The following is a 57037-nucleotide window of genomic DNA, read 5'->3' as shown; positions in this document are numbered from 1 at the left end:
CGGTTCCTCGGGTTTCAAGAGGACGCACCCCTCCTCACGCGGTGTCTCGATGTGGCCGTGCTGCCGAGCGTTTCGGGCGAGGGTTCGAGCGCCGCCTTGAAGGAACCGATGGCGCTGGGGGTTCCCATTGTGTGCTCCGACCTTCCGGGGAACGTCGAAGTGGTGGGAGACGCCGGGTGGGTGGTGCCCCGGGGCAACCCGGCCGCCTTGGCCGAGGCGATCGATCGGGTCCTCCGGGACGAGGAGTCGAGGGCGGCGAGGGTACGGGCGGGGCTACAACGGGTAGAACGGTTTCGCCCCGGGACCATGGCGCGGTGCACTCTTTCGGTATACGAGAGGGTGCTCTCGTGAAGGTTCTCCTCCTCCGGTTTTCCTCCCTTGGAGACGTGGTGCTCGCGACCGCCGCGGTGGAGGCCCTGAGGGCCGACCGGCCCGACGTAGAGGTCCACGTCCTCACGAAACCGGCGTTCCGGGAGATCTTTCTCACCCACCCGGGGGTGGCGGGGTGCGTGGACTGGGACCCTGAGGAGGGCATCGTGGCCCTCGCCCGCAAGATCCGGCGGGAACGGTACGACTGGATCGTGGACCTCCACGGCACGCTTCGCGCCCGGGCGCTTCGGGCCTTGACCCCCGGGGCCCGGTGGACCCGGTATCGCAAGGGAACCCTGCGGCGGCGGCTCGCGGTGTGGCTCCGGAACCCGGATCTCCTGGACGACACCCACGTGGTGGACCGGTACATCGCGGCGCTGGGCCGGCTGGGCGTGCGCCGGACCCGCCGGCTTCCACGCCTTTACCCGGGGGAGGCCCATCGCGGCCGGGTGAGCGAACTCCTGGCCGCTGCCGGCTGGGACGGAGACGCCCGACTCGTGGCCCTTGCTCCGGGCGCCCGCTGGCCCACCAAGGCCTGGCCCGAGGAGCACTGGAGGGCGCTGGCCGGGCGGCTGCAGGGCGGGGGCGCGCTTCCCGTGGTCGTGGGGGGCCCCGAGGACCGGGAACTGGCCGACCGGATCTTAGCCGGCGGCCGGGGGGCGAACCTGGCGGGGCGCACCACGATCCTGGAAACGGCCGCCGCGCTCGCCTGGTGCGAGGCGCTTGTCACCAACGACTCGGCCCCGATGCACATGGCCACGGCCGTGGGCACCCGGGTCGTGGCCCTTTTTGGCCCCACGGTCCGGGGGTTCGGGTTCTATCCCCTGGGGCCCGCGGACACCGTGGTGGAGCGCGAGATACCCTGCCGGCCCTGCAGCCTCCACGGGCGCATTGTCTGTCCTTCTGGCCCACGGACATGCCTCGATTCGATTCGGCCGGAAGAGATCCTGGCAGAGGTGGAACGGCCCGGAGGGCGAATCTGACGCGGTCGGCCGCAGGGGGCCCGCCGCCGCCATGTGGGGGCCGGCGAAACGCGGGTGCTCGGGGGAAGTTCTGACCTATACCTTCGAAAGTATTGTCGGGGGCGGGTGGGGGACTGGTTCCGGCCGGGCGCGAGTGCGGCACCCGATCGCCGCGCCTTTCCATGCCGTTGTCGGCTCGACAGGCCGCGGCGGCGGTGGCGGACGTTCCGGATTTTCCAAAGCGATCCGGGCGTGGTGAGGGCGCGGCGAGGTAAGGGGCCGCACCCGTCTCTCCACCAGCTCCCCACCCGCGGGTTTCCATAGCGACGACGGGGATCTGACAATACTTTCGTTGGTCTCAGCAATACAAGGAGGCCTGGTGTACAGGGTGGCGAGACGGGTATGGGGTGCTTGTGGTTGGCCGCGGCGACGGCGAAGCCTGTTGGCCGCGCTGATCTGGCCCGGTGCGCGAGTCATGGCGGGGGCGGGGATCCACGGTGATCTCGGAGCGATCCGGCTGGGCCGGCGAACGGTGGTGGAGCGGGGGGCGGTGCTGTCCAACAAAAAGGGGGGGAGGATCGCCCTCGGACCCCGTTGCGTGGTTCGAGAGGGCGCCAGGCTGGAAACCTTTGGAGGGGATATCCGACTCGGGGCGCACTGTAGCGTCAACCCCTATGCGGTGCTCTACGGTCATGGGGGGTTGACGATCGGGGATGGGGTGCGGATCGCGGCGCACGTGGTGATCGTGCCCGCCAACCACGTATTCGATGACCCCGAAACTCCGATTTTCCGGCAACCGGTCCGTGCCGAGGGCATCGTGATCGAGGACGACGTCTGGGTGGGGGCGGGGGCACGAATCCTGGACGGGGTCCGGGTGGGTCGGGGAGCGGTCATCGGGGCGGGGGCCGTGGTGAGCAAGGACGTGGCCCCTTTCACGGTAAACGTGGGGGTTCCGGCCCGGCCCGTGGGAAGGAGAGGGGCCTGATGGACAAGGAAAGGACGGCCCCGGAAGGGGCGGTGGGCCTGCAAAGGGGCCGCGGCGGTGTCCCAGGGGAGGATCTGGTCGATTGGAACGCCCGGGTTCATCGCTGGAAGGGGGTGGGCGCGTGGCGGGCGTTGTACCTCTGGTTCCTGAGGAGGTTGGACCCGACGAGCATCGTGGAGTTCGGCTGTGGGGACCCGGCGTTTCTCCAACTCGTTGGGCCGGAGTGGGAGCGAATCGCCATCGATGGGAACGATCGACTGAGGAGCGAATACGAGAAGCTGGGGATCGGTTTCTATCGCATGGATCTGGACCGGGATGGCCTGCCGGCCGAGATTCGGGACATAGGGGTTGCCGTATGTTCGGATGTTTTCGAACATCTGATTTTCCCGGCCTCTCTCCTTGAGAAAATCGAGCATTGCCTGGGACGTAACGGAGTCCTTTTTAGCCATGTGCCCAACGAGTTCCAGTGGCGCCGGACCCTCAGAATCCTACTGGGGCGCCGTGCGGCCGTGTATCACCACGGGGCCGAGGAGTGGAACGATCCCCACCTGCGGCGTTTCACGGATCTGGGCTACCGGCGGTTCTTGGCCCAACGGTTCCGGTACAACCTCAAGATCAACGATCTGCGTTACCGAGGGTGGGCCCGGGTGCTTTCCGGGTGCAGACTCCCGGTTCCCTACGGTCTGGAGGGCGGCCCCACCTATGCGAGCACCAACGACCCCGAGGTGTTCCGGAGGCTTGCTTCGATCAAGGAGAACTTGAGGAGAGACCCTGTGTTCCGGAGATGCCGAGGGGGGCTCGAGGGACTGGAAGCGGGCGGTGGGGGACCGGGGTCGTGAACATCGCCTTCGTCAACGCAACCCGAAAATGGGGCGGGGTGAAGACCTGGACCCTGGACTACGGTCGGGCGCTGCAGGAACGAGGCCACCGCATCGACGTCGTGGCGCGGGAGGGCACCCCGTTCGTGGATGCCTGCCGAAGCGCCGGGTTCCGCGTGCATCCCTTCCGGTTTGGGCCTAAATACAATCCGCTTGCGATTGCTCGGATGGTCCGGATTTTTCGGCGGTGTCGCCCGGACGTGGTCGTCGTGAACATTTCCAAAGATCTGGAGATCGGGGCGGTGGCCGCTCGGTTGTGCGGCATCCCGGTGGTCCACAGGGTCGGGTTGGTGGAGGACTACCGGGGAACGCCGGAGGAACGGTGGCGGCATCGGTGGCTCGTCACCCGGGTGCTCGTCCCCAGCGAACGGATGCGCGACCGTCTGCTGCGCCGGTTCCCTTGGCTGTCCCCCGACGAGATCTGGGCCGTTCCCAACGCGAAATTTCTGGACCGATACCCCGTGCCCCGGGAGAAGGGGGAGGAACCCCTCGTTTTCGGGACGGCGAGCCAACTAAGCCCGAGCAAGGGGCACGAGTTTTTGCTCGAAGCGTTCGCGCGATTGTTGGGCAGCGGCGTGGACGCCCGCCTGCGGTTGGCCGGCACCGGGGAGTTGGAGGCGGCGCTCAAAGCCCGGGCGGACCGCCTGAGGATCGCCAGCAAAGTGGAATTTCTAGGTTTTGTCGAAGACATCCCGGAATTTCTCGCTTCTCTTAGCGTCTACGTCCTCCCGAGCCTCAAGGAGGGCTTCCCGAACTCCCTCCTGGAAGCGGTGTGTGCGGGGCTCCCCTGCGTGGCGACCCGCCTCGAGGGGGTGGAGGAGTTGGTGGGGGACGCCGCACGCCTGTGCGAGCCGGGCGACGCCGAGGCTCTGGCGCGGGCGATGGCCGACCTCGCCCAAGACCCCGGGCGGCGGCGCCGTTTGGGTGAGGCGGCCCGGCGGTTGGCCCGGGACCGGTACGACGTGCGGAAAAACGCGCTCGTTTTGTTCTCCCGCCTTCAGGAGATCACCCAGCCATGAGACGGATCCGGGTCGTGCGGGTGATCCACCACCTCGTGCGCGGCGGGGGGGTGCAGACGCGCCTGACGGAGTTGTTGCCGCGACTGGCGGAGCACGTGGACGTGCGGGTCCTCTGCTACAAGAAGAGGGGCGAACTGGCCGACGATCTGGAAGCCGCGGGCGTGCCGGTGGACCTCGTCCCGAGAGGCCCCAAGTGGTCACCACGGAACCTGGCCACGTTCGCCGGGTACTTCCGGCGACACGGGGTGGATGTGGTTCACACCCACAGTTACACCGCGAACACGATGGGGGTCGTGGCTGCTCGGCTCGCGAGGGTTCCCGTTCGCATCCGCCACATCCACACCCTGATCCCCTGGGGTCGGGAGAGGCCGTACCGGACGGCGTTGCGCAAGGTGGCGGATCGCTGGGCCGCGGGGATGGCCGATGTGACCCTGGCGGTGAGCGCGGCGGCCCGGGACCGTTTCCTCCGGGGGACCCGGCTGCCGGACGCGGCGTGCCGCGTGCTTTATAACGGAGTCGATCTGACCCGGTTCGCGGACGCACGGGAACGGGGCGGGGCCGTGCGCGAGGAGTTCGGAGTCTCTCCCGAAGCGCCGGTGGTCGGCGTGGTGGGGCGTCTGGCCCGGGGGAAGGGCCAATCCGAGTTCCTGAAGGCGGCGCGGATCGTGAAGGAGCGGCGGCCTGAGGCGAGGTTTCTCGTGGTGGGGGAAGGGCCGTTTCGGAAGGAGTTGGAGGAAACCGCCCGGGCCCTTGGGCTGGAAGATCGGGTCGTGTTCACGGGATACCGCCGCGATATTCCCGCGATTCTTGGAAGCCTCGACCTGTTCGTGTTTCCCGGGCTTCCTGACGCCGATGGCAGGATTCCGGACGGGCTTCCCGGCGTGGTCATCGAAGCCCAGGCGGCGGGGGTACCGGTGGTGGCGTTCGATTTGCCAATGATGCCGGAGCTTCTTCCGGCGGATGTGCCGTCCGGGTGTCTGGTCCCCACGGGGGACGTGGAAGCCCTGGCCCGGGCCGTGGAAGGCTTCCTCGACCGTGGGGAGGAGCGGGAACTCTTAGAGCGCGCCGCGAAGCGGAACGCCCAGCGGTTTTCCATTGATCGCTGTGTGGAAAACACGTTGGCGCTGTACGAAGAGTATCTGCGGCGCAAGGTTCCGAGCCGGCCAGCGCGGAGGGGGGAGGGGTAGGTCCGTGCGCCGTCTCAGGGTCGTTCGCGTCTACAAGGGGCTCAAGTCGGGTGGAGGCGTACACAATCGCCTCCTGGAACTCCTTCCGCGCTTGGCCGAGCACGTCGATGTGCGACTGCTGTGCTACCGGAGCCGAGGGGACCGCGCCGAGGAACTGGAGTTCCTGGGAATCCCGGTGGATGTGATTCCCCTGAAACACAAGTGGTCCCCCGCCACGGTGGCCCGGTTCGCCGGTTATCTGGAACGGGTGGGTGCCGAGGTCGTCCATGCCCACGAGTACACGGCGAATACGCTGGCCGTTGCGGCCGCCGTGCGGGCGCGGGTACCGGTGCGCATCCGGCACATCCACTCGTTGACTCCGTACGGGCGGGTCGGCCGACTGAAAGGTTTCCTGCGAAGGCGCCTCGACCGGTGGGCCGCACGGCGGGCCCACCTCACCTGGGCCGTGAGCGAGGCGGCACGGACCCGATATCTTGCGCTTTCCGGGCTTCCCCCGGAGACCTGCGCCGTGCTGTACAACGGCATCGACCTTCGGCCGTTCGAACGGTGCCGGGAGCGGCGCGGTTCCGTGCGCCGGGGTTGGGGGATTCCCGAGGACGATCTCGTGGTGGGCACGGTGGGGCGGCTGTCGGAGGGGAAGGGGCACGAAGAGTTCGTCGAGGTGGCGGCCGCGATTTATTCCCGCCATCCGAGGGTGTGCTTCGTGTTGGTGGGAGACGGGGGCAACCGGCCCCGTTTGGAGCGGCTCGTGGAAGACGCGGGGCTGGGGGGGCGGTTTGTCTTCGCGGGTCATACCAACGACGTCCCGGGTGCCCTCGGAGCGATGGACGTGTTCCTGTTCCCCAGCCGGTCGGAAGGGTTGCCCGGGGCCGTGGTGGAGGCTGCCGCGGCGCGGCTCCCGGTTGTCGGATACCGTCTTCCGTTCATGACGGAAGTGGTCGACGACGGGGTTTCAGGGATTCTTGTCCCGCCGGGGGAGCGGGGGGGGGATGACCTGGTGGAGGGCGTGCAGATCCTTCTTTCCGATCCCGAGAGGAGGGAACGGTTCGGCCGGGCCGCCGCCGCGAGCGCAAAGCGATTTTCCTTAGACACCTGCGTCGAAAAGACGCTCAGGACGTACGAAGACCTCTATGAACGATCGACCCTCTGACGCGAACCCCACGCCGCTGACCGTGGTCCATATCACCAGCTCGACCAACCGCAGCGGGGGAACCCGCCAGGCGTTTCTCCTCGCACGGGCCCAGGCGGACGCGGGTCTGCACGTGATCGTCTGCGCCCCGGAGGAGGCGGCCATTCTGGACTGGGCCGAGAACTCCGGAATCCCGGCGAAGCGGCTTCCCCGTTTGGGATCCCTCTGGTCGCAGTGGCGGGCTTCCCGGGGGGTTCGCCGAATCGTGCGGGAGGCGGCCGCGGACCTCGTTCATGCGCACCACACCAAGGGACACAACGTGGCCCTGTTGGCGACCTTCGGCGGCGGGTTCCCTCCCGTCATCGCCAACCGCGGGGTGCTTTTTTCCGCACGGTTTCCCCTCAAGTTCCGAAGCCCTCGGACCTCGGCGGTGATCACGAACTCCCTGCGGGTGAAACGGGTGCTGGAGTCGGCGGGGGTGGCCGGGGGAAAGATCCACGTGGTCCCCAACGCGCGGGACACTTCCGGCACCGGGGCGACCGAGAGGGCCGACCCGGCCCTGTTGCGCCGGCAGTTGGGGCTTCTCCCGGGCGTTCGGGTGGTGGGCGCGGTCGGTCGAGCCAGGCCGGAGAAGGGGTTTCAGCATCTGATTGAAGCCGCTCCGGCGGTTCTGTCGGCGGTTCCGGACACGTTTTTCCTGTTGGTGGGCGCCGGAACGGAGCGGTTTGTGCCGAGGTTGCGCCGGCTCGGGGTGGCGGATCGTTTCGTTCTGCCGGGCCACCGGGACGATGCCGTGGACCTGATGCGGTTGTTCGACGTGTTCGTCATCCCATCGGTGGACATGGAGTCCGCCCCCAACACCCTGCTCGAAGCGATGAGCGTCGGTGTGCCAGCGGTCGGAACGAACATCGGGGGCATTCCGGAGATTATCGAGGAAGGAAGAACCGGGTACGTGGTGCCGCCCGGGGATCCCGAGGCCCTGGCCCGGGCGGTGGTGCGGCTTCTTCAGGATCCGGAACGCGCCCGGGAGATGGGGGAGGCGGGCCGACGAAGGATCGAGGAAGAGTTCTCCGTGGAGGCGAAGGTGAGGGCGACCCTGGAGGTGTACGAGAAGGTGCTCCGGCAATGCGGGCGACGTCCTTCCTCGTGATCCAACTCCGGCAGATCGGGGATGTGGTGCTCACGACGCCCATCCCGCGGATCCTGAAGGAAGCCCGCCCGGGGTGCCGGGTGGCCTTTTTGACCGAGCGGCCGAGCGATGGGTTGCTGCGGGGAAACCCCCACATCGACGAGATCCTCCTGAACGACCGGAACGCCCCCTGGTGGCGCACCCTCGCCCTGGGCCGCGAGCTGCGAAGGCGACGGTTCGACGTGGTGCTGGACTTCATGGGGAACCCTAGATCGGCGCTTCTGACCCGGCTGTCCGGGGCGCCGATGCGGGTGTCCTACGAAGCCGCGGCAAGGCGGTGGGCCTACACCCACAACGCCGGAAGGGAGGGGGAATATGCCGTTACGGTGAAAAAGAACCTCTTGGGGCCGTTGGGGATCTCGTCCTCCTGGGATCGGCCCGAGATCTACCTTTCGGAGGAGGAACGGGCTTGGGGGGTGGCCCAGCGAAGGGCCCTCATCGGCGAGGGGCGGCGGTTCGTGACGGTGGACCCAACCCACCGCCGGGCCACCCGGCGCTGGCCGGAGGCGCACTACGGGGAGCTCTGCGCCCGGTTGGCGGACTGGGGGTGGACGCCCGTGGTGCTTTGGGGCCCCGGGGAGGAGGGGGTCGCGAGGGCCGTGGTGGAGGCGTCGGGCGGGCGGACCCGGGTCGCGCCGAAAACGAACCTTCGGGAGATGGCGGCCTTGATCGCCGCGGCCGACCTGCACGTGGGCAACTGCTCGGCCCCCCGCCACATCGCCGTGGCCGTGGGAACGCCCACGTTCACCGTGCTCGGGTCCACGAGCGCCGGGTGGACCCACCCGGCCCCCGAGCACACCGAGATCGCCCTCGGCCTCGAGTGCCAGCCCTGCAACCGCAACGAATGCCAGGGGGGCGACCGGGCGTGTCTCGTGGAACTCTCGGCCGATCAGGTGGCCGCCCGGTTGCGGGCATGGACCGACGCGGTCCTGGGATGGGGCGGGGCGTGAAGATCGCCGTGGTGCAGCCCAAGGTGGACCGATCCGGGGGAGCGGAAGCCTACGCCCTGGGGCTTGTGGGCGAACTCGCCCGGCGGGGCCACGAGGTGCACGTGTTCGCGCGCCGGGCCGAGGGGCTTCCGGAGGGCGTGCGGTTCCACCGGGTGCCGTCGGTGGCGTTCGGGCGGGCTCTCAAGACCTTTAGCTTCTGGCGCCTCACCGAACGCCGGGTCCGGCCCGGCGCCTTCGACGTGGTCCACGGGGCCGGGAAGACCACCTGCCAGACCGTGCACCGGTGCGGGGGCGGGGTGCACCGGGCCTATCTGGAGCGGGAGGGGAGGGGGGCCCGGTCGGCCTATGACCGGGTGGTCCTCCGGATCGAAGACCGCCTCTTCTCGTCCCCAGGGCTTCGGGCCGTGGTCTGCCCGTCCCGGTGGGTGGCGGAGGAGGTGGAACGGTTTTACCCCGAGGTGGCGGAGCGGATCCGGATCATCCCCAACGGGGTGGACACGCAGCGGTTCACCCCCGAGGGCCGGGAGGAGGCCCGGGCCGAGGTGTGCGGTGCCCTTGGCCTTTCGGTGGACGCGCGGATCCTTCTGTTTGTGGGGACGAATTTCCGCCTCAAGGGCCTCGACCTGGCGGTGGAGGCGCTGGCGCGCCTTCCCGGAGCGCACCTGGTGGTGGTGGGGGGGGATGCGCCCGGACCGTTCGTCGCCCGGGCCCGGGAGTTCGGGTGCGCCGACCGGGTCCATTTCGTGGGGCCGCAAGGGGAGATGGGCCGCTGGTACCGGGCCGCGGACGTGCTCGTCCACCCCACCCGGTACGACCCCTTTGCGAACGTGTGCCTCGAGGCCCTGGCCTGCGGAACGCCCTTGGTGACCACCCCCAGGAACGGGGTCGCCGATCTCCTCACCGAGCGACAGGGGGCCGGGGCGGTGGTGGACGGGGGAGGCGCGTTGGCAGAGGCCGCCGAGCGACTGTGGGGCGAAGGGGAAGCATCGCGCCGGGAAGCGAGGCGGTTGGCGGAGGCCGCCTCGTTGGGGGCTCACGTGGAACGCATCGAGCGGCTGTACAAAGAAGTCGTGGGGAGTGGGGAATGAGCCGCATCGGAAGCGCAACTCTCGTCAAGGAGGGCCGCCGGGCGCGGTTTGACCGGTACTCCTCCGGGAGGGGGCTTCGGGACGGGACCGAGCACCCGGCGAAGGCGGCGCCACCCGCGGAGGAGTGTCGCAGGCGCCGTCGGTCGGAAGAGGGGGGATTCGCTTCTCCGTCGCACCGCGGCTCCCAGAAAAGGCGGTTGGGGGCCCTCCAGGGGCGGGTGGCCGACGGGAAGGGGTACCCCTTTCCGTTTTTCGTGCGCCGGAACCTCCGGGCGCTGCTGGAGCGGGCGAGGGTTCGGATCGAACGCCGGGGTTCCCTCGGTTACTCTGCGCTCATGAACCGTCTTCGAAAGGGTTCGGAGCGGTGAGGTCGCTCCCCGTCCTGACCTTCCACAGCGTCGCCCCGGCCGAGAGGTTGAATGCGGACCGCCTCGCGGCCCTTCTCTCCGGGGCCGCCCGGCGGGGGCGGGCGGTTGGGTCGGCCGACCTAGACGGCGCGACACCCGGGTTTCTCGTCACCTTCGACGACGGGTTTGCCGACCTGTGGACCCACGGGATCGAGGTGCTGGAACGCTTGGGGATCTCGGCGGTGGTGTTCGTGATCCCGCCCCGGGCGGGGGAAGGGCCGCCGAGGCTCCGGGGGGAGCCCGCCTGGGGGGGATCGGCGACCCAGGCCCACGCCCAGGCGGCCCGGACCGGAGGGGCCCACCCGGCCTTTCTGCGTTGGTCCGAGATGGAGGCCTTGGAGCGAACGGGGCTCGTGGAGGTCCAGTCCCACTCCTGGGGCCACGCCATGGGGTGGGCCTCGGACGAGATCGTGGGGTTTCACCTGGGCCGGGTCGGCCGGACCCACTGGACGCTGCCCCAGTGCACCGGGGGGGACGAACGCCTCGGGATCCCCCTCTACCCCAGAAGATCGGCGCTGGCTTGCCGGCTCTACCGGGACGATCCCGGCGTCCGGGACCATCTGGCCGGATGGCTCGAGGACCGCGGGGGGGAGGCGTACGTCCAGGAACGGGGAGCGAAGCGGGTAGCCGAGGAGTTGCGCCGGGAGGCCCTCCGGTACAAGGAGTCCAGGGGAGAGCGCGGGACCTGGGAGACGGACGAGGAGCGGGAACGGCGCACGGTGGAGGACCTGGTCCGCGCCCGGGAGGCCCTGGAGTCGCGGCTCGGGGGCGTGCGGGACCAACTGGCGCTCCCTTGGGGACACTACGACGAGGTGACCCTGACGTGCGCCCGCAAGGCCGGCATCCGGCGGGTGTACACCCTGGACCGCAAGCCCAACCCGGTGGGGAGGATCGGGTTTCTGGTGCACCGGTTCGAGCCCCGGCCCAAGGGGGCCTGGTGGCTTCGGTCCCGGCTCTGGATCTACCGGTCAACCTGGCGGACGGCGCTCTACGGCATTTTGTCGGGCCGGAGGAACGCCGGATAGGGGAGAAGGGGCCCGGTCCCGTCCCGGGGGCGACAGCCCACCCGCGCTGGCACGGGGAGTGCCGCCGGCGTATGATGTATGTGTAACATCGACGGCCGGACCGAGGGAGGTGTGTCATGCACCGCACGCAGGTTTTGTTGGAGGACCGGCAATACCTTGCCCTGAAGGAGCGGGCAAGGCGGGAAGGGAAAAGCCTCGGGCAGTTGGTCCGGGAGTTCGTGGACCTGGGGCTCGCCAGGGGGAGAACGGGGGGCGAACGCCCCTGCCGCCCCAGCCTCTCCGAGGTTCGCGGCCTGTTTGCCGATGGCCTCGCCCCGGAGGAGCACGACCGCGTCCTGTACGGCGATCCATGATGCCCGATCTGTTCGTCGACACCAGCGCGTGGTTTGCCTTTTTCGACCGGAGAAGCCGGGCCCACGACGCCGTGGCGGATGTGCTATCGGCGTGGAGGGGTCGGCTGATCGTTACCGATTACGTCGTTGACGAGCTTCTGACCTTGGTCCGGGTCCGCGCCGGGCATTGGGCCTCCGTCCGCGTTGGGGAGGCTCTGATCGGGGGCGGCGAGGCGATCGTTGTCACCGTGGAGCCCCGTGACTTTCAGGCGGCGTGGGACCTGTTCCGGGAGCACTCCGACAAGGACTACAGTTTTACGGACTGCACGTCGTTTGTCGTGATGCGGCGTCTTGGCATCGAGAAGGCGGCGGCCTTGGATCCGCATTTTCGTCAGGCGGGGTTCGAGGTTTTCCCTTCGGGCACCCCGCCTGAGCGATGACCACACCGCATCCCTCCCCTCCCGTGAGAATCCTCCACCTGGCCCACGTGCGCTGGTTTAACGCCGAGGCCCAGTACGCGGTGGACCTGGCCGCGGCCATGGAGAAACTGGGGGTGGAGGCGGAGTTTCTCGGCCTCGCCGGTTCCCCGGCCGTCGGCCGGGCCCGGGGCGCCGGGCTTCGGGTCCACGAGGAGGCCGGGTTCAACGCCAAGGGCCTGGCGGCCGTCGCGGCGGTGCCGGCCGCGATGCGGCTGCGGCGCCTTCTGCGGGCGCGGCGCTACGACGCCGTCGAGATTCACCGCCCCGAGGCCCTGCCACTCATCGCCTGGGCCTGCCGGCGGGAAGGGGTACGGGCGGTGCGGGTCCGGGGGGACATGCGGCCGGTGCGGGCCGACCCCCTGAACCGGTACCTCTACCGGAGGGTTCTCTACGGAACGGTTGCCTCCAACACGGCGATCGAACGGTCCCTGCGGGAACGGCTGGGACCCGGGGCGCGCATCGTCACCATCCACGGGGGCGTGGATCCCGGGGTGTTTCGCCCCGACGGCCCCACGGACGACGTGCGCGGCTCGTTGGGGTTTCCCCCTGGAGCATTTCTCGTGGGAATTCTCGGGCGCCTCGGCGAGGTCAAAGGGCACGACCAGTTCCTGGCCGCGGCCCGCATGGCCCTGTCGCGGGTCTCGGGGGCGCGGTTCGTGATCCTGGCCAAGGGGGAAACCCCGCGGCTCGAGGAGTTGCGCCGGCGGGTGGAGGGGGACCCGGTCTTGCGGGGCCGGGTGGGCTTTCTGGGCCACCGGCCCGATCTTCCGGCCGTGCTGCGGGCGTTCGACCTGGGGGTGGTGGCGAGCATCGGGAGCGAGGCGAACTGCCGGGTGGGGCTCGAATGGATGGCGAGCGGGGTGCCGCTCGTGGCGACCCGGGTGGGGGTTTTGCCCGACCTCGTGGCCGAGGGGGAGACCGGGGCCCTGGTGCCCCCGGGAAACGCTTCCGCCCTGGCCGAGCGGATCGTATACTTTGCTGCCCGGCCGGGGGAGGCCCGGGCATGGGGCGAGGCGGCCCGGCGGAGGGTGCTCGAACGGTTCACGATCGAGGGGTGCGCACGGCGCCACCTCGCGTTTCTTTTTCCGGAAGGGTGTTCGGATGAGCACGATCCCCTGGTTTGACGGCCTGGCCCGGGCGGCGTGGGAGAGGTTGGTCGGCCGGCAACTCCGAATCGGCGTCGTGGGCGACCTCATGCTCGACCGGTTCGTCTACGGCGAGGTGGACCGGATCTCCCCCGAGGCGCCGGTGCCGGTGGTGGAGGTGGAGCGCGAGGTGGTGCGGTTGGGCGGCGCGGCCAACGTGGCCCATAACCTGCGGGCCCTCGGGGCCGCCGTGGATCTCGTCGGGGTGGTGGGCCTCGACGGCGCCGCCGAGGAACTCGCGGCCGAGCTGGGCGCCAACGGTCTGTCGGCCGAAGGCCTCGTCCAGGCGCCCGATCGGCCCACCGCGGTCAAGACCCGGATCATCGCCCGCCACCAGCAGGTGGTCCGGTTCGACCGGGAACGGCGGGGGCCGCTTCCCGAGGGCGCGCGCTCCGCGCTGGGGGCGCGGGTGGACGAGTTGGCGCCCCGCTGGGACGGGATCGTGGTGTCGGACTACGGCAAGGGGGTGGTGGACCGGGAACTGGTGGAACGGCTCCTCCGGTGGGGCGCCCGGACCGGGGCCTGGGTGTCGGTGGATCCCAAGCCGGTGAACGCAGCGGCCTATGCGGGGGTGCATGCCATGACGCCGAACACCAAGGAGACCGAGGCCATGGCCGGGGGGCCGGCGCATGACGACGGGGAGGCCGAAGCGGCCGGCCGGGCGCTCCTGGAGCGCCTCGGGCTTCGCGCGGTGGTGGTCACCCGCGGGGAGCGGGGGATGACCGTGGTGGAGCCGGGGCGGGTGACCCACCTTCCCACCCGGGCTCGGGACGTGTTCGATGTGACCGGGGCCGGGGACACGGCTATCGGGGTGTTCACCCTGGCGAAGGCGGCCGGCGCCGACGTGGTGGAGGCGGCGGCGCTCGCCAACGTCGCGGCCGGAATCGTGGTCGGGAAGCTCGGAACGGCCACGGTCAGCCCCGGCGAGGTCGAGGAAGCCCTTGTCGCGGCCGAACGAGCAGGGTGAGGGGCCCCTCGGGCCGAACTGGAAGGCAGCCAGGGGGTCGGCGCCGGGACTGAGATTGCTCCTCCAGCGGGGGAACTGGCACCCCATTCACCGGCAGCCGGGGCGGATCTGCTACCGCGTGGAAACCCCCCGGGGACCCTTTTTCGCCAAACACTACCGGCCGGAAGGTGACCTTCGGGCCGTGTATCTCCTGGGGCTCCAGAGGGTTCCGGCCCGCGCGTTTCACAGGGGCCGAGCCTTGCACGCCAAGGGGCTCGCGACCCCGGCGCCCCTGGGGCTCTATGTCCGGGGCCTCCTCTGGCCGCGGGAGGCGATCCTGGTGACGGAGTGGGTGCCCGGGTTCATCCCCTGGGCGGTCCACGTCCGCCACGGAGCCGGAAACCCTCTTGCGGCGGCCGCTGCTGTCGGCGCCTTGGTGGGCCAGCTCCACCGGTTCGGGTACTATCACGGGGACCTGTCGAGAAACGTGTTTTTCGGGGAGGACGGCCGTGGGATGCGGCCGTTCCTGGTCGATTTGGACGGGTTGCGCCGGCCCCTCACGCGGAGGCGGCGGGTTAAGAATCTGGAGGAACTGGGCCGGGCCATCCGGCTCGAGGACCTAGGCCTCCGGGGGCGTTGGTGGGCGCTACGGGCCTACGGGGGCGTGCTCGGGCTCGGGAGGGCGGAGCTGAGGCGCCTCTGGCGGGAGGGGCGCGCCGCGCAGATCCGGAGGATGGCGAAGAAGAGGAGGGCGCCGTGAGCCGCCCCTCACTGCCGCCGCCCGCGTTTCTGGTGATGGGGATCCTCCTGGCCGCGGGGGAGGACCCCGGGGCGGTCCTGGGCCGGGTCCAAGAGAGCTTCGGACCGGTCCGGGACGCCACGGCCTGGGAACCCTTTACGAGCACGCGCTACTACGACCGGGAGATGGGGACCGGCATCCGGCGGTGCTACCTCTGGCTGGGAGACCCGGTGGACCCGGCGGCGCTTGCCGGGATCAAGGAGCGCACAAACCGCCTGGAGGCCGAATGGGCCGACCGCTCCGGCCGTCGGCGGGCCAACCTGGACCCCGGGCTCCTGGGGCTTATGAACCTGGTGCTCGCCACGGGGAAGCCGGCGTCCCACCGGGTGTACCTGGGCCGGGGCATCTACGCCGAGGTGGAGTACCGGTTCGAACGGGGCTCGTTCCGGCCCCTGGAGTGGACCTACCCCGATTACCGCCAACCCGAGACCATCGCGTTTTTCAACCGGGTTCGGGAGGCCTACCGCCGCTGGCGAAAGGCCCCCGGACCGCCTTCGGAAGGGACGCCCACATGATCCGCAGCATGACCGGGTACGGCCGGGCCGAGGCCGAGGTGTTGGGCCGCTGGCTCACCGTGGAGATCAAGACGGTGAACCATCGGTTCCTGAACTTCAACGCCAGGTTGCCGGGGGACCTCCAGCGGTTCGAGCACAAAATTCTCGCCCGGATCAAGGAAACCCTGCAGCGGGGGCAGGTGAACCTGTTCGCCGGGTGGGACGCGGGGGTAGGGGAGGCTCCGGCCGTCGTCGTGAACCGGGAGGCCGCCAAGCGGGCGGCGGAACTCCTGCGCGAGGTGGCCCGGGAGGCCGGCATCGAGGCCGAGGTGCGCCTGGAGCATCTCCTCGCGTTCCCGGCCGTGACCGAGCCGTCCACCCTGGCGGCCGACGCCGAGGCCCTGTGGGAGGCCGTCTGCGCCGTCCTGGACCGTGCCCTCCAGGACCTGGAGGCGTTCCGCCGCCGGGAGGGGGAGGACCTGGCCCGGGACATGGCCGAGCGGGTGTCGGCGATCGAGGCGCGGGTGGGAGAGATCGACGCCCTGCGGGGCCGGGTGGTGGAGTCGTACCGGGAGCGGCTGCGTCGGCGGGTCGAGGAGCTGGCCCGGGAGGTCCCGGAGGCCGACCTGGAGGCGCGGCTCGCCATGGAGGTGGCGATCCTGGCGGACCGGTGCGACGTGTCGGAGGAGTTGGTCCGGCTCCGAAGCCACATCGACGGATTCCGAAAACTCTTGGATGCCGGAGGGGTTGTAGGTAGAAAGCTCGAGTTCGTTCTCCAGGAGATGAACCGGGAGACCAACACCATCGGGTCCAAGGCCTCCGACGCCGAGGTGGGCCGCCTGGTGGTGGAGATCAAGTCCGAGCTCGAGAAGATCCGCGAGCAGGTCCAGAACGTGGAGTAGGGGCGGTCTTCGGTCGTCGGTCTTCGGTCCGCGGCCGGCAGCCACCGACCCCGACGAAAACGGCGCCGGCGCGCTTTCCGGCTTTCCAGCTTCCTAGCCTCCCTGCCTTCTAGCCTTAACGCCGAGAACCCCATGTCCCACGCGAACTTCGTCCATCTGCACGTCCACACCGAGTACAGCCTCCTCGACGGCGCCATCCGGCTCGGGGATCTCCTCTCCCGGGCCAAGGAGCACCGGCTCCCGGCCGTGGCCGTGACCGACCACGGGGCCATGTACGGCACGGTGGAGTTCTACAAGGCCGCGCTCAAGGCCGGGGTGAAGCCCGTGTTCGGTTGCGAGGTCTACGTGGCCCCCGGGAGCCGGTTCGACCGGAAACCCAACGTCCACGGCGAGACGAACTACCACCTGATCCTCCTGGCCCGGAACCTGGAGGGCTACCGGAACCTCTGCCGTCTCGTGACCGCCGGGTACACCGAGGGGTTCTACTACAAGCCCCGGATCGACAAGGAGATCCTGCGGGAGTTCTCGGGGGGCCTGATCGGGCTGTCCGCCTGCCTCAAGGGCGAGGTGCCCCGGGCCGTGCTCCGGGGCGACCTCGACGGGGCCCGCCGGCTCGCCGAGGAGTACCTGTCGATCCTGGGGGAGGGAAACTACTACTTCGAGCTCATGGAAAACGGCATCCCCGAGCAGCGGCAGGTGAACGAGGTCCTGATCGAGATGGGCCGGACCCTGGGGGTGCCGGTGGTGGCCACGAACGACTGCCACTACCTGGATCGGGAGGACGCGGCGAGCCACGAGGTGCTGGTGTGCATCCAGACCGGCAAGACCCTCGGGGACGAGAAGCGCATGAAGATGTCCACGGACGCCTTCTACGTGAAGAGCCCCGAGGAGATGGCCCGGGAGTTCGCCTACTGCCCCGAGGCGGTCACGAACACCGTGGAGATCGCCGAGCGGTGCAACGTGGAACTCGACCTCAAGACCTACCACTTCCCGGAGTACCAGGTGCCTGAGGGGCAGACGCTGGCCGACTGCCTCGACCGGATGGCCCGCGAGGGGCTGGAGGAGCGGCTCCGGGCGCGCACCTACGCGAGCGCGGAGGAGGAGGCCGAGGTCCGGAAGCGGTACTTCGAGCGGCTCGAAACCGAGCTCGCCACGATCCGGCAGATGGGGTTCCCGGGCTACTTCCTAATCGTGCAGGACTTCATCAACTGGGCGAAGCGAAACGGGGTCCCCGTGGGGCCGGGCCGGGGCTCGGCCGCGGGGAGCCTGGTGGCCTACGCGCTGCGGATCACGAACCTGGATCCCATTCCATACGGGCTTCTGTTCGAGCGGTTCCTGAACCCCGAACGGGTGAGCATGCCCGATATCGACGTGGACTTCTGCTTCGAGAACCGCGACAAGGTGATCCGGTACGTCACCGAGAAGTACGGGGCCGACAAGGTGGCCCAGATCACCACCTTCGGGAAGATGCTGGCCCGCGCGGTGATCCGGGACGTGGGGCGGGTGATGGGGCTCCCGTACGGGGAGGTGGACCGGATCGCCAAACTCGTGCCGGCCCGGCTCGGCATCACGCTCAAGGAGGCGCTCGAGGAGGAGCCGCGTCTGCGGGAGGCCATGGAGTCCGACCCGCGGATCCGGGAGCTGGTGACCCACGCGCTCAAGCTCGAGGGCCTCAACCGCCACGCCTCGACCCACGCGGCCGGGATCGTGATCGGCAACCGCCCCCTCGTGGACTACCTACCGCTCTACCGGGGCCAAAACGGCGAACTCGTGACCCAGTTCGCCATGAAGAGCGTCGAGGCGATCGGGCTCGTGAAGTTCGACTTCCTGGGCCTGAAGACGCTTACGGTGATCACCGACGCCGTGCGGATCGTGAACGAGGGCCGTCCCGAGGGAGAGAAGCTCGACATCGACGCGATCCCGCTGGACGACCCCAAGACCTACGAGCTCCTGTGCCGGGGCGAGACCACCGGGGTGTTCCAGCTCGAAAGCTCGGGCATGAAGGAGCTCATGGTGAAGCTCCGTCCGAGCACTTTCGAGGACATCATCGCGCTCGTGGCCCTGTACCGGCCGGGGCCCCTGGGGTCGGGCATGGTCGAGGACTTCATCCGGAGAAAGCACGGGGAGATCCCCATCGAGTACGAACTGCCGGAACTGGAGCCGATCCTCAAGGACACCTACGGCGTCATCGTGTACCAGGAGCAGGTGATGCAGATCGCCCAGGTGCTGGCCGACTACACCCTGGGCGAGGCCGACCTCCTGCGGCGGGCCATGGGGAAGAAGATCCCGGAGGAGATGGCCAAGCAGAAGGACCGGTTCCTGGAGGGGGCCCGCAAGAAGGGGATCGACCCCAAAAAGGCCGAGAAGATCTTCGACCTCATGGCCAAGTTCGCCGAGTACGGGTTCAACAAGAGCCACTCGGCGGCCTACGCCCTGGTGGCCTACCAGACCGCCTATCTCAAGGCCCATCACCCGGTGGCGTTCATGGCCGCGCTCCTTACCAACGACCGGGCCAACACCGACAAGGTGGTCAAGGACATCGCCGAGTGCCGCGAGATGGGCATCCGGGTGCTGCCGCCCGACGTGAACGAGTCGGATCTTCATTTCACGGTGGTGGGCGACGCGATCCGGTTTGGCCTCGCGGCCGTGAAGAACGTGGGGGAGGCGGCCATCGAGAACGTGCTGGAGGAGCGTCGCAAGGACGGCCCGTTCCGGGGCCTCAGGGACTTCTGCCGCCGGGTGGACCTGCAGAAGGTGAACCGGAAGGTGATCGAGAGCCTGATCCGGTGCGGGGCCTTCGACTCCCTGGGGGGCACACGGGCCCAGTACCTCGCCTACCTGGACCGGTGCATGGAGGAGGCCTCGGCGCTCCAGAAGGACCGGGCCCGGGGCCAGACGAACCTGTTCGAGGCGCTCGCCGCGGCGGCGCCCGAGAGCGGGGCTTCGGCCGTGGAGGACGAACTCCCCGACGTGCCGCCCTTGGGGGCTGGCGAAGATCTCCGGGCCGAGAAGGAGGTGCTCGGCATGTACCTGAGCGGGCACCCCCTGGCCGAGTGGGAGGATCTCCTGCGTTCGGCCACCGACACGCTCATCGGCGAGCTCGGGGAGCGGGCCGACAAGGCCCAGGTCACCGTAGGGGGCATGGTGGCGGCCCGCCGGGTCATCCGGACGAAAAACGGATCACGAATGGCGTTCTTCACCCTGGAGGACCTGACCGGGGCGGTGGAGGTGGTGGCGTTCTCCGAGGTGTTCGCCCGTGCCGAGGATCTCATCCAGGCCGAGGACGTACCCCTCGTGGTCAGGGGAACCCTCGAGAAAAACGAGGAGACGGCCAAGATCCTGGCCGACGAGGTCCTTCCCCTGGAGGAGGCCCCGGAACGACTGACCCGGGAGGTCCACATCCAGGTGAACGCGGCGTTCCACGGCCGGGACGACCTGGAGGCCCTAAAGCGCATCCTCTCGTCCCCGGAGATGCGCGGCACCACCCCCACGGTGCTGCGGATCGTCGTGCCCGAGAAGGCCGAGGCCGTGGTGCGGCTGCCGGAGGCGTACTCGGTTCGGGCCTCGGGCGACCTCAAAGCCCGGGTGCGCGACCTCATGGGGGCCGACGTGGTCCAGTTCCGGTGATGCGGGTTGAGGGCGTCCGGCCGCTGGGGTAGGATCGGCGGCCATGGACGATCGGCATTTGGAACTCCTGTACGAGTTGCACCGCGACGGCCTCAGCCGAAACCGGTTTTTCGAGCGCTTCCGAGACCCGGCCCTGCACCGGGCCTGGCGCATGTACCGGACGCTGCGAAGCCTTCGGGCCGAGGCCGGACGGCCCGGCACGCGGGTGACGTTCCGCCCCCGCAACGGGGGCGAACGGGTGGCGGTGGTGGAGCGTCCGGGGTTCCGGTACCGCCGCCTCGTGGTGCTGCCCCCCTGGGCCGCCCGGTTCTGGGACGAGTTGTGGGGCCCTCCCATCGAGGCCGGCCGCGCCGACCTGCCCCCCCCGCGGTAAGGTTGCCTTCCCCCGGTTTGTGGCCGTGAACTCCCGCCCCCGCGCCTATCTCGACTGGAACGCCTCGGCGCCGCTGCGGCCCGAGGCCCGGGAGGCCTTGCTCGAGGCCCTGGATCGGTTCGGCAACCCCTCGAGCGTCCACGCCGAAGGCCGGGAGGCCCGGGCCGTGGTGGACGGGGCCCGGGACGCGGTGGCGGCGTTTCTCGGGTGCGACCCCGCGGAGGTGGTGTTTACGAGCGGGGGCACCGAGGCCAACGCGCTGGCGATCGGGAGCCTCGCGGCCCACGCCGGGGTGCAGCGGTTCGTGGCCGCGCCCATCGAGCACCCGAGCGTGCTCGCGCCACTTTCGCACCTGGAAGCCGGGGGGTGGGAGGCCCGGTGGCTTCCCGTTACACCGGAGGGGGTCGTCGAGATTCCCCCCGACCTCAGGGGGGAGGGGTTCGGCGTGCTCCAAGCCGCGAACCACGAAACCGGGGCGCTCCAGCCGCTGGAGGCCTTTGCCGCCGCCCTGGGCGGCACCCCCTGGCACTGCGACGCAGTGCAGGCCTGGGGCCGGATCGCGCTCGATCTACGGGTTTTGGGCTGCGCCACGGCGAGCCTTTCCGGGCACAAGCTGGGGGCTCCCAAGGGGGTGGGGGCCCTGTTCGTCCGCAACGGCACCCCGGTGGAGCCGTTGCTGCGCGGGGGCCCCCAGGAGCGCGGCCGCCGGGCCGGCACCGAGAACGTGCCGGGCGTCGCGGCCCTGGGTGCCGCCTGTCAGGCCGCGCTTCGCGACCGGGGGGCGGACGCCCGGTGGATGCGGGGGCTCGCCGAGCGGCTGTGGAACGGCCTGCTCGGGATTTGCCCCCTGGCCGCGCGAAACGGTCCCGAGGAGCCCGACCGGCGCCTGCCCAACACGGTGAACCTGAGCGTGCCGGGGCTGGCCGGGGAGGTCCTGGTCCAGGCCCTGGATCTCGAGGGGGTGGCGGTGTCGGCCGGGTCGGCCTGTGCCTCGGGGGCCACCGAGCCGTCGCCCGTGCTGCGGGCCATGGGACTTTCGGCGTGGAGGGTGGAGGGGGCGATCCGGGTGAGCCTGGGCCCCGGCACCCGCCCGGAGGACGTGGACCGGTTCCTGGAGGCGTTCGCCGCCGTGTGGGCCCGCCTGGGTCGCCCCGCAGGGGGATAGGGCCGTGCGCGTCGCCGTTGCCATGAGCGGCGGGGTGGACTCGTCCGTCGCCGCCGCCCTTCTCCAAGAGCGGGGACACGAGGTCGTGGGCCTCACCCTCAAGGTGTGGGAGCGGGCCCGGTGCTGCTCGGCCGACGATGTGGAGGACGCCCGGCGGGTGGCGGCCCGGCTGGGGATCCCGTTTTTCGTGCTGGACGCCCACGGGGTGTTCGACCGGGAGGTGGTGGAGCCGTTCGCCCGGGGCTACGAGGCCGGGCTCACCCCGAACCCCTGCGTGGTGTGCAACCGACGGGTGCGGTTCCGGTGGCTGGTGGAGCGGGCCCGGCTCCTGGGGTGCGCCTGGGTGGCCACCGGGCATTACGCGCGGCTGGAGGAGCGCCCCGGGGGTGGGGTTCGGCTCCGGAAGGGGCTCGACCCCAAAAAGGACCAAAGCTACTTCCTGGTGCCCGAGCGGTCCGAGGATCTGGAGGGCATCCGGTTCCCCCTGGGGGGATGGACCAAGGAGGAGGTCCGGCGCAAGGCCGCGGAGCTTGGCCTCCCGGTGGCCCGAAAGGCCGAGAGCCAGGACGTGTGTTTCGTGCCTGACGGGGACGTGGCGGGGTTCCTGGACCGCCGGCTCGGCCCTTCGCCCCGGGGCGAGATCGTGGACCTAAAGGGCCAGGTTCTGGGCACGCACAGGGGCCAGAGGGCCTACACGGTGGGGCAGCGCCGGGGGCTTGGGATCTCGGCCCCGGTTCCCCTCTACGTCCTGCGACGGGACGGGCCGGGGAACCGCATCGTGGTGGGGCCCCGGGAGGCCCTCCTGTGCCGGGATATGGATGTGGATAAAACCGTTTGGTTGGAGGACGATTTGCCGCAAGAGTTCGAGTGTTGTGTCAAGATTCGATCCACCGCGCCGGAGGTCGCGTGCCGGGTCCGGAGGCGGGGCGCGGGGGCCCGGGTGCGGTTTGCGACCCCCCAGTTCGGGGTGGCCCCGGGGCAGTTTGCCGTCTTTTACCGGGCCGACGAGGTCCTGGGAGGGGGATGGATCCGGGAGGCCGGCGGCCGTGGGTGAGGAGCGCCAGCGGGTTTCCGTGGCCACGGTGGGCTGCAAGGTCAACCGGTTCGAGTCCGAGGCCCTGGAGGAGGCCTTGCGCCGGAACGGGTACGAGGTGGTGCCGCCCGGCGAGCCGGCCGACGTGGTGATCGTGAACTCGTGCACCGTGACCCACCGGTCCGACCGCGACACCCGGGCCCTGGTGCGGCGGGCGCGCCAGCAGAACCCCGGCGCCCGGATCGTCGTGACGGGCTGCTACGCGGAGGTTTCCCCCGAGGAGGCCCTGGCGGCCGGGGCCGACCTGGTGGTGGGCACCGGCGGCAAGTTCGCCGTGCCCCAACTCCTGCGGGACGGCGCCACCGGGATCCGAAAGCCGTGTGGGGACGAGGGGGGCGAGCGGTTCCCGGCCGTCGGGGGGCTCCGGGGCCGTGCCCGGGCCTACCTCAAGGTGCAGGACGGGTGCAACGCGTTTTGCGCCTACTGCATCGTGCCCTACGCCCGGGGCCGCTCCCGGAGCCTCCCGCTCGATCGGGTCCGCCGCGGGCTTGCGCGCCTGCGGGAAGGGGGGTATGGGGAGGTTGTGCTGACCGGTGTCCACCTGGGGTTGTGGGGCCGGGATCTCTCGCCGCCCCAACCCTTCGCCGCCCTTTTGGACGCGGCCGAGGCCGCGGGGATCCCGCGGATCCGGCTCTCCAGCCTGGAACCCGGGGAGATCACCGACGGGCTCCTCGAGCGGCTGGCGCGGTCGGGGGTGCTTTGCCCCCATCTTCACGTGCCGGTCCAGTCCGGCTCCGACCGGATCCTCCAACGGATGGGGCGGCCCTACGGGGCGGAGCTCGTGAGGGAGCGCGTCGCCCGGGCGGCCGAGCGGATCCCGGGCCTGTGCGTCGGCATGGACCTCATCGTGGGGTTTCCCGGCGAGACCGAGGAGGACTTCCGGGAAACCGTCGGGCTAGTGGAGGACCTGCCCGTGGCCTACCTCCACGTCTTCCCCTTCAGCCCCCGCCGGGGCACCCGGGCCTGGGACATGCCCGAACGGGTGCCGGCCGCCGAGATCAAGCGGCGGGCCGCGGCCTTGCGGGCCGTCGGGGAGGGGAAGCGGAGGGCGTTCTGGGCCTCCCAGGTGGGGCGGACCCTGCCCGCCCTGGCCGAGAGGGCCGCGGCAGAGGGGCGGCTTCGCCTGCGCACCCGCAACTACCTGCCGGTGGAGGTGGAGTGGGAGGGAACGCCGCCCCGGGAAGAGGTAATGGTGCGCATTGAGGGGGCCGGGAAGACGGTCGTGCGGGGACGTGTGGTTGCGGACGGGGTGGAGCCCAGCTGAGGAGCACCGACCATGGACATGGAACGCCGAGAGAACCTGCGGGACCTGGAGGAAGCCCTGGGGTACCTGTTCGAGACCCCGGACCTCCTGGATCAGGCCCTGACCCATAAGTCATACGCGAACGAACGGGGCAGCGGGATCCGCGACAACGAACGGTTGGAGTTCCTCGGGGACGCCGTGCTGGACCTCGTGGTGTCCCACCTGCTCTATGAGCTCCGGCCGCCCCTCACCGAGGGGAAGATGTCAAAGGTTCGGGCGTTCTTGGTGAGCGAGCCGAGCCTGGCCGAGGTCGCCCGGTCCTTCGGGCTGGGGCGGTACCTGCTGCTCGGGAAGGGGGAGGAGCAGACCGGGGGGCGGGAGAAGCCCTCGATCCTCTCGGGCGCCTTCGAGGCGCTGGTGGCTGCCATCTACCTGGATGGGGGGTTCGACCTGGCCCGGGAGTTCGTGGACGCCGTGTTCCGGCCGCTCCTGGAGGCCGAGGGCCCCGGCGGGCTGGACCGGGATTTCAAGACGAGGCTTCAGGAACACTGCCAGGGGCGGTACGGCACGGCCCCCACCTACCGGTTGGTGGGCGAATGGGGGCCCGACCACGACAAGACCTTCGAGGTGGAGATCCGGTTGGGCAACCGGGTGCTCGGCCGGGGGCGGGGCCGCAGCAAGAAGGAGGCCGAGCAGCGGGCCGCCCAGGGCGCGCTGGACGTGTTGGAATGAATTTCCGGTTTGCGCACCGGCGAAGTCGTGATACCCTGGAGCCGTTCTAAGAAACCTCGGTCGTCGGTCACCGGCCTTGCGGTCCCCGGTCCCTTGCCCCGCCCGCCAGCGCGCGCGCCCGCTTACGCGTGTCAGTGGGTCGCGAACAGGCCGCGCTGCGCGGCCTACGGCAGCTTCCGAGTAACTTCGGTCTAAGGTCGTCGGTCCGCGGTCTCCGGTCCTTTGACCTAAGCTATGGCGCCGTGTGGCTGAAGCGAAAAGTTATTGTTCCTGCGAACAAGCCGCCCCGCGGCGTAGCGAAGCTTCCAAGATCTCCCAACCCTCCCGGAGGTGTGGCATGCGTCCCTGGTTCCCCCTGTTTGCGGCTCTTCTGCTTGGCGCCTGCGCCACCGGCGGCCACATGGCCCACCACGGCACGGCCCACCAGCGGGTGGAGGGGTCCCTCGCGAGCGAAATCGCGATCCCGTTCTATTCCCTCGAAGAGGGGAAGCGGTTGGCCGCCGAGCAGAAACGGCCGATCATCGTGGACTTCTACGCCCCGGAGGGGTGCAGCCGGTGCGACCGGTTCGCCAAGCACATCTACAACAACCCGGAGATCGGTCGGTACATCACCGAGAACTTCGTGCTGGTGCGGATCAACCTCATGGGGAACATGACCCGCGACGAGATCGCCCTGGGGCGCAAATACGACTACAACTACGACTGCCTCCTGGTGTTCCTCGACTACCGGGGCGAGGTGATCGAGGACCTTTCGGGAAAGCGCATGTGTTTTGCCGACTTCATCGAACCCGAGTGGTTCAAGCAGTACCTGGCCCGGGCCGTGGAGGAGAACCGGCGGCGCGTGGCCGGGGGGAGTTCATAGACCGAGAAGGACCCGCACGAGGCCCCAGGGGCTGAACAGGGCCCTGGGGGGCGTGGTGCCGGCAACGATGCCCGCGGCCAGTTTCCGAAGCCGCGGGCTTTGTTGTGCCCGGCGGGCGAGGAGATCGCACAGGCCGGGTCGCGCCAGCCACCGCTCGGCCACCCGGTACGACGCGTACCGCCGGGCGAGCTCGGTGCGGACCCAGCGGCGGTAGGCCTCGAGTGCCCGGGCGCCGTGCGCCAGGAATCCGGCGGCGGCTTCCCCCGCCTTCCGTCCCGACTCCAGGGCCGGGCCGATCCCCTCGGCCGTGAACGGATACGAGGTGCCGAGCGCCTCCCCGGCCCACACCACCGGACCCGGGTCCACCGGCGGCCGTGCCGGGGGTCCGCACCGGATGGGGGCGGCCCGGGGCGGCCCGTCCCAGGCGATGCGCCCCCGAAGTTCCCCGAGAGCGGGGGAGGTGGCGCACAACCGTTCCAGCGTCCGGTGGAGGGGCGCATCGGCCCGTCGGGTGCGGAAGGCGCCGCACCCGACGTTGAACCGCCGGCCGCCCAGGGGAAACACCCACCCGTAGCCCGGGAGCACGCTGCGGTCGTAGGTGACGGCCGCGAACGGGAGGTCGGCCGGGCCCGTGGCATAAACCCGGAGGGCCACGGCGTCGGGGGCGGGGCGCCCCAAAGGACGCGCCGTTCGGGGAGCGAGGGCCTGAAGGGCGCCCGTGGCCACGACGGCGATCCGCGCCCGCCAGGTCCGGGCGTCGGCGGCCGTGACCCGCACCCCGGGCGGCTCGGGAACCGCCGCCACGATCCGGGCCGGTTCCACCTGCGCCCCCTCCGCCGCGGCCGCCTCCACCAGGATCCGGTCGAGGGTGGAGCGGGACAGGGTGCGGATCGGGACCCGGAGGGCCACCCCGTGGCCCCCCGGGCTCCAGATCCGAAGTTCCTCCACCGAATGGGCGGCCCGGCCGAGGAGTGCGGTCAGCCCGAGGTCCCCGAGCTCTTCCCAGGCGTCGTCGAGGAGCCCGTCCCCACAGGTTTTCTCCCGGGGCGGCGGGGAGCGGTCCACCAGAAGCACCCGGGCCCCGGTCCGGGCGAGCATCAGGGCGGCGGCGCCGCCGGCCGGGCCGGCCCCGACCACGATGGCGTCGTACGTTGGCACCCCGCGCCTCCTTCCGGTGATCGGGCTTTACCTGCGGCGGGCTAGGGTGCTACAAGACGCGGCTTCCTGGCAAACGGCCCGGGCGGAGGCCGCCGAAACCTGCTGGCGGCGAGGGGGCAGGGCGCTACGCTCTGCCCTCCGAGCGTTCTGGCTTCCCAGCTTCCCCACGGAGATCCGATGGAACCGAATCGATTCCGCAACGTGGCGATCATCGCCCACGTGGACCACGGCAAGACCACCCTGGTGGACGCCATGCTCTGGCAGAGCGGCGTTTTCCGGGAGAACCAGAGGGTGGAGGAGCGGGTCATGGACTCCAACGCCCTCGAGCGGGAGCGGGGCATCACGATCCTCGCCAAGAACACGGCGGTCTGGTTCGAGGGGGTCAAGATCAACATCGTCGACACCCCGGGCCACGCGGATTTCGGGGGCGAGGTGGAGCGCACGCTCCAGATGGTGGACGGGGTGATCCTCTTGGTGGACGCGGCCGAAGGCCCGCTGCCCCAGACCCGGTTCGTGCTCCAGAAGTCCCTGGAACTCGGTCTCCCGCCGGTGGTGGTGATCAACAAGATCGACCGGTCCGACGCCCGGCCCCAGGAGGTGCTGGACGAGGTCTACGGGCTGTTCATTGACCTCGATGCCACCGACGAGCAGCTCGAGTTCCCGGTGCTCTACACGAACGCCCGCCGGGGGGTGGCACACAGGAGCCTGGACGACGGCTCCCGGGACCTCCGGCCGCTGTTCGAGGCGATCCTCGAACGGATCCCGCCGCCCGCGGGCGACCCGGAGGGCGACCTCCAGATGCTCGTGACCACCCTCGATTACAACGACTACGTGGGTCGGCTGATCGTGGGCCGCATCGTGAACGGGAGCCTGCGGCCGGGCCAGGAGGTGGGCGTGGCCACCGAGGAAGGCGTGGTACGGGGGCGGGTGGCCACGGTGTACACCCACGAGGGGCTGCGCCGGGTCGAGACCGAGCGGGCCGTGGCCGGCGACGTGGTGGCGGTGGCCGGGATCGACGAAGCCACCATCGGCGACACCCTGGTGGACCCCGAGCGGCCCCGGCCGCTCCGGCGGATCCGGGTGGAGGACCCGACCATCGCCATGGTGTTCTCGGTCAACACGAGCCCGTTCGCGGGCCGGGAGGGCCGGTTCGTGACCTCCCGCCAGATCCGGGCCCGGCTCGAGAAGGAGGTGATCCACAACGTGAGCCTCCGGCTCGAGATCCTCGACACCGACCAGTTCCAGGTGGCCGGCCGAGGGGAGCTCCAGCTGGCCGTGCTGATCGAAACGCTCCGGCGCGAGGGGTACGAGCTGAGCGTGTCGAAGCCCGAGATCCTGACCCGGGAGGTGGGGGGCGAGGTCCACGAGCCCTGGGAGGTCGCCCTGGTGGACGTGCCCGAGGAGTTCGTGGGCGCCGTCACCGAGAAGCTCGGCCGCCGCAAGGGCCAGATGACCCGGATGGATCCCGCCGGAGCCGGCCGGGTGCGCCTGGAGTTCCGGATCCCGTCCCGGGGGCTCATCGGGTACCGGAGCGAGTTCCTCACCGACACCCGGGGGACCGGCATCCTGAACCGGCTCCTGGAGGGGTATGCCCCCTGGGCCGGGCCGGTTCCGGGCCGCACGACCGGCGCCCTGGTGTCGGACCGGGCCGGCCGGGCCACCACCTACGCGCTCTTCCATCTCCAGCCCAGGGGTGTCCTGTTCATCGGGTCCGGCACCGAGGTGTACGAGGGGATGATCGTGGGGGAGCACTCCCGGGAGAACGACCTGGACGTCAACGTGACCCGGGAGAAGAAGCTCACGAACATCCGGGCCGCCGGCGCCGACGAGGCGCTCCGGCTTGTTCCGCCCCGAGAGATGACCCTGGACCGGGCCCTGGAATGGGTCGACCGGGACGAGCTCGTCGAGGTGACCCCGAAATCCGTGCGGTTGCGAAAAAGGGTACTTGCGGCGAATCAACGCCCCCGGCGGGAAACCGCGGGGGCTTGAAACACGATGCAACAAGAGAAACATTGGGCGAAACCCCGGTAGGGGGGCGGACTTTCCGAACCCGGTTTCGTTTTCTGGGTGGCCTCCGGGAAATCCGCTTGACACGATGAAATCGGCTTTCCTATGATCCGCCCTTCCGCTCCCCCGGGGCGTGGACGCCCCTTTCGTTTCTGACTGTTTCAACGTTTTTCACCCCGCCAACCCCAAACAGGAGGGATTGGGAGCATGAAACGCCGCTGGGTTTTGGTGGTCGCCCTTGTGTGCCTGTGCGCAAGGCCGGGGCTGCGGGCGGCCGGGGCCGAGGAGGACGTGTTTGCGGTGCCGCCTCCGCCGTTGAGCGAGGACTACTACCCCTGCGCCGAGAACTGCCACAACGACCAGGAGACGGATCCCACGCCCCGGGAGCTCGAGGAGCACACGGAGATCCAGCTCCACCACGCCGAGCAGTTTCGGTGGTGTCTCGACTGCCACGACGCCGACAACCGCGACAAGCTCCACCTCCAGAGCGGCGAGAAGATCGACTTCGCCGAGTCGTACCGCCTGTGCGGCCAGTGTCACGGCGACAAGTACCGCGACTGGAAGCGGGGCATCCACGGCAAGCGCACGGGCTACTGGAACGGCAAGAAGCAGTATCTGCTGTGCGCCCACTGCCACAACCCCCACAGCCCGCGGTTCGAGCACCTGAAGCCCGAGCCCCCGCCGGCGGTTCCCGGCTCCGGGACGCTGGGGTCGCAGAAGGCGAAGAAGCACGTGATGGAAGAACCCCACGGCGGCAAGGAACACTAGGACCGGCCGGTTCGGGACAACGGCAAGGAGAGGCGATCCATGTCCAAGAAGAACGCGTGCACGGTGGACCCGAAAACGGCGAGCCGCCGGAAATTTCTCCGGGGGCTGGCGGCCGGGGCGGCGGCGACGCTGCCGGTGAAGGCCCTGGCCCAGGGCGACAGCGGGTTTCTGACCTACGGCTCCTGGGAGGAGTACTTCCAGAAGAACTTCCAGGAGATGACCCCCGAGGAGGTGCAGGCGACGCTCAAGCGGCTCGAGGAGAAGTACACCAAGCAGTACGGCAAGAAGGTGACCGTGAAGGCCACCCCGCCGATGGAAAACGTGCTGTTCGGGTACGCCCTCGACCTCAACCGGTGCATCGGGTGCCGGCGGTGCGTCTACGCCTGCGTCAAGGAGAACAACCAGTCCCGCCGGGATCCGCAGATCCATTACATCCGGGTGCTGCGGTTCGAAAACGGCGAGATGGAGTTCGAAAAGGCCGATCGCTACTACAACCCCGAGCGGGTGCCCGAGGAGGGCCACTACTACGTGCCGGTCCAGTGCCAGCACTGCCGCAAGGCCCCGTGCGTCAAGGCCTGCCCGGTGCGGGCCACCTGGACCGAGGACGACGGCATCGTGGTGGTGGACTACAACTGGTGCATCGGTTGCCGGTACTGCATGGCGGCCTGTCCCTACGAGGGCCGTTATTTCAACTGGCTCGACCCCAAACTGCCCCCCGAGGAACTCAACCCCGACACCCATTACCTGGGCAACCGGCCCCGGATGCGCGGGGTCGTGGAGAAGTGCACCTTCTGCGTCCAGCGCAGCCGCGAGGGCCGGTACCCGGCCTGCGTCGAGGCGTGCCCGGTGGGCGCCCGGAAGTTCGGGAACCTCTTGGATCCCGAGTCCGAGGTCCGCTACGTGCTGGAGAACCACCGGGTGTTCCGGCTCAAGGAGGATCTCCTCACCGAGCCCAAGTTCTACTACTTCTTCGGCTAGAGGGGTGTAGCGATGAACACGCTGATGGAGTTTCTGGTCGGGACCTTCATTCTGGCCTTCCGGGGCGGCAAGAAGTACTACGCCTGGATGGGCTCCCTCGTGGTGATCGCGTTGGTGGGCCTGGGGGCCTGGGTCTATCAGTTGGAGCACGGCCTCGGGATCACCGGCATGCGCGATCCCGTGAGCTGGGGGCTCTACATCGCGAACTTCACGTTCCTGGTGGGCGTGGCCGCGGCGGCCGTGCTCCTGGTGATCCCGGCCTACATCTACAAATGGGGTCCCATCAAGGAGATCGTGCTCCTGGGGGAGCTCCTGGCCGTGGCCGCGATCGCCATGTGCCTTATGTTCGTGACCTTCGACCTGGGGCACCCCGAGCGGTTCTGGCACCTCATCCCCGGGCTGGGGATCCTGAACTTCCCGATCTCGATGCTCTCCTGGGACGTGGTGGTGTTGAACACGTATCTGGCGCTCAACCTGATCGTGCCGGTGTACATCCTGTACAACGCCTACCAGGGCCGGGAGCCGAATCACAAGATCCTGTGGCCCCTCATCATCTTCTCGATCCCGGCCGCGGTGTCGATCCACACGGTCACGGCGTTCCTCTATAACGGCTTTCCCGCCCGGCCGTTCTGGAACGCCTCGATCCTGGCGCCCCGGTTCATCGCCTCGGCGTTTTGCTCCGGGCCGAGCTTCATCATCCTGGCCTTCCAGTTGATCCGCAAGCACACGCCGATCAAGATCCAGGACCGGGCCATCTTCAAGCTGGCCGAGATCATCGCCTACGCCATGGGGATCAACCTGTTCCTCCTGATCGCCGAGGTGTTCAAGGAGTACTACAGCGCCACCGTGCACCTGGCACCGATGCAGTACCTCTTCCAGGGGCTCCACGGCCACAACGAACTGGTGCCGTTCATCTGGACCGCGATTGCGTTCAACACCATCGCGTTCCTCCTGTTCCTGACCCCCAAGACCCGGGAGAACTTTTTCACCCTGAACCTCGGCTGCGTGCTCATGTTCATCGGCGTGTGGATCGAGAAGGGGCCGGGGCTCATCCTGCCCGGGTTCGTGCCCACCCCGCTGGGGGAGATCTGGTCGTACAGCCCGACCCTGCCCGAGGTGCTGATCACCCTGGGGATCTGGGCCATCGGGCTCATCATCTACACCCTGCTCCTCAAGGTGGCGATCCCGATCGAGGTGGGCGAGTTCCGGCAGATCAAGGACCGACTCCGGGGGATCACCTCGGCCCAGTAGGGGAGAAACCGAAGGGGACGAAAGGGGCTGCCACCGTGCGGCCCCTTTTCTTTTGGCCATGGGCGGTTGAAACGCCGGCCGGGGCTTGACTATGATCCACCGACCCCGGAAGGGGGATCGGTTCACGGTTGTTTCCCTGCTGAACAGGAGGAGTTCGGATGCGTCGTGTGGGGTTCGTGTGGTTGGTAACCGTGGCGTTGGTGGGGGGGGGCTGCGCAGGGTTTCCCCCGGCCCGACAGGTCGAGCCGCCGGCTCCGGCCGCCGAGGCCAAAAAACCGGAGCCGCCCCCGGCCCCCCCGGCGGCCCAGCTCGACCCCCGAGAGGAGCGCCGGCTCCTGAACGAGCTCCTCCGGGACGTGGACGAGTATCATCGGCTGCTCAAGGAAAAAAACGTGGAGCAGGCCGCCCAGTACGTGGAGGAGGCCCACCGGCAAGCCCACATCGACAGCCTGTGGGATCTCGTGGCGCGCTACGAGATCGTGAGCGCGGACGCCGCGAGCTATCAGCTCTTCGCCCAGCCCGACGGGGTGATGGCCAAGGTGCGGGTCGTGCGCACCCTGATTCCCCGCCACTCGGTGGTGCCCGAGCGGTCCGAGGTCTGGATGACCTGGCTGCGCAAGGGGGAGCGCTGGGTGCTCCAACCCCAGGCCAAAAAGTAGTCGGGACGAGCCCCGCGGATCCCGCAGCGACCAGGCCCCCATGCTCGCGTTTCTCGAGTGGTTCGGCCGGCTCGTGGTGAGCCGGATCGAGGAGGTGGGCCGGAACTTCCTCTTTTTGATGGAGGCCGGCCGGGCCGCGGTCACGCCGCCCCTGCGGCTGCGCCAGACCTTCCGGCAGATGGAGTTCGTGGGGGTGCGATCCGTGTCGGTGGTGGTGCTGACCGGCACCTTCACGGGCATGGTGCTCGCGCTCCAGGCGTACTACGGGTTTCGGAAATTCGGGGCCGAGGGTCTGGTGGGCACCACGGTGGCGCTCTCCATGGCCCGGGAGCTCGGGCCGGTGCTCACGAGCCTCATGGTTACCGCCCGGGCGGGGTCGGCGATCGCCGCGGAGCTGGGCACCATGCGGGTCACGGAGCAGATTGACGCCCTGGTCGTGATGGCCGTGGACCCGATCCGGTACCTGGTGGTGCCCCGGATCCTGGCGGGGCTTCTCATGGTGCCGGTTCTTTGTATCGTGAGCGACTTCGTCGGCGTGGTGGGGGGGTACTTCGTGGGGGTGAAGCTCCTCGGGATCAACTCGGGGGTGTACGTGGAGAACACCGTCAAATACGTGGAACTCGCCGACGTCCTAAACGGCCTCGTGAAGGCCGCCTGCTTCGGGTTCATCCTGGCGGTGGTGGGCTGCTACAAGGGGTTCCACGCCACGGGCGGGGCCCAGGGGGTGGGCCGGGCCACCACCGAGGCCGTGGTCCTGGCCTCGGTGCTCATCCTGATCAGCGACTACTTCCTGACCGCCATCATGTTCTGACGTCCCCATGGCCGACCCCATCATCGTGTTCGAGGAGGTGCACAAGTCGTTCCGGGGACAGAAGGTCCTGGACGGCCTGAACCTGGAGATCCCCCGGGGGAAGACGACGGTCATCATCGGGCGCAGCGGCGGGGGAAAGAGCGTGACCCTCAAGCACATGATCGGGCTCATGCGGCCCGATCGGGGCCGGATCCTGGTGGACGGCCAGGACATTACGCGGCTCGGCCGCTACGAGATGAACGCCGTGCGCCGCCGGTTCGGGATGCTCTTCCAGGAGGGGGCGTTGTTCGACTCGATGACCGTGGGAGAGAACGTGGCGTTCCCCCTGGTGGAGCACACGAAGCTCGATCGGGCCGAGATCGGGAGGCGGGTCTCCGAGATGCTGGCCACCGTGGGGCTTCCCGGAACCGAGGAGAAGATGCCCTCGGAGCTCTCGGGCGGGATGCGAAAGAGGGTGGGGCTCGCCCGGGCGCTCATCCTGGAGCCGGAGATCGTGCTCTTCGACGAGCCCACCTCGGGCCTCGACCCCATCATGGCGGACGCGATCGACCGGCTGATCCTCCGGACCCAGCGGGAGTCCGGCCGGACCTACGTGGTGATCAGCCACGACATCCCGGCCACCTTCAAGATCGCCCACAAGATCGCCATGCTCTACGAGGGGCGGATCATCGCCGAGGGCACCCCCGAGGAGATCCGCCAGAACCCCAATCCCATCCTCGTCCAGTTCCTGCGCGGTTCGGCCGAGGGGCCGATCCAGGTGCAGTGAGGCCCAGGCGATGATCCGAGGACGCCCATGAAGCGAATGTCGCCCGAGGCAAAGGTGGGCCTGCTGGTCCTCGCCGGCGTCGTCCTCCTCACCTACATGACCCTGAAGCTGGGCAAGGTGGGGTTCGGTCCCGGCGGGGGGTACCGGGTGGTGCTGCGGCTCGACAACGCCACCGGCCTGGCGAAAGAGGGCGAGGTCCTGGTGGCCGGGATCCCGGTGGGCGTCGTGGAGGATATCCGGCTTGAGGGGGGGCAGGCGGCGCTCGTGCTGCGCATCCGCGACGACGTAAAACTCCCGGCCGACACCGTGGGGAGCCTCCGGACCCACGGGGTGTTGGGGGAGAAGTACATCGAGCTCGTCCCGGGTTCGTCGTCGCGGCTCCTGGCCGAGGGGGACGAGGTGCGCCCCGGGGTGCCGCCCGGGGACCTCGATCGCCTGGTCACGAGCCTCAACGCCGTGAGCGACGACGTGAAGAAGGTGACCGAGCGGCTCGCCAACGTGCTCGGAACCCCGGAGGGGGAGCAGAACCTCCGGGACCTGATCGAGGGGCTGCGGGACACGGCCGTGGGACTCCGGGAGGTGGTGGAGGAAAACCGGGAGACCCTGCGGGAGACCCTGACGAACCTCAGGGGGCTCACCGCCGACCTGCGGGATCTTCTGGCCGCGAACCGCGAGGGGATCGACGAAACCGTAGAGAACACCCGCGCCCTCACCCGGACGCTGGCCGAGCGCACCCCGGCCATCGCGGAGAACCTGGAGCGGGTCACCGGCCGGCTCGACGAGGTGGTGGCCGAGAACCGCGAGGATCTTCGGGCGAGCCTGGCCAACCTCCGGAAGGCCACCGAGGAGCTCGACGCCACCCTGGCCTCGATCCGGGGGGTGGCCGAGGCGGCCCAGAGCGAGGAGGGGACCCTGGGCCGGCTGCTCAAGGACGACTCCCTCTACGTGGAGCTCCAGGAGACCCTGGCGGATCTTCGCTCGGTGGTGGGGAAAATCGAGCGGGGGGAGGGCACCCTCGGAAAACTCGTGACCGACGATACCGTGTACGCCGAGCTCACCGAGACCCTGGGGAACCTCCGGAGCATCACCGACAAGGTGGACCGGGGCCAGGGCACGATCGGGAAGCTCGTAAACGACGAAAGCGTGCACGAGAACCTGAACCAGACGCTGGAGGGCATCACGGACTTCGTGGCCGGGGCGAACCGGTTCCGGCTCGAGCTCTCCTACACGGGAGAGTACCTGGCGGATCTCGGCGAGGCCAAAAACTACTTCGGGCTCACCGTGCAGCCCCGGCAGGACCGGTTCTACTACCTGGCCCTGGTGGACGACCCCCGGGGCGACACCACGACCCGGGTGACCGAGCGGCTGGTCACCGACGAAACCGGCACCCACCGGGTGCGGGAAGAAAAGTCGGTTACCGAGGACCGGTTCAAGTTTTCGGCCCAGGTGGGGAAGCGGTTTTCGTTCCTGACCCTGCGGGGGGGGCTGTTCGAGTCCACCGGCGGGGTGGGGGCCGACCTGGACCTGTGGTCCGACCGGCTCCGCTTGACGCTGGAGGCCTTCGATTTCGCCCGGGAGGAGGGGCCGGCGCACCTGAAGGCCTCGGCCCGGTGGCTGTTCTGGAAGCACCTCTACCTCACGGCCGGCCTCGACGACTTCCTGGACGACCGGGGCCGGGCCGACTACTTCGTGGGGGGCGGCATCCGGTTCGTGGACGAGGACCTCAAATACCTGCTATCGCCGGCCGCGAGCCTGGCGCAGTGATACGGTGTGCGGCCCCCAGACGGGGGCCGTAGACCGACGACCCAATCGTTCAAGCGTTTTGGCCTTCCAGCCTTCCAGCCGTTACGGAGGAACCAAGCCATGGCACCGATTCGAAGGGCGATCGTGAGCGTGTCCGACAAGACCGGGGTGGTGGAGTTCGCCCGGGGCCTCGCCGACCGGGGCGTGGAGATCCTCTCCACCGGCGGCACGGCCCGCATGCTCCGGGAGGCCGGGGTCCCGGTCACCGAGGTGAGCGCCTACACCGGGTTTCCCGAGATCCTGGACGGCCGGGTGAAGACCCTGGTGCCCAAGATCCACGGCGGCATCCTGGCCCTCCGGGACGACCCCCGGCACCGGGACCAGATGGCCCAGCACGGCATCGAGCCCATCGATCTCGTGGCCGTGAACCTCTACCCCTTCGAGAAGACCGTGGCCCAACCGGGCTGCACCCGCGACGAGGCCGTGGAGCAGATCGACATCGGGGGGCCCTGCATGATCCGGGCGGCCGCGAAGAACCACAAGTATGTCACGGTGGTCGTGGACCCGGCCGACTACGGCCGGGTCTTGGACGAGATGGATCGAAACGGCGGCGAGGTGGGGCCCGAGCTGCGCTATGAGCTGGCCGCCAAGGCCTTCAGCCGCACCTCGGCCTACGACGCGGCCATCGCCGGGTGGCTCAAGGGAAGGGGGGTGGAGGCATGAAGGTCCTCGTGGTGGGAGGAGGGGGCCGGGAGCACGCGCTCGCCTGGAAGATCGCCCAGAGCCCCAAGGTGACCGCCGTGTACGCCGCGCCGGGGAACGCGGGCACCGAGAAGGTGGCCCGCAACGTGCCCATCGCGGCCGACGACGTGGACTCCCTCGCCGCGTTCGCCGAGGCCGAGGGGATCGACCTTACGGTGGTGGGACCCGAGGCGCCCCTGGTCCTCGGGATCGCCGACCGGTTCCGGGAGCGGGGCCTCAGGATCTTCGGCCCCACGGCCGCGGCCGCCCGGCTCGAGGGGTCGAAGGCGTTGGCCAAGGCCGTGATGGAGCGGTTCGGGGTGCCCACGGCGGCCTACCGGGAGTTCACGGATCCGGCCGAGGCCAAGGCCTACATCCGGGAGCAGGGGGCTCCGATCGTGGTCAAGGCCGACGGACTGGCGGCCGGGAAGGGCGTGACCGTGGCCCGCACGGTGGACGAGGCCCTCTCGGCCGTGGACGCCATGATGGTGGCCCGGGAGTTCGGGGACGCCGGCGGCCGGATCGTGGTGGAGGAGTGCCTCGAGGGGGAGGAGGCGAGCTTCCTCGCGTTTTGCGATGGCCGAACCGTCCTGCCTATGGACTCGAGCCAGGACCACAAGCCCGTGTTCGACGACGACCAGGGCCCCAACACCGGGGGGATGGGTGCCTACAGCCCGGCGCCGGTGGTGACCCCGGAACTGTTCGACCGGATCGTGGCCACCGTGATCCGGCCGGTGGTCGAGGGGCTCGCGGCCGAGGGGACCCCCTACACCGGGGTGCTCTACGCCGGGCTCATGATCCGGGGCGACGAGGTCAAGGTCCTGGAGTTCAACTGCCGGTTCGGCGACCCCGAGTGCCAGCCCATCGTGCTGCGCATGAAGGGGGATCTCGTGCCCGTGTTGGAGGCCTGCGTGGACGGCACCCTGGACCGGGTGACCCTGGACTGGGATCCGCGGCCGGCCGTGTGCGTCGTGATGGCTTCGGGGGGGTACCCGGGGGCCTACGAAAAGGGCCTCGAGATCCGGGGCCTGGACGAGGCCGAGGCCCTGGAGGACGTGGTGGTGTTCCACGCCGGAACCCGACGCGAGAACGGCCGGGTGGTCACGGCCGGGGGGCGGGTGCTCGGGGTTACGGCCCTGGGCGCCGACATCCCGGCGGCGATCCGCCGGGCCTACGAGGCCGTGGAGCGGATCTCCTGGCCCGGGTGCCACTACCGCCGGGACATCGGCCGGAAGGCCCTTCGCCGCCTGGGGGAGGGCTGAGGGATGTCCGGGGCGAAGGCGCCCAAGGTGTTGATCCTCATGGGCAGCGACTCGGACCTCCCCGTGGTCCAGGAGACGACCGGGTTTCTGGACCGCATGGAGGTGCCCTACGAGGTGCGGGTGAGCTCGGCCCACCGGAGCCCCGAGCGCACCCGGCGGCTCGTGGCCGAGGCCGAGGCCCAGGGGGTCGAGGTGTTCGTGTGCGCGGCCGGCATGGCGGCCCACCTGGCCGGGGTGGTGGCGGCCGAGACCGTGCGGCCGGTGATCGGGATCCCGGTGGACGCCGGGCCGTTTCGGGGCCTCGACGCCCTGCTGTCCACCGTGCAGATGCCGCCGGGCATCCCGGTGGCCACGGTGGCCGCGGGCAAGGCCGGGGCCCGAAACGCCGGGGTGCTCGCCTGCCAGATCCTCGCGCTCTCCGATCCGGACCTGGCCCTTCGCCTGAAGGCCCTCAAGGAGTCCATGGCCAGGGATGTCGAGGAGAAGGACCGGAAGGTGGCCGAGTCCCTGGGTCGGGCAGGGAAGACCTGAGACCCCCGCACCGGGCGGCCGGAAACAAAGGCCGGGGCAGCCGCCGACGGCAGACCGTGGACCGCAGACCAAGGACCGCCGTTCCTTCCCCTTGACGCGGCACCGGGCTCCCGTGGTATACAGGCGCCCGGTTTTCATTCGGGAAGGCTCGGTTCGTGGGGCCACTTCAACACCCAAAGGGAGGTAGTGCCAGATGAAGAAGCTCGTGTTGTTCGCCGCCGCCGCCGTGTTCTCGCTGGGGCTCGCCCTGGGCGCCGCCCAGGCCACCGACGCCCCGGCGGGGCCCATCGAGGTCACGAACTTCGGGAAGAAGGGTGTGGTGACTTTCGACCACGCCAAGCACAAGGACGTGAAGTGCGAAGAGTGCCACCACAACAAGAAGGAAGAGAAGTACAAGTGCGGCGAGTGCCACAAGGCCGAGGCCGAGGGTGACGCCCCCAGCTTCAAGGACGCCGCCCACAAGAAGGAAGTGGGCAAGTGCTGGAGCTGCCACCGGGCCAAGGACGCCAAGAAGAAGATGAAGTGCAACGAGTGCCACAAGGGCTAACACGGCCAGATGTGATTCTGAAGAAGGGCGGCCCGCGGGCCGCCCTTCTTTCGTGACGACCATGGTGGACGACGTCTTTTTCGCTTCGGCCCCGCCCGAGCACGTGGCCCGGGAGAAGGCCAAAGCCCGGGAGCTCCGGAAAACCGGGTGGTGGAAGCGCCGGGTCGCGGCCGGGGTGTGCCACTACTGCGGCCGAAGGGTTCCCCCTTCCGAGCTCACCATGGACCACGTGGTGCCGCTGGCCCGGGGGGGGCGGTCGGTGCGGTCCAACGTGGTGCCCGCCTGCAAGGACTGTAACAGCAAGAAGCGCTACCTCCTGCCCGTGGAGTGGGCCGAGTATCTGGAACGGCTCCGGGGGGGCGGCCCCGGTGACGAGGCCTAGACTCGGCTTTTCCCCCCGCCTTCGTGTATGCTAGCGTCACGGCGGCCCACCTGGGCCGCACCCCCATCCCAACTCCGTCGTGGAGGGTGACGCTTGCGATCCGTCTGCCGAACGTCCCGCATCTCGTTCGTTGTCCTGGCGATGCTGGCGGCCCTGGCCTGGGCCTGCCCTTCGCGACAAGCCCTCGGGACCACCGGGTTTTTCCACCGGTTCGGTGACCCGTATCCCCGCATCGTCCAGCAGGTCTTCTACTACGTCGAGAAGAAGTACGTGGAGCCGGAGCGTGCCTCGCCCCGGGCCCTCCTGGACGGCGCGTTCGAGGCCCTGGAGAACCAGTACCCGGAGGTCCTGGTGGAGCCGGCGGGCGATGGCCGGGTCCGAATCCGGGTGGACCGGGCGGAGAAGACCTTCGACCTCACCCAGGCCCGGGAGTACCGGAAGGCCGCCGACATCCTGGCCACCGCGCTTCGGTTCGTGCACCAGAACCTGGGGGACGAGGTCGAGGAACAGGATCTCTACTACGCCGCCCTAAACGGTGCCCTCACCAAGCTCGATCCCCACTCGAGCGCGTTCAGCCCCAAGATGTTCAAGGAGTTCATGATCGGCACCCGGGGCACCTTCGGGGGCATCGGGTTCGTGTTCGGCATCCGCGACGGCGAGATGACCATCATCAGCGTGATCGAGGGCACCCCCGCGGAACGGGGGGGGCTGCGGTCGGGAGACCGGATCCTCTACATCGACGGCGAGCCCACCATCAACATGCCGGTGGACGTGGCGGCCAACAAGATGCGCGGCGAGCCGGGCACCCAGGTGACCCTCACCATCGACCGGGAGGGGTGGCCGGAACCCCGGGCGATCACCTTCACCCGCGAGGTGATCCACGTGGACAGCGTGGAGAGCTACGTGCTGACCGAGGGCGAAGGGGCGCCCGTTCTGGTGGCCCGGGTCAAGAATTTCCAGAAGGACACGACCGACGAACTGCGAAAGGCCGTGTCGGAGGCCCTGAAGGCCCACCCCGACCTCAAGGGGCTCGTGGTGGATCTGCGGAACAACCCCGGGGGCCTCCTGGACCAGGCCATCGAGCTTTCGGACGCGTTCCTGGAACAGGGGACCATCGTGAGCACCCGCGGGCCCGAGAAGGACGCCAACTCCCGGGCCGAGGCCGGGGACGACGACCCGGAGATCTTCGAGGGGCCGGTGGCCCTCCTGGTGAACCAGGGAAGCGCCTCGGCGTCCGAGATCGTGTCGGGGGCCCTCAAGGCCTCACGGGCCCTCGTGATCGGCCAGAAGACCTTCGGCAAGGGATCGGTGCAGAAGCTCTATCCCCTGACCGACGGCGGGGCCCTGAAGCTCACGGTGGCCCAGTACCTCACCCCGGGCGACGTGTCGATCCAGTCCATCGGCATCCAGCCCGACGTTGTGGTCTACCCGGCCCGGATCGAGGAGGGCCGGATGCGGATCGGCCCGCCCCCCACCCACGTGGCCGAGGCGGATCTCGAAAACGCCTTCAAGGACTGGGGGAACGCCTCGGAAAAACCCTGGGCCGAACTCCAGTACCTGGCCCCGAAACCGGAGGAGGACGAGAAGCCCTTCTCGGAGCTTTCCAAGGAGGAAAAGGCGCGGCGGCTCGCCAAGGACTTCGAGGTGGGCCTCGCCCGCCGGGTGCTCGCGGCGGCCGAGGGACGGGATCGCGGGGCCCTTCTCGCCGCGGCCCAGCGGGTGATCCCCGTGGTGCGGGCCGAGGAGGACCGGAAGATCTCCCAGGCCCTGGCCGCCCTCGGGATCGACTGGTCCGAGGGCGCGGGGGGGGCAGGGCTCCTCGTGGTGGCGCCCCAGGACACCGAGCTCGTGCCCGGCGAGACCGTGACCCTCCGGTTCACCGTGGCAAACCCCGGCACGGAGCCGGTTCACCGGGTGTGGGGCCGCACCGACTCCGAGAACCTCCTGCTCAAGAACCTGGATTTCGTGTTCGGCCGCCTCGGCCCGGGGGAGCGGAAGGAGGCCGTGGCCGAGGTGGAGGTGCCGAAGTCGGCGCTCCCGCGCTGGGACACGGTGACCCTGAAGCTCCACGCGGCCGGCACCGACGAGGCCGGCGCCGGCGCGGGGGCAGCCCACGTGGTGCCGGTTCCCCGGCCGGAGTTCGCGTACCGGTACCGGATGCGCGACGAGAACCGGGCCGTTCCGGCCCGGTCGGGGGACGGCCGGATCGAGGAGGGCGAGCGGATCCAGCTCGTCCTCGAGGTGGCGAACCGGGGCGAGGGGGCGAGCGGGCCGGTGGAGGTGAACATCCGGGGCGAGGAGAAGGAGCAGCTCTACCTGGAGAAGGCCCGCCACCGGTTCGATGCCCTGGCCCCGGGAGAGGTGGTCAACGCCCCCATGGAGTTTCGGCTGGTGCGAGCCGAGGAAAGCGGCGACGTGAAGGTGGGGGTGAGCATCACCGACCGGGATTTCGGGGCGTTCTTCTCGGATGAGCTCGAGTTCCGGGTGGGCGAGCCCTATCCAGCCCGGGAGCCGCGGGAGCCACCCCGGCTCGCCGCCGAGGGGCCGCCCCTTCGCACCGACGCCGAGCGGGTCGCCTTCGAGATCGAGGTCTCGGACGACGGTGCGGTGCGCGACGTGTACGCGTACCGGGAGCGGGACAAGGTGGTGTATCGCCGAAACCCGGACGACTCCGACCGGGTGAAGGTGCGAGTGGAGGTGCCGTTGGAGGAGGGGTCGAACCGGATCACCGTGGTGGCCCGCGACGAAAAGAAGATCGTGGCGACCCGAACGTTCTTCGTGTACCGGACGAAACCCGGGGAACCGGGCACGGAGCTCACCCAGAACCTCCAATCCAACCCCTGACGCCGCAACCGGAAAGAAGAATGCGAGACGAGACTTCCGCAGGGGACGGCGAGGCCCGGCCCGGAGGGCAGGCCGTGACGCGCTCGGGGTTCGTGGGAATCCTGGGCCGGCCCAACGTGGGCAAATCGACGCTGCTCAACCGCATCCTGGGCCAGAAGGTGGTGATCACGAGTCCCAAGCCCCAGACCACCCGCAACCGGGTGGCCGGCGTGCTGACCCGCGACGGGGTCCAGATGGTGTTCTTCGACACCCCGGGGGTCCACGAGGGGGAGAAGCTCCTGAACCGGTACATGCTCAAGGAAGCCCTCGCCTGCGTGCCCGACGTGGACGTGGCCCTCTTCCTGGTGGACGCCGTGACCGGCCGGCACCGGGACGACGAGGTCCTGGCCGAGCACCTGGGCCGATCGGGGAAGCCGGTGATCCTGGCCGTGAACAAGGCCGACCAGGGCCGCACGGCCACCGAGGCGTTCCTGGACCTCGTGACCCCGGTTTCCGTACACCGCATCTCGGCGCTCACCGGGGAGGGGGTGGACGGGTTGCTGGACGACCTCGCGGCCCGCATGCCCGAGGGGCCGGCGTACTTTCCCGAGGACCAGTTGACCGACCGGCCGGAGCGGTTCCTGGCCGAGGAGTTCATCCGGGAGAAGCTCTTCGAGCTCACGGGGGAGGAGATCCCCTACAGCGTGGCCGTGACCGTGGAGTCGTGGCAAGAGCGGCCCGAGGCCGATCTCGTGGTGATCCACGCCACGATCCACGTGGAGCGGCCGAGCCAGAAGGGCATCGTGATCGGCAAGGGGGGTCGGCTGATCAAGGAGGTGGGCCGCCGGGCGCGGCTCGATCTGGAGGCCCTTCTCGGGGCCCGGGTGTTCCTGGATCTCCACGTCACCGTGGACCGGAACTGGACCAAGGATCCCCGGGCGCTGCGGCGGTTCGGCTATGAGGTGCGCGGATGAGCCTGGTGGCGATCGTGGGCCGGCCCAACGTGGGCAAGTCCACCCTGTTCAACCGCCTGGTGGGCCGACGGGTGGCCATCGTGGAGGACGTGCCGGGGGTGACCCGCGACCGCCGGTACGCCCCGGTCGAATGGGGTGACCGGCGGGTCACGCTGGTGGACACCGGGGGCCTCGCCCCGGAACCGGCCGACGAGGTGGAGGACGGGATGACCCGGCAGGCCCTCCAGGCCGTGGAGGAGGCGGACCTCATCCTGTTCGTCACCGATGCCCACGAGGGGGTGCTGCCGGCCGACGAGGAGATCGCCCAGGTCCTCCGGCGGCGCAGCAAGGACGTGCTTCTGGTGGTGAACAAGGTGGACGGGCCCCGGTGGGAGGCCGCGGCCGCCGAGTTCTACGCCCTCGGGTTCGACGCCGTGTTCCCGGTGTCGGCCGAGCACGGCCGCGACGTGGACGCCCTCGAGGACGCCTTGCGGGAACGCCTGCCGCCCGCGCCGGAGGAACCCGAACCGGAGGGGGAGTCCGCGGTCCGGGTGGCCGTGCTGGGCCGGCCCAACGTGGGGAAGAGCTCGCTGGTGAACCGGCTCGTGGGCCGGGAGCGGGTGGTGGTGAGCGCCCGGGCGGGAACCACCCGGGATCCCATCGACACCCTGGTCCGGCACGAAGGACGGCCATATCTGCTCATCGACACGGCGGGAATCCGGCGGAAAAGCAAGGTGGAGCAGGGGGTCGAGCGCTGGAGCGTGGTCCGGGCCCTCAAGACCATCGACCGGGCCGAGGTGTGCCTCGTGCTCCTCGATGCCACTGAAGGGCTCACCGACCAGGACGCCCGCATCCTGAACCTGGTCCTCAAGGGGGGGCGGGCCCTGGGGGTCGTGCTCAACAAGTGGGACCTGGTGGAAAAGGACGAGAAGACCTTCGACCGCACGGCGGCGGAACTCCGTCGTCGGCTCGGGCCCCACGGCCACGTCCCCGTGGTGAGCCTGTCGGCCTTGACCGGCCAGCGGGTGCACCGGGTGTTCGGGCTCGTGGACCGGCTCCACGGGGAGTGGACCCGGAGGATCCCCACTTCCCAGGTAAACGCGTTCCTGGAGGCGGCGATCCGGGAGCTCCCGCCGCCGGTCCAGGTGGGCAAGCGCACCCGCATCTACTACATGACCCAGGTGGACACCGCGCCGCCCACGTTTGCCGCGTTCACGAGCTTTCCGGAGGGGATCACCGAGTCGTACCGGCGGTACCTGGTGAACCGCCTGCGGGAGACTTTTGGATTCGAAGGGGTGCCCGTGCGGCTGGAGTTCCGGCGCCGGACTCGCCCCGGGGAGGAGACGAGATGACCGAAGCGCAAGGGGTCCCGATCGAAGATCTTCGTGTCCGGGTGTCCCGGCTCCAGCGGGGCATGGCCCGCCAGGGGCTCGGAGGCGCCCTGCTCCTAGCGAACGCCTCGAGGTACTGGGCCTCCGGCACCATGCAGGCCGGGGCGGTCGTCGTGGCCGCGTCGGGGGATCCGGTGGTGTTCTGCCGGAAGGACGCCGAACGGGCCCGCCGGGAAACCCCGTGCCGGGTGGTCGAGCTGGAGAGCCAGCGGGCGCTGCCATCGGCCATCCGGGAGGCGCTGGGGGAGATCCCCCAGCCCCTGGGGCTCGAGCTGGACGTCCTGCCGGTGAACCAGTTCCGGCGGTTCGAGGCCCTCCTCGAGGGGGTGGACCTCGCCGACGTCTCGGGGCCCCTCTCGCTGGCCCGGGCCGTCAAGACGCGGTGGGAGATCGAGCGCATCCGGGGCGCCGCCCGGGTGGTGGCCGAGGCCGTGACGGCTGTGCCCGGGCTCCTTCGTCCCGGGATCCCGGAGTTTGAGTTGGCCGCGGCCGTCGAGTACGAACTGCGCCGACGGGGGCACGGGGGGCTCCTGCGGATGCGGGGCTTCAACCAGGAGATCTTCTACGGGCACGTGATGGCCGGGCCCACGGCCGCCGAGCCGTCGTTCCTCGACGCGCCCACGGGCGGAGCCGGGCTCGGGGCCGCCCTTCCCCAGGGGGCGAGCCCCCGGCCCATCGGGCCCGGGGAACCGATCACCGTGGACCTGGTGGGGAACAACCAGGGGTACCTGTGCGACCAGACCCGCATCTTCTGCTTGGGCGAGCCCCCCGAAACCGTAACCCGGGCGTTCGCGGCCGCCTGCGCGGTCCAGGACGCCGTGACGGCGATGGCCCGGCCCGGGGTGACGGGGGACGACCTCTACCGGGTCGCCCGGGCGAAGGCCGACGACACCCCCTTCGCCCGAACCTTCCTGGGGCACCGCAACCCGGTCACGTTCGTGGGCCACGGCATCGGGCTCGAGGTGGATGAACCGCCGTTCTTGGCCCGGGGCTTCCGGGTGCCCCTGGAGGAGGGTATGGTGTTTGCGTTGGAGCCCAAATTCGTGATCCCGGGCGTGGGGGCCGTGGGGGTCGAGGACACGTTTCGGGTCACCGCGACGGGGGTGGAACCGCTCACCGTTTCTCCCAGGGAGTTGATCCGGGTGTAGGGAGGTCCGCGATGCCGGGGACGACGGGGAACCCGGGAGGGGCGCCGTGAAGGGGGGATGGAGCGCGGCCCGCCTGCGGCAGTGGTGGTGGATCGCCTTCGTCCTCGGCACCCTCATGATCAACTACCCGTTCCTCATGATCTTCGACCGGCCCGTGACCGTGGGCCGGATCCCCCTCCTGTTCCTCTACCTCATGGGCGGGTGGGCCGTGAGCATCGCGGCCATCGCCCTTTACGCCCACCTCCTGCGCCGGGTCGGCCCCCCGGAGGACGGTTCCTGAGATGCCGCTCACGTGGGGGTGGGTTGCGTCGATCGCGTTTGCGTACCTCCTGCTTCTGTTCGGGGTGGCCTACTGGGCCGAGCGGCGCAAAGACCGGGGCCGGAGCATCATCTCCAACCCCCTGGTCTACGCCCTCTCGACCGCCGTCTACTGCACCTCCTGGACCTTCTACGGGAGCGTCGGGCGGGCCACGGTTTCGGGGTTTCAGTTCCTGGCCGTGTACCTCGGGCCCACCCTGATCGCGTTCTCCTGGTGGACCCTGCTCCGGAAACTCGTGCGGGTGTCCCGGGAGAACCACATCACCTCGCTCTCCGACCTGGTGGCGTCCCGGTACGGAAAGAGCGGGCGGCTGGGCGCCCTGGTCACCGTGATGATCCTCGTGGGGAACACCCCCTATATCGGGCTCCAGCTCAAGGCCATCTCCACGACCTTTGAGATTCTGACCCAGGTGTCCCCCGAGACCCCGTTTCGGATCGTGGGCCACCCCGAGTGGTTCGTACAGGACACGGCGTTCGCGGTGGCCCTCGTCCTGGGCGTGTTCGGCGGCATGTTCGGGGCCCGGAGGTTGGACCCCTCGGAACGCCACGAGGGGATGGTGGCGGCCGTGGCCCTCGAGAGCGTGGTGAAGCTCGCCGCGCTCCTCACCGTGGGCTGCTTCGTCACGTGGGGGCTCTTCTCCGGGTTCTCCGACATCTTCGCCCAGATCGCCGACCACGAGTTCTTCTCCCACCTGCTGACCCTGGGGGCCGCGCCCGGGCGTTCCTACTCCACCTGGTTCACCCTGCTCGTGCTCTCGGCCTGCTCCGTTATGCTGCTGCCCCGGCAGTTCCACGTCATGGTCGTGGAGAACTGCAAGGAGGAGCACATCCGCCACGCCATGTGGCTCTTTCCCCTGTATCTCTTTCTGATCAACCTGTTCGTCGCCCCGATCGCGTTCGGGGGGCTCCTACTCTTCCAGAGCCCGGCGCTCGCCGACACCTTCGTCCTGCGGATCCCCCTGCGCACGGGGCACAACCTCCTGGCCCTGGCCGCGTTCCTCGGGGGGCTTTCTGCGGCCACCGGGATGGTGGTGGTCTCCTCGGTGGCCATCTCTACCATGGTCCTCAACAACCTCGTCGTCCCGGTGCTCCTGCGGGTGGGCTGGCCGCGGCGCATGGCGCCCCTGCTGCTCCACTGCAAGCGGGCCATCATCGTGGGGGTGATCCTCCTGGGGTACGCGTACTACCGGCTGCTGGGCGAGCGGTTCATGCTGGTGGACATCGGGCTTTTGTCCTTCGCCTCGGCGGCGCAGCTCGCCCCGGCTGTGCTGGGGGGGCTCTACTGGCGGCCGGCGACCGGCCGGGGCGCCGCGGCCGGGTTGCTGGCCGGGTTTGCCTCGTGGCTCTACTTCTTCCTCACCCCGTCCCTGGCAAAGGCCGGCTGGATCCCCCTGTCGGTGCTCCGGGACGGCCCCTGGGGGATCCGGATCCTCCGGCCCGACGCGTTTCTGGGTCTGGAGGGTCTGGATCTCTGGAGCCACGGCCTCTTCTGGTCCCTGCTCCTGAACGCCGTGGCGTTCCTGGCCGTGAGCCTGCTCACCCGGCCATCCCGGGCCGAACAGGAGCAGATCCCCCGGTTCCTGGACGCCATGGGGCCCGCTCCCCGGGCGCGGCCCGATCTGCGAATGGCCCGGGCCCCGTCGGTGGGCGAGTTCGAGGAGCTCCTGGCCAAGTTCCTCGGGGCCGCGAAGGCCCGGCAGCGGCTCGGGGAGTTTTTCGGGGACTCGGGGTACGACCGCAAGGCCGTTCTTTCGGACGACCGGATGCTCGAGCTCCAGGCCCACGTGGAGCGGAGCCTCGCGGGGGCCCTGGGTCCGGTGGCCGCAAGCCGAGTGGTCCAGCGGTATCTGGACCTCAAGGGCACGACCCTGGAGGAGATCTTCGACGTGTTCGGCGCGGTCTCCCTGAGCCTCGAAGAGAGCCGCGAGGAACTCCAGGCCCGGGTGCGCGAGCTCTCGGTTCTTTTCGAGGCGTCGAAGCGGGTCGCGGCCACCCTGGACGAAGACGAGGCGATCCGGGCCGTGCTCGACCTGGTGGGCTCCGAGTTCGGCATGGATCGCCGGGCGGTGTTCCTGGTGCGGGACGGAAGGCTCCACCCGGCCCGGGCCGAGGGGTTTCCCCAGCAGTATCTTTCCGCGATTTCTCGTGGATCCCGGCGGCCCTCGTACGTGGTCCAGGCGCTCGGGGACCGGCGGACCGTGTTCCTGTCGGACTCCGCCCTGGCGCCCCAGCCCCTTCCCCTGGAGGTCACGGCGGATCCCGGGCTTCTTTCGTTGATCGCCACGCCCATCGTACATGAACACCAGGTGATCGGGGTGCTGGTGGCCGGAAGCAGCCGGCGAAAGGGCTATTTCTCCGAGAAGTTCGTGGAGGCGTTCGAGGCCCTGGCGACCGAGCTCGCGCTCGCCCTGGCCAACGCCCGGCTCTACGAGGAGATCCGGGAGCTCAACCGCACCCTCGAGGAGAAGGTCCGGGAGCGGACCCGGGAACTCGAGGAGGCGAACCGCAACTTGCAGGAACTCGACCGGTTGAAAAGCGAGTTCCTGGCCAACATGAGCCACGAACTCCGGACCCCGATGAACTCGATCCTCGGGTACACCCAGCTCGTTCTCGACGAGGTGGACGGGCCGCTCACGGACGAGCAGCGCAAGAGCCTGGAACGGGTCGAGAAGAACGCCCGGCATCTGTTGAAGCTGATCAACGATATCCTGGATCTCTCGAAGATCGAGGCCGGCCGGATGGAGTTGGAACTCCACCGGTTCGACCTGGGGTCGTTGGCCGAGGAGGTGGCCGAGGACCAACGCACCATGGCCGAGGCGAAGAACCTGCGGCTCGTGGTGCGCCGGGAGGAGGGCGACCTCAGGGTCGTGGCCGACCCGAACAAGATTCGGGAAGTGTTGAACAACCTTGTGAACAATGCTATCAAGTTCACGGACGCGGGCCGGGTCACGATCCGGGTGCGGCCGGAACCGCGTGCCACCGACGGCGTGGCCGTGGATGTGGAGGACACGGGGATCGGCATCCCCGAGGACGGTCTCGCGGTGATCTTCGAGGCGTTCAAACAGCTCGACGGGTCCACCACCCGTGCCCACGGCGGCACGGGGCTCGGGCTGAGCATTGCGAAGCGCCTGGTGGAGCTCCACGGCGGGGAGATCACGGTGGCGAGCCGGGTGGGCGAGGGAAGTTGTTTCACGGTGTGGCTCCCACGGGAAGGACCGGAGGCGACGCCGCGGCCGGGCGCGGAAACGGGCGAGACCTGCCGCCCCTAGGCGGGGCCGCCCGCAGGAACCAACCGGGTTCCACGGGGCCGGAAGCGGCGGGAGTGGGGGCTCCCGGCGGCGATCCGGGCTTCCAGGCCTGCGGGGATCAGCCGTCGCGGCTCGGACGACCATTCCCCCAGGGGCTGGCCGGGGGAACCGTCCGGAATCGCAAGAGGGGTGGGATTCAGGACCCGAGGCCTTAGGGGTTCGCATCCCGCCACCGACGCTTCCCTCCAGCCGCCGGAGGGATGGACTTCCGGTTTTCCGGCCTTCTTCCGCGACGTTGTTCCGCGCCGGCGCCCACGGGTTGGGCCGGTCGGTGTCGGGCATGTTGTTACGGTTTCCAGCCCCCAACCGCCAAGCGACTGCGCCGCCTTGGCGGGAAGTGAAGGATTCGAGTGGCCCCGAAGATTCTGGTGGTAGAGGACAACGTCGACAACCGGGACCTCTTGGTCAAGGTGCTCTCCCGCCACGGGTACGAGGTGGTGGAGGCCACGTCGGGAGAAGAGGCCCTCGAACTGGCCCCCAAGGTGCGTCCGGACCTCGTGCTCATGGACATCAGCCTCGGGGGGATGGACGGGCTCGAGGCCACCCGGAGGCTCAAGGCGCTGCCGGGGGTTGCCGGGGTTCCGGTGGTGGCGATCACGGCCTACGCCATGGTGGGCGACCGGGAACGGGCCCTGGAGGCCGGATGCGACGGGTACATCGCGAAACCCGTGGACGTGCGCGCCCTCCCCGACCAGGTCGCCGATTTTCTCCGGAAGGGGGAAGCGCGCTAAGGGGCCGGGAGGGCCCGCGGCCTCGCCCCACGGGGCCTTGCAACGGGAACAGGACATTCCGAGGGCCGGGGCCGCTGGGGGAGCGGCGATTTCCAGGGCGATGAGGAGACGACCGTGACCACGGCGCCGAAGATCCTGGTGGTGGACGACAACATCGACAACGTGGAACTGCTGGTCAAGCGGCTCCGCGCCGCCGGGTACCGCACCTGCGAGGCGTACGACGGGGAACAGGCCCTCGAAAAGGTGGCGGCGGAGGATCCGGACCTCGTGATCCTCGACGTCATGATGCCCAAGCTCGACGGCTACGGGGTGTGCGAGCGGCTGAAAACCTCCGACGCCACTCGGTCGATCCCGGTGCTGATGCTCACGGCGAAGCGGGAGGTCCCCGACAAGATCCGGGGGCTCGACATCGGGGCCGACGACTACATCACAAAGCCGTTCAACCCCCAGGAGCTCATGGCCCGGGTTAAGAGCCTCCTCCAGCGCCGGTTCTCGGAAGAGCGACGCCTCACCGAGGAGCGGCTCGATGCCCTGGGGCAGATGGCGGAGGGGGTGGCCCACGAGGTCCGAAACCCCATGGTGGCGATCGGCGGGTTCGCCCGCCGCATCCGGGACAAACTGCCCGAGGATAGCCCGCTGAGGGACTACGCGGAACGGATTCTCCAGGAGGTGAAGCGGCTGGAGTCGATGGTCGAGGAGATCGTCCGGTTCAAGACCCTGATGATCTCCCCGTACCAGAGCGTGGACCTCCGGCAACTGGCCGACGAGGTGCTCGACCGCTATGCGGGTACCCTCGAGGAGGCGGGGTTGCGGCTGGAGCGGGACTACGGGGAGGTGGGGGCGATCCAGGGGGACCCCCAGAATCTCCGGCTCGCGCTGGAGAACCTCCTCCAGAACGCCATCGAGGCCACCCCACCGGGGGGCACGATCTCGGTCCGATTGGAGGACCTGGGCGACCGGGTGCGGCTCGTGGTGGCCGATACGGGCCGCGGGATTCCCAAGGACCAGATCGCCAACGTCTTCGACCCGTTCTACACCACGAAGACCGCAGGGGCCGGTATGGGGCTCACCATGGTCCACCGGATCGTCACGCGCCACGGCGGTGCGGTGGACATCGAGAGCCAGGTGGGCCGCGGAACCGCGGTGCACCTGGTGCTGCCCAAGCGCCAGCCCAACGGGATCTGAGGAAGGAAGCGGCCGTGTCCCATGGGCCGGAAGCGGTCCCCTGGCTCGACGCGTTCCTCGAGCACCTGGCGGTGGAGCGGGGCGTGAGCCCCCGCACGCTGGACGCCTACGGCCGCGATCTTAGACGGTTTGCCGCGTATCTGGGATCCCGGGCGTCCGACCTCGGCCGGGTGCGGGGGGCCGACATCCTCGGGTTCTTGCGGGCCGAGAAGGGCAGGGGGGTGTCGAGCCGAACCCTGGCCCGCCGGATGTCGGCCCTGCGGGGGCTGTTCCGGTTCCTCGTGCGCGAGGGCGTGGTCGCCGGGGACCCCTTCACCCGCCTGGAGTCCCCCCGGGTCTGGAAAACCCTTCCCCACACCCTGCCGGCCGACGAGGCGGCGGCGCTCGCCGAGGGTCCCCCCGGGGAATCACCCCAGGCCCTGCGGGACCGGGCGATCCTGGAGCTCCTTTACGGCTCCGGGCTCCGGGTTTCGGAGTTGTGCGATCTGACCTTCGACCAGATCGACCTCTCCGTGGGGTACGTGCGCCTCCTGGGGAAGGGCAGCAAGGAGCGGGTCGTCCCCCTGGGCGAGCGGGCGGCCCAGGCCCTGGCGGAGTACCTGGAGCGGGGGCGGCCTCGGCTCGCCAAGCCCGGCGTTCGCACGAACCACGTGTTCCTGAACCGGTTCGGCCGGCGGATCTCGCGCCAGTCGGTGTGGTCGCTGGTGAAGCGGCGGTGCCGGGATCTGGGGCTTCCCGCCTCCACGAGCCCCCATACCCTGCGGCACTCGTTCGCCACCCATCTCCTGGAGGGCGGCGCGGACCTGCGGAGCGTCCAGATGATGCTCGGCCACGCCGATCTCTCCACCACCCAGATCTATACCCACGTCACCCGCAAGCGGCTGGCCGATCTCGTGCGCCGCCACCATCCGCGGCGCTGAGCGCCGGGAGCGCCGGAGCCCGTGGACCTCATCACCACCCACATCAACGCCGATTTCGACAGCCTCGGGGCCATGGTGGCGGCGAAACGGCTGTACCCCGACGCCGTGTTGGCCTTTTCGGGAAGCCAGGAGCGAAGCCTCCGGCAGTTCCTCCTGGAAAGCGCCCTCTACGCCATGGACCTCCGGAAGGCCCGCCATGTAAATCTCTCCGCCGTTCGCCGGCTCGTGCTCGTGGACGTGTCCCACCCCGACCGGATCGGACGGTTCACCGAACTCCTGAACCGCCCCGACGTGGAGATCCACGTGTACGACCACCACCCGGACCCCGACACGGCCATCCGGGCCCGGGTACGGCACATCGAGCCGGTGGGCGCGGCCACCACCCTCCTCGTGGAGATCCTGCGGGAGCGGCGTCTACCGATCACCCCCGAGGAGGCCACGGCCATGCTGCTGGGGATCTACGAAGACACGGGCGGGCTCGTGTTCGCCACCACAACCCCCCGGGACCTGGAGGCGGCGGCCTATCTCCTGGGGCAGGGGGGCGATCTGAACGTCGTGTCCTCGTTTCTGACCCCGGAACTCAGCCTGGAGCAGGTGCGGCTCTTGGAGGCGCTCCTTCGAAACCAGACCGTTCACCGCATCTACGGCGTGGACGTCACCGTGACCGAGGCGAGCGCCGATCACTACGTGGGGGACATCGCCTTCCTCATCCACAAGGTCCGGGACATGGAGAACCTGGACGTGGTCGTGGCCGCGGTGCGGCTGGGGGACCAGGTGCAGGTAGTGGCCCGGAGCCGCATCCCCACCCAGGTGGACGTGGGCGCCCTGGCCCGGGCTTTGGGGGGAGGGGGCCATCCCGAGGCGGCCTCGGCCTCGATCCGGGACGAAACCCTGGTGCAGGTACGGGAACGGATCCTGGGGCTCCTGCCGAAGATCGTGCGCCCGCCGGTCACGGCGCGGGACATCGCGAGCGCCCCCGTGAAGTTCGTGCGCTCGGGCGCGAAGCTCCGGGAGGTCCAGGAGGCCCTGAACCGGTACCACCTGAACGCCATGCCCGTGCTCGACGACGCGGGGCGGGTCGTGGGGGTGGTGACCCGGATGATCGTGGAGCGCGCGATCCGGCACGGGTTGGCCGAGGCGCCGGTGGACGACTACATGACGACCGAGGTGGAAACCGTGGGACCCGACGCCCCCCTGGACGAGGTGCGGCGCCTCGTCGTGCGGGAGAACCACCGGCTGGTGCCGATGGTGGAGAGGGGAGCGCTGGCGGGGGTGATCACCCGCACGGACCTTCTGCGTTCCCTGACCGCCGAGTTCGGGCCGGTGGACTCCGGCGCCCGGGAACCCCAGGAGCGCGACGTGTCCCAGATGCTTCGGGAGCGGTTGTCGCCGGACGTGCTCGAGCGGCTCCGGGAGTTCGGGGCCCTGGCGCGGGAGCGGGGGATGGAGGCGTACCTGGTGGGGGGAGGGGTCCGGGATCTCCTGCTCCGGCGGCCGGTGGAGGATCTCGATCTGGTGGTCGAGGGCGACGGCGTGGCCCTGGCCGAAGAGGCGGCGGAGCGGTGGGGGGCCCGGGTGCGGCCCCACCGGCCGTTCGGCACGGCCAAGCTCGTGTGCCCCGACGGGGTGCGCCTCGACGTGGCCACGGCCCGCACCGAGTATTACGCGCGACCCGGGGCCCTGCCCACCGTGGAGTGGTCGAGCCTCAAGCTGGACCTCTACCGCCGGGATTTCAGCATCAACACCCTGGCCGTTCGGCTCTCCCCCGCCCGGTTCGGCGAGGTGGTGGACTTTTTCGGCGGCCTCCGGGATCTCAAGGAGGGCACCATCCGGGTGCTCCACAACCTGTCGTTCGTGGAGGACCCCACCCGCATCCTCCGGGCCTTGCGGTTTCAGCGGCGGTTCGGGTTCCGGCTGGGCCGCCAGACGGAGAAGCTGCTGCGGACCGCGGTCCGGGAGGGGTTTCTCACCGAGGCCCGCGGGAAACGGATGTTCCAGGAGTGGGTCGCGTTCCTCTCCGAGGGCGACGGGGCCGAGAACCTGTCCGTGGCCGACGAGCACGGGGTGCTCGAAGCCCTCATCCCCGGGGTCCGGTACGACCCGCGGCTCGAGGCGTTGGTCGAGCGGGTGCGGGGGGTGCTCACGTGGTTCCGGCTGCTCTACCGAGAATCGGAGCTGGACGACTGGCGGATCTACCAACTGGCGCTCCTGGACCCGCTCAGCGAGAACCAGACCGAGCAGTGGGTGTTGGCCATGGGCATTGGCCAGGGCGAGGGCCGGCGGCTCCTGGCGGCGAGGGGGGCCGCATATCGGGCCTTGGGGGAGTTGCGAAGGGCCCTGGACCAGGGAAGCGGCGCGGTTCCCGACAGCCGGGTCCACGCGATCCTCCACCCCTGCGGGGACGAGGCGCGCCTGTTCATGATGGCCAAGACCGAGGACGACCGGAAGCGCAGGCTGATCAGCCGGTACTACACCCGGCTCGCGGACGTTCGACCCGTTCTCCAGGGGCGCGACCTCCAGCGCATGGGGATCCCGCCGGGGCCTGTGTACCGGGAGATCCTGGACGGACTCCTGCGGGCCCGGCTGGACGGCGAGGTCCGCACCCGAGCCGACGAAGAGGCCTGGGTCCGGCGGCGCTGGACGGACCGGGGACCGCCCTCGGGGGTTGACGCCGGGAGACGCGGCCGATAGGGTAAACAGCAATCTACCGACCGGACGGTTGAGAGTCGGCGGACAGGTTGGGGAACCAGGGGGAAAGGAGGAGGAGAAACGATGCCTAAGCTCAAGCAGATCTCGGTATTCCTGGAGAACTCGCCCGGGCGGCTCTACGCCGTCACCAAAGCCCTCGGGGACGCCGGCATCAACCTGCGGGCCCTGAGCCTCGTGGACACGGCGGGGTTCGGGGTTCTGCGGCTCCTGGTGTCCGACGTGGCCAAGGCCCGCCGGGTGGTCATGGGGCTCCACCTCCCGGCCCGGGTGGACGAGGTGGTGGCCGTGGAGATCCCGGACAAACCCGGGAGCCTCGCGGCCGTCCTGGCCCCCATCAACCAGGCCGGCATCAACGTGGAGTACATGTATGCGTTTACCGGGTTCTCCTCGGAGAACGCCGTCATGGTGTTCCGGTTCAGCGACAACGACAAAGCCATCCGGGTTCTGAACGAACAGGGCGTGAGGGTTCTCGACGCCGAGGCCTTCGGCATGCTCGAGGGCGCGTAGGCCGCGCGAAAGGAGGAAGCCATGGGAGGATCTGCGGACTTTAGCCCGACCCGCTTTGCCGTGATCGGCGCCGGCCCGGTGGGGAGCGTGGTGGCCGGGCACCTGGCGGCCAAGGGCTTCGAGGTGACCCTGTGCGACATCGTCGAGGACCTTCTCCGTCCGGCCCTGGATCCGGGGATCGAGATCGAGGGGGCCGACTCGCTTTCGGGCGCCAAGGTCACCCGGGTCACGACCCACGTGGACGAACTGGGGGACTTCGACCCCGAGGTGATCTTCGTGACCACCAAGGCCACGGCCCTTCCGCTCCTGGCCTCGGCGATCCAGGGGTTCCACCGGGAGGGCCTGTACGTGGTGAGTTGGCAAAACGGGATCGACACGGAGCTCGTGCTGGCCGAGGCCCTGGGCCGGCCCTGGGTCATGCGCGCCGTGGTGAACATGGGGGTGGGGCTCGCGGCACCGGGTAGGGTGCACATGGCCTTCCACCATCCGCCCCACTACGTGCAGGAGCTCGACCCGGCGGGCCGGGCGGCGGCCGAGGGGGTGGCCCAAGCGCTGACGGCATCGGGGCTTCCCACGGAGCACACGGACCAGCTCGTCAACATGGTGTGGCGAAAGACGATCATGAACGCCTCGATGAACCCCGTGTGCGCGCTGACCGGCATGACCATGGCCCAGGCCATGCAGGACCCCTTCGTGGCCGGCATCGTGGACCAACTCGTGAAGGAGGGGATCCAGGTGGCCCGGGCCAACGAGATCTCCCTGGGCTGGGACTACTACCGGTACTGCATGAACTACCTGCGCTCCGCGGGCAACCACAAGCCCTCGATGCTAATGGACGTGGAGGCCAAGCGCCGCACCGAGATCGACTACATCAACGGGAAGATCGTGGAGTACGGTGAGATGGCGGGCATCCCCACCCCGTACAACCAAATGATCCAGGCCCTCGTAAAGGGCAGGGAGGAGACGCTCCGGTAGGGGGATCGGCCTCCGCGGCGAGGCGTCGGCGGCCCCGCTTTCCGAGACGGAGGGCGGGGCCGCACTGCGTCGGCACCCTTGCGCCGGGGGCCCCGGTTCGCGATGATGGGCCGGGTTCGGGGTTTGAGCCTACATGCGAGGATTGAACCATGTCGCGCGCGCTTCTCGCCCTATGGATGGCGCTTGTGGGCGGGCTCTCGGCGCTCCAGCCCTCGGTGAACGCCCGGCTGGCCGACCGGGTCGGCGGGTTTCTGCCGAGCGCGCTGGTGTCGTTTTCGGTGGGGGCTCTGGCGCTGTTGGCCCTGGTGACGGCGTCGGGCCGGCTGCCCCGGCTCTGGGGCCTTGCCGACGCCCGGTGGTGGGAGCTCACCGGAGGGCTGATCGGCGCCGTGTACGTGGCGAGCACCATCGTGGTGTTCCCCCGGCTGGGGACCGCGGCGGGCATGGCCTCGGTGATCGCCGCCCAACTCGTGGCCGGGTTGCTCCTCGACCGGGCCGGGGCGTTCGGGTTCGAGCGGATCCCCCTGGGGCCCTCCCGGCTCGTGGGGGTGGGGCTCCTGATCCTGGGCACCGTGCTGGTTCTGCGGAAGGGCTGAAACGAAACCGAGAGATACGAATACCTTCGAAAGTATTGACTGAGGCGGGTGGGGGGCCGGCTTCCGGCGGTGCGTGAGTGCGGCATCCGGCCACTGTAGGAGCCACGCCCGGCGCTCCGGCAGGCCCCACGCCCCGAAGCGCTTCTATTTGACCCCCGGAGTGATAGTAGAGGAGCGACCCATGGGGCACCGGGTCACCGTGTTCAAACCGTACCCCCTGGTACCGGGTCAGAAGATCCGGATCGAGGGGGGACCCCGGTCGGGGGACTGGGAGGTGGTGGAGGTGGGCGACCGGAAAATGAGGCTTCGCTGCCCCGTGTCGGGCAAGGAGGTGGAGTGGGACCGGTTCGCCTGCTTCGTGGAGGAGCGCCCGGACGCGGAGTGGCCCCGGCGGGACGGGTAGCGGGGAGCTCCGTGGCGGTCCGCCTCCCACGACGGGCGGGAGCGGCCCTTGGGCGACGGTCCGGGCCGAAGAGCTCATGGTAAAAC

General features: G+C 69.6%; 53 protein-coding genes and 1 pseudogene (1 of these 54 cut by a window edge). 53 read left to right on the top strand and 1 reads right to left on the bottom strand.

Translation table 11 applies throughout. The annotated features are described in order from the left end of the window. The 26 genes from ACYQ8L_RS05325 to ACYQ8L_RS05200 form a co-directional block, all read left to right on the top strand. Positions 1-351, top strand: partial view of a glycosyltransferase family 4 protein gene (locus ACYQ8L_RS05325; RefSeq protein ID WP_459940749.1) — the end only. It extends 717 nt beyond the left edge of the window; only the last 351 of its 1068 coding nucleotides appear in the window; its start codon lies beyond the left edge, outside the window; it ends in the stop codon at positions 349-351. After that, positions 348-1352, top strand: coding sequence for a glycosyltransferase family 9 protein (locus tag ACYQ8L_RS05320; protein WP_459940737.1), 1005 nt, complete (start codon positions 348-350; stop codon positions 1350-1352). Before ACYQ8L_RS05325 ends, ACYQ8L_RS05320 begins: the two co-directional genes overlap by 4 nt. 679 nt (positions 1353-2031) lie before the next feature. After that, entirely contained in the window at positions 2032-2316 is a 285-nt protein-coding gene (locus ACYQ8L_RS05315; protein ID WP_459940736.1) for an acyltransferase, read from the top strand. Between the two features lie 32 nt (positions 2317-2348). After that, a complete protein-coding gene (locus tag ACYQ8L_RS05310; RefSeq protein WP_459940735.1) occupies positions 2349-3155 on the top strand; it encodes a class I SAM-dependent methyltransferase in 807 nt (268 codons plus the stop codon). After that, positions 3152-4213: a glycosyltransferase gene (locus ACYQ8L_RS05305; RefSeq protein ID WP_459940734.1), complete on the top strand. Its 1062-nt coding sequence runs from the start codon at positions 3152-3154 to the stop codon at positions 4211-4213. Before ACYQ8L_RS05310 ends, ACYQ8L_RS05305 begins: the two co-directional genes overlap by 4 nt. Then, entirely contained in the window at positions 4210-5400 is a 1191-nt protein-coding gene (locus tag ACYQ8L_RS05300) for a glycosyltransferase (RefSeq protein ID WP_459940733.1), read from the top strand. Before ACYQ8L_RS05305 ends, ACYQ8L_RS05300 begins: the two co-directional genes overlap by 4 nt. 4 nt (positions 5401-5404) lie before the next feature. After that, the gene (locus ACYQ8L_RS05295; protein ID WP_459940732.1) at positions 5405-6550 is read left to right on the top strand and encodes a glycosyltransferase; all 1146 of its coding nucleotides are present in this window, start codon (positions 5405-5407) and stop codon (positions 6548-6550) included. Then, a complete protein-coding gene (locus tag ACYQ8L_RS05290; protein WP_459940731.1) occupies positions 6531-7679 on the top strand; it encodes a glycosyltransferase family 4 protein in 1149 nt (382 codons plus the stop codon). The genes ACYQ8L_RS05295 and ACYQ8L_RS05290 overlap by 20 nt, the downstream gene beginning before the upstream one ends. Continuing rightward, the gene (locus ACYQ8L_RS05285; RefSeq protein WP_459940730.1) at positions 7655-8668 is read left to right on the top strand and encodes a glycosyltransferase family 9 protein; all 1014 of its coding nucleotides are present in this window, start codon (positions 7655-7657) and stop codon (positions 8666-8668) included. Before ACYQ8L_RS05290 ends, ACYQ8L_RS05285 begins: the two co-directional genes overlap by 25 nt. Beyond that, the gene (locus ACYQ8L_RS05280; RefSeq protein ID WP_459940729.1) at positions 8665-9756 is read left to right on the top strand and encodes a glycosyltransferase family 4 protein; all 1092 of its coding nucleotides are present in this window, start codon (positions 8665-8667) and stop codon (positions 9754-9756) included. Before ACYQ8L_RS05285 ends, ACYQ8L_RS05280 begins: the two co-directional genes overlap by 4 nt. Continuing rightward, positions 9753-10124, top strand: a complete 372-nt coding sequence (locus ACYQ8L_RS05275) for a hypothetical protein (RefSeq protein ID WP_459940728.1) — start codon at positions 9753-9755, stop codon at positions 10122-10124. The genes ACYQ8L_RS05280 and ACYQ8L_RS05275 overlap by 4 nt, the downstream gene beginning before the upstream one ends. After that, positions 10121-11188: a polysaccharide deacetylase family protein gene (locus tag ACYQ8L_RS05270; protein ID WP_459940727.1), complete on the top strand. Its 1068-nt coding sequence runs from the start codon at positions 10121-10123 to the stop codon at positions 11186-11188. The genes ACYQ8L_RS05275 and ACYQ8L_RS05270 overlap by 4 nt, the downstream gene beginning before the upstream one ends. Before the next feature lie 116 nt (positions 11189-11304). Then, positions 11305-11541: a hypothetical protein gene (locus tag ACYQ8L_RS05265; protein ID WP_459940726.1), complete on the top strand. Its 237-nt coding sequence runs from the start codon at positions 11305-11307 to the stop codon at positions 11539-11541. Continuing rightward, on the top strand, positions 11541-11960 hold the full coding sequence (locus tag ACYQ8L_RS05260; protein WP_459940725.1) for a type II toxin-antitoxin system VapC family toxin: 420 nt from the start codon (positions 11541-11543) through the stop codon (positions 11958-11960). Before ACYQ8L_RS05265 ends, ACYQ8L_RS05260 begins: the two co-directional genes overlap by 1 nt. Positions 11961-11983: 23 nt before the next feature. Beyond that, positions 11984-13123 (top strand): glycosyltransferase family 4 protein, encoded by a 1140-nt coding sequence (locus tag ACYQ8L_RS05255; protein WP_459940724.1) that lies wholly within the window; start codon positions 11984-11986, stop codon positions 13121-13123. Further along, a complete protein-coding gene (gene rfaE1 / locus ACYQ8L_RS05250; RefSeq protein ID WP_459940723.1) occupies positions 13101-14111 on the top strand; it encodes a D-glycero-beta-D-manno-heptose-7-phosphate kinase in 1011 nt (336 codons plus the stop codon). Before ACYQ8L_RS05255 ends, rfaE1 begins: the two co-directional genes overlap by 23 nt. A 118-nt stretch (positions 14112-14229) precedes the next feature. Then, positions 14230-14850 carry a lipopolysaccharide kinase InaA family protein gene (locus tag ACYQ8L_RS05245; protein ID WP_459940722.1) on the top strand — a complete coding sequence of 207 codons (621 nt, stop codon included), beginning with the start codon at positions 14230-14232 and terminating at the stop codon, positions 14848-14850. Beyond that, complete coding sequence (locus ACYQ8L_RS05240) at positions 14847-15404, top strand: DUF4416 family protein (RefSeq protein WP_459940721.1); 558 nt, start codon at positions 14847-14849, stop codon at positions 15402-15404. Before ACYQ8L_RS05245 ends, ACYQ8L_RS05240 begins: the two co-directional genes overlap by 4 nt. Then, on the top strand, positions 15401-16285 hold the full coding sequence (locus ACYQ8L_RS05235; protein ID WP_459940720.1) for a YicC/YloC family endoribonuclease: 885 nt from the start codon (positions 15401-15403) through the stop codon (positions 16283-16285). The genes ACYQ8L_RS05240 and ACYQ8L_RS05235 overlap by 4 nt, the downstream gene beginning before the upstream one ends. Positions 16286-16417: 132 nt before the next feature. Beyond that, on the top strand, positions 16418-19912 hold the full coding sequence (dnaE, locus tag ACYQ8L_RS05230) for a DNA polymerase III subunit alpha (RefSeq protein ID WP_459940719.1): 3495 nt from the start codon (positions 16418-16420) through the stop codon (positions 19910-19912). A gap of 43 nt (positions 19913-19955) precedes the next feature. Beyond that, complete coding sequence (locus ACYQ8L_RS05225; RefSeq protein WP_459940718.1) at positions 19956-20285, top strand: hypothetical protein; 330 nt, start codon at positions 19956-19958, stop codon at positions 20283-20285. A gap of 25 nt (positions 20286-20310) precedes the next feature. After that, positions 20311-21450, top strand: coding sequence for a cysteine desulfurase family protein (locus ACYQ8L_RS05220; protein ID WP_459940717.1), 1140 nt, complete (start codon positions 20311-20313; stop codon positions 21448-21450). Between the two features lie 4 nt (positions 21451-21454). Then, positions 21455-22504 (top strand): tRNA 2-thiouridine(34) synthase MnmA, encoded by a 1050-nt coding sequence (mnmA, locus tag ACYQ8L_RS05215; protein WP_459940716.1) that lies wholly within the window; start codon positions 21455-21457, stop codon positions 22502-22504. After that, positions 22497-23807, top strand: coding sequence for a tRNA (N(6)-L-threonylcarbamoyladenosine(37)-C(2))-methylthiotransferase MtaB (mtaB, locus tag ACYQ8L_RS05210; protein WP_459940715.1), 1311 nt, complete (start codon positions 22497-22499; stop codon positions 23805-23807). The genes mnmA and mtaB overlap by 8 nt, the downstream gene beginning before the upstream one ends. Before the next feature lie 12 nt (positions 23808-23819). Beyond that, positions 23820-24518, top strand: a complete 699-nt coding sequence (rnc, locus tag ACYQ8L_RS05205) for a ribonuclease III (RefSeq protein WP_459940714.1) — start codon at positions 23820-23822, stop codon at positions 24516-24518. A 337-nt stretch (positions 24519-24855) separates the two neighbouring features. Beyond that, the gene (locus tag ACYQ8L_RS05200) at positions 24856-25380 is read left to right on the top strand and encodes a thioredoxin family protein (protein ID WP_459940713.1); all 525 of its coding nucleotides are present in this window, start codon (positions 24856-24858) and stop codon (positions 25378-25380) included. Here the strand turns inward: ACYQ8L_RS05200 and ACYQ8L_RS05195 are convergent. Continuing rightward, complete coding sequence (locus tag ACYQ8L_RS05195) at positions 25375-26538, bottom strand: NAD(P)/FAD-dependent oxidoreductase (RefSeq protein WP_459940712.1); 1164 nt, start codon at positions 26536-26538, stop codon at positions 25375-25377. The genes ACYQ8L_RS05200 and ACYQ8L_RS05195 overlap by 6 nt on opposite strands. A 177-nt stretch (positions 26539-26715) precedes the next feature. Between ACYQ8L_RS05195 and typA the strand changes: the two genes are divergently transcribed. The 27 genes and pseudogenes from typA (at position 26716) to ACYQ8L_RS05060 (ending at position 56951) form a co-directional block, all read left to right on the top strand. Next, a complete protein-coding gene (gene typA / locus ACYQ8L_RS05190) occupies positions 26716-28527 on the top strand; it encodes a translational GTPase TypA (RefSeq protein ID WP_459940711.1) in 1812 nt (603 codons plus the stop codon). Positions 28528-28752: 225 nt separating this feature from the next. Next, positions 28753-29313, top strand: coding sequence for a hypothetical protein (locus ACYQ8L_RS05185; protein ID WP_459940710.1), 561 nt, complete (start codon positions 28753-28755; stop codon positions 29311-29313). Between the two features lie 39 nt (positions 29314-29352). Beyond that, on the top strand, positions 29353-30291 hold the full coding sequence (locus ACYQ8L_RS05180; RefSeq protein WP_459940709.1) for a 4Fe-4S dicluster domain-containing protein: 939 nt from the start codon (positions 29353-29355) through the stop codon (positions 30289-30291). 12 nt (positions 30292-30303) lie between these two features. Then, a complete protein-coding gene (gene dsrP, locus ACYQ8L_RS05175; protein WP_459940708.1) occupies positions 30304-31542 on the top strand; it encodes a sulfate reduction electron transfer complex DsrMKJOP subunit DsrP in 1239 nt (412 codons plus the stop codon). A 158-nt stretch (positions 31543-31700) separates the two neighbouring features. Beyond that, positions 31701-32201, top strand: coding sequence for a hypothetical protein (locus tag ACYQ8L_RS05170; protein WP_459940707.1), 501 nt, complete (start codon positions 31701-31703; stop codon positions 32199-32201). Between the two features lie 40 nt (positions 32202-32241). Then, complete coding sequence (locus ACYQ8L_RS05165; protein WP_459940706.1) at positions 32242-33012, top strand: MlaE family ABC transporter permease; 771 nt, start codon at positions 32242-32244, stop codon at positions 33010-33012. Positions 33013-33019: 7 nt separating this feature from the next. Continuing rightward, positions 33020-33778 carry an ABC transporter ATP-binding protein gene (locus ACYQ8L_RS05160; RefSeq protein ID WP_459940705.1) on the top strand — a complete coding sequence of 253 codons (759 nt, stop codon included), beginning with the start codon at positions 33020-33022 and terminating at the stop codon, positions 33776-33778. A 27-nt stretch (positions 33779-33805) separates the two neighbouring features. Continuing rightward, positions 33806-35542: an MlaD family protein gene (locus ACYQ8L_RS05155; RefSeq protein ID WP_459940704.1), complete on the top strand. Its 1737-nt coding sequence runs from the start codon at positions 33806-33808 to the stop codon at positions 35540-35542. Between the two features lie 99 nt (positions 35543-35641). Further along, a pseudogene (purH, locus tag ACYQ8L_RS05150) lies at positions 35642-36229 on the top strand (bifunctional phosphoribosylaminoimidazolecarboxamide formyltransferase/IMP cyclohydrolase); the annotation flags it as partial. Between the two features lie 11 nt (positions 36230-36240). Continuing rightward, a complete protein-coding gene (gene purD / locus ACYQ8L_RS05145; RefSeq protein WP_459940703.1) occupies positions 36241-37524 on the top strand; it encodes a phosphoribosylamine--glycine ligase in 1284 nt (427 codons plus the stop codon). A gap of 3 nt (positions 37525-37527) precedes the next feature. Beyond that, the gene (purE, locus tag ACYQ8L_RS05140) at positions 37528-38055 is read left to right on the top strand and encodes a 5-(carboxyamino)imidazole ribonucleotide mutase (RefSeq protein WP_459940702.1); all 528 of its coding nucleotides are present in this window, start codon (positions 37528-37530) and stop codon (positions 38053-38055) included. Positions 38056-38248: 193 nt separating this feature from the next. Beyond that, positions 38249-38602 carry a cytochrome c3 family protein gene (locus ACYQ8L_RS05135; RefSeq protein ID WP_459940701.1) on the top strand — a complete coding sequence of 118 codons (354 nt, stop codon included), beginning with the start codon at positions 38249-38251 and terminating at the stop codon, positions 38600-38602. Positions 38603-38663: 61 nt separating this feature from the next. After that, a complete protein-coding gene (locus ACYQ8L_RS05130; RefSeq protein ID WP_459940748.1) occupies positions 38664-38984 on the top strand; it encodes an HNH endonuclease in 321 nt (106 codons plus the stop codon). 93 nt (positions 38985-39077) lie between these two features. Continuing rightward, positions 39078-41828: an MXAN_5808 family serine peptidase gene (locus ACYQ8L_RS05125; protein ID WP_459940700.1), complete on the top strand. Its 2751-nt coding sequence runs from the start codon at positions 39078-39080 to the stop codon at positions 41826-41828. 20 nt (positions 41829-41848) lie between these two features. Further along, positions 41849-42781: a GTPase Era gene (gene era, locus ACYQ8L_RS05120; protein WP_459940699.1), complete on the top strand. Its 933-nt coding sequence runs from the start codon at positions 41849-41851 to the stop codon at positions 42779-42781. Then, a complete protein-coding gene (gene der, locus ACYQ8L_RS05115; protein ID WP_459940698.1) occupies positions 42778-44112 on the top strand; it encodes a ribosome biogenesis GTPase Der in 1335 nt (444 codons plus the stop codon). The genes era and der overlap by 4 nt, the downstream gene beginning before the upstream one ends. After that, positions 44109-45299, top strand: coding sequence for a M24 family metallopeptidase (locus tag ACYQ8L_RS05110; RefSeq protein WP_459940697.1), 1191 nt, complete (start codon positions 44109-44111; stop codon positions 45297-45299). The genes der and ACYQ8L_RS05110 overlap by 4 nt, the downstream gene beginning before the upstream one ends. Positions 45300-45345: 46 nt before the next feature. Then, positions 45346-45579, top strand: a complete 234-nt coding sequence (locus ACYQ8L_RS05105) for a hypothetical protein (RefSeq protein ID WP_459940696.1) — start codon at positions 45346-45348, stop codon at positions 45577-45579. A gap of 1 nt (position 45580) precedes the next feature. After that, positions 45581-48886, top strand: coding sequence for an ATP-binding protein (locus ACYQ8L_RS05100; protein ID WP_459940695.1), 3306 nt, complete (start codon positions 45581-45583; stop codon positions 48884-48886). A 389-nt stretch (positions 48887-49275) separates the two neighbouring features. Further along, positions 49276-49656, top strand: coding sequence for a response regulator (locus tag ACYQ8L_RS05095; RefSeq protein WP_459940694.1), 381 nt, complete (start codon positions 49276-49278; stop codon positions 49654-49656). 114 nt (positions 49657-49770) lie between these two features. Next, positions 49771-50841: an ATP-binding response regulator gene (locus tag ACYQ8L_RS05090; protein ID WP_459940693.1), complete on the top strand. Its 1071-nt coding sequence runs from the start codon at positions 49771-49773 to the stop codon at positions 50839-50841. Between the two features lie 14 nt (positions 50842-50855). Continuing rightward, on the top strand, positions 50856-51761 hold the full coding sequence (xerD, locus tag ACYQ8L_RS05085; RefSeq protein WP_459940692.1) for a site-specific tyrosine recombinase XerD: 906 nt from the start codon (positions 50856-50858) through the stop codon (positions 51759-51761). 21 nt (positions 51762-51782) lie between these two features. Next, positions 51783-54452: a CBS domain-containing protein gene (locus tag ACYQ8L_RS05080; protein ID WP_459940691.1), complete on the top strand. Its 2670-nt coding sequence runs from the start codon at positions 51783-51785 to the stop codon at positions 54450-54452. An 81-nt stretch (positions 54453-54533) separates the two neighbouring features. Continuing rightward, on the top strand, positions 54534-54977 hold the full coding sequence (locus tag ACYQ8L_RS05075; RefSeq protein ID WP_459940690.1) for an ACT domain-containing protein: 444 nt from the start codon (positions 54534-54536) through the stop codon (positions 54975-54977). Between the two features lie 21 nt (positions 54978-54998). Then, positions 54999-55952, top strand: coding sequence for a ketopantoate reductase family protein (locus ACYQ8L_RS05070; protein ID WP_459940689.1), 954 nt, complete (start codon positions 54999-55001; stop codon positions 55950-55952). A 149-nt stretch (positions 55953-56101) separates the two neighbouring features. After that, entirely contained in the window at positions 56102-56548 is a 447-nt protein-coding gene (locus ACYQ8L_RS05065; RefSeq protein ID WP_459940688.1) for a DMT family transporter, read from the top strand. 181 nt (positions 56549-56729) lie between these two features. Further along, positions 56730-56951 carry a hypothetical protein gene (locus ACYQ8L_RS05060; protein ID WP_459940687.1) on the top strand — a complete coding sequence of 74 codons (222 nt, stop codon included), beginning with the start codon at positions 56730-56732 and terminating at the stop codon, positions 56949-56951. Positions 56952-57037: the final 86 nt, after the last annotated feature.

Source organism: Deferrisoma palaeochoriense (genome assembly GCF_054656955.1).
This window is presented reverse-complemented; position numbering and strand designations above follow the sequence as displayed.

What these genes read in the sequence shown, in the direction of transcription:
- dnaE (WP_459940719.1), top strand. Translation starts at nt 16,418, where the DNA reads ATGTCCCACGCGAACTTCGTCCATCTGCACGTCCACACCGAGTACAGC.
- ACYQ8L_RS05290 (WP_459940731.1), top strand. Translation starts at nt 6,531, where the DNA reads ATGAACGATCGACCCTCTGACGCGAACCCCACGCCGCTGACCGTGGTC.
- ACYQ8L_RS05275 (WP_459940728.1), top strand. Translation starts at nt 9,753, where the DNA reads ATGAGCCGCATCGGAAGCGCAACTCTCGTCAAGGAGGGCCGCCGGGCG.
- ACYQ8L_RS05160 (WP_459940705.1), top strand. Translation starts at nt 33,020, where the DNA reads ATGGCCGACCCCATCATCGTGTTCGAGGAGGTGCACAAGTCGTTCCGG.
- ACYQ8L_RS05200 (WP_459940713.1), top strand. Translation starts at nt 24,856, where the DNA reads ATGCGTCCCTGGTTCCCCCTGTTTGCGGCTCTTCTGCTTGGCGCCTGC.
- ACYQ8L_RS05300 (WP_459940733.1), top strand. Translation starts at nt 4,210, where the DNA reads ATGAGACGGATCCGGGTCGTGCGGGTGATCCACCACCTCGTGCGCGGC.
- purD (WP_459940703.1), top strand. Translation starts at nt 36,241, where the DNA reads ATGAAGGTCCTCGTGGTGGGAGGAGGGGGCCGGGAGCACGCGCTCGCC.
- der (WP_459940698.1), top strand. Translation starts at nt 42,778, where the DNA reads ATGAGCCTGGTGGCGATCGTGGGCCGGCCCAACGTGGGCAAGTCCACC.
- ACYQ8L_RS05110 (WP_459940697.1), top strand. Translation starts at nt 44,109, where the DNA reads ATGACCGAAGCGCAAGGGGTCCCGATCGAAGATCTTCGTGTCCGGGTG.
- ACYQ8L_RS05260 (WP_459940725.1), top strand. Translation starts at nt 11,541, where the DNA reads ATGCCCGATCTGTTCGTCGACACCAGCGCGTGGTTTGCCTTTTTCGAC.
- ACYQ8L_RS05185 (WP_459940710.1), top strand. Translation starts at nt 28,753, where the DNA reads ATGAAACGCCGCTGGGTTTTGGTGGTCGCCCTTGTGTGCCTGTGCGCA.
- ACYQ8L_RS05155 (WP_459940704.1), top strand. Translation starts at nt 33,806, where the DNA reads ATGAAGCGAATGTCGCCCGAGGCAAAGGTGGGCCTGCTGGTCCTCGCC.
- dsrP (WP_459940708.1), top strand. Translation starts at nt 30,304, where the DNA reads ATGAACACGCTGATGGAGTTTCTGGTCGGGACCTTCATTCTGGCCTTC.
- purE (WP_459940702.1), top strand. Translation starts at nt 37,528, where the DNA reads ATGTCCGGGGCGAAGGCGCCCAAGGTGTTGATCCTCATGGGCAGCGAC.
- ACYQ8L_RS05170 (WP_459940707.1), top strand. Translation starts at nt 31,701, where the DNA reads ATGCGTCGTGTGGGGTTCGTGTGGTTGGTAACCGTGGCGTTGGTGGGG.
- ACYQ8L_RS05060 (WP_459940687.1), top strand. Translation starts at nt 56,730, where the DNA reads ATGGGGCACCGGGTCACCGTGTTCAAACCGTACCCCCTGGTACCGGGT.
- ACYQ8L_RS05130 (WP_459940748.1), top strand. Translation starts at nt 38,664, where the DNA reads ATGGTGGACGACGTCTTTTTCGCTTCGGCCCCGCCCGAGCACGTGGCC.
- ACYQ8L_RS05100 (WP_459940695.1), top strand. Translation starts at nt 45,581, where the DNA reads ATGCCGCTCACGTGGGGGTGGGTTGCGTCGATCGCGTTTGCGTACCTC.
- rfaE1 (WP_459940723.1), top strand. Translation starts at nt 13,101, where the DNA reads ATGAGCACGATCCCCTGGTTTGACGGCCTGGCCCGGGCGGCGTGGGAG.
- ACYQ8L_RS05135 (WP_459940701.1), top strand. Translation starts at nt 38,249, where the DNA reads ATGAAGAAGCTCGTGTTGTTCGCCGCCGCCGCCGTGTTCTCGCTGGGG.
- ACYQ8L_RS05265 (WP_459940726.1), top strand. Translation starts at nt 11,305, where the DNA reads ATGCACCGCACGCAGGTTTTGTTGGAGGACCGGCAATACCTTGCCCTG.
- ACYQ8L_RS05065 (WP_459940688.1), top strand. Translation starts at nt 56,102, where the DNA reads ATGTCGCGCGCGCTTCTCGCCCTATGGATGGCGCTTGTGGGCGGGCTC.
- rnc (WP_459940714.1), top strand. Translation starts at nt 23,820, where the DNA reads ATGGACATGGAACGCCGAGAGAACCTGCGGGACCTGGAGGAAGCCCTG.
- era (WP_459940699.1), top strand. Translation starts at nt 41,849, where the DNA reads ATGCGAGACGAGACTTCCGCAGGGGACGGCGAGGCCCGGCCCGGAGGG.
- ACYQ8L_RS05180 (WP_459940709.1), top strand. Translation starts at nt 29,353, where the DNA reads ATGTCCAAGAAGAACGCGTGCACGGTGGACCCGAAAACGGCGAGCCGC.
- typA (WP_459940711.1), top strand. Translation starts at nt 26,716, where the DNA reads ATGGAACCGAATCGATTCCGCAACGTGGCGATCATCGCCCACGTGGAC.
- ACYQ8L_RS05075 (WP_459940690.1), top strand. Translation starts at nt 54,534, where the DNA reads ATGCCTAAGCTCAAGCAGATCTCGGTATTCCTGGAGAACTCGCCCGGG.
- ACYQ8L_RS05225 (WP_459940718.1), top strand. Translation starts at nt 19,956, where the DNA reads ATGGACGATCGGCATTTGGAACTCCTGTACGAGTTGCACCGCGACGGC.
- ACYQ8L_RS05070 (WP_459940689.1), top strand. Translation starts at nt 54,999, where the DNA reads ATGGGAGGATCTGCGGACTTTAGCCCGACCCGCTTTGCCGTGATCGGC.
- ACYQ8L_RS05165 (WP_459940706.1), top strand. Translation starts at nt 32,242, where the DNA reads ATGCTCGCGTTTCTCGAGTGGTTCGGCCGGCTCGTGGTGAGCCGGATC.
- ACYQ8L_RS05235 (WP_459940720.1), top strand. Translation starts at nt 15,401, where the DNA reads ATGATCCGCAGCATGACCGGGTACGGCCGGGCCGAGGCCGAGGTGTTG.
- ACYQ8L_RS05285 (WP_459940730.1), top strand. Translation starts at nt 7,655, where the DNA reads ATGCGGGCGACGTCCTTCCTCGTGATCCAACTCCGGCAGATCGGGGAT.